The following is a 55646-nucleotide window of genomic DNA, read 5'->3' as shown; positions in this document are numbered from 1 at the left end:
AATATTGTGCTTGAGTCGGACGAGACCGTTATAGACTACGATCGCATATAGCAGGGTGATGACCAACGCACCCAGCGCGACAGCAGCGGACATGCTCATAGTTATCTATCTCCCCTTGTTGCCGCAGCATGATATACGCAATTTGCGGCGGGCCTGCGGTGTCTACGGCAAGCGGCCGCCTCAGGTCGCTGGCGGGAAGAAGCGGTGGAACTCCTCGGCGGGGGTGCCAAGGCGCGCGAGCAGCTGCTCCGGGCTCATGTGGATGAGCCTGCCTACCTCCGCAACGTCGTCGGGCAGGGCGTCATTGTCCCAGCCCGTCTGCAGGTGCCGCGCGAGGTCGGCGGCCAGCAGTACGTTGCGCACGCGTGGATTGTCCGCCTGATCCGTATCCATCAGGGTGATGAGCAGTTCGGGCAGCTTCCAGGCACGCACCAGCGCTTCCTGTATCTCCTGCGCCGTGGCGCCGAAGACGGTGCGCTGTGCCTCGCTTCGCCGCAGCCAGCGGTTTGCGCGCTGCATCTCGAATACCCGCAGGGTCATCGCAGGCGCGAAGGTCCAGCACATGATCTCTACGGCGTCGGTCAGGAGCGTCGCCACCGTGATCTCGTCGACGTCGAGGTCGTGGCGGAGAATGGCCCAGTCGCGCGCGAAGTGCGCCGCACGGCGTGCGCGACCTATGGTCTTGAGTACGCCAACCAGTGCCTGCGGATGTGCGGCCAGGCGCTCTTCCACCGTGGTCATGCGGGAAAAGGTTTCGAAGAACGGAGTGAGCCCCATCATCATGACCGCCCGTTCGACGGTCGTGATGTCGCGATTCTGCCTGGAGCCGCGCCGGGCTTGCAGCGTCGTTAGCAGCTTCATCGTCATTAGCGGGTCCGCAAGTACGGCGGCCGCCACGTGCCTGGCGCCGGTCGAATCCTGCTCCCTGAGCATTTCGAATTCCCGGATGGTCTGGCGCAGCACGGGCACATCCTGTGCCGATACGAATTCGACATAGGCGTCGACCGATGCGAGCGGAGTGTCGATGAAGGCCATGAGCGTCGGAACCTGACTGATGGGGGAATTATCGGCAGCGGATCGGTGAAATGAAGGGCGGATGCCATTTGACAGGGTGGCGTGCGGCGATTTGGCTATAATCGCCGCAAAAAGCGCGGTACGGTGTCGCGTCCCGGCGAGAGAGGAGTAGAGCGCAAGTGAGTACACCCTTCAAGGCTTTTCTGATCGGTCAGGACGAGAACAAGAAGGTCGTCAGCGGGATGGCGACTCTCGATGCGACGAATCTGGATGCAGGCGAGGTTCTGATCCGCGTCCATTACTCCAGCATCAACTACAAGGATGCGCTTGCCGCGACCGGCGCCGGCAAGATCATCCGCCGCTTTCCGTGTGTCGGCGGCATCGACATGAGCGGCGAGGTCGTCGAGAGCGCCGACGCGCGCTTCAAGCCCGGCGACAAGGTCATTGCCACCAGTTTCGATATCGGCGTCGCGCATCACGGCGGTTATGCGGAGTACGCCCGCGTACCGGCGGGCTGGGTCGTGCCCCTGCCGCAGGGGCTGGACCTGTTCGAGTCGATGGCGCTGGGCACCGCCGGGTTCACCGCGGCGCTGGGCGTCGTGCGCATGGAGGACAACGGGCTCGCTCCGGCCAACGGTCCGGTCATCGTGACGGGTGCCACCGGCGGCGTCGGCGGCCTGGCGATCGACATGCTGGCGCGGCTCGGCTATCACGTGGTCGCACTTACCGGGAAGGAAGTCGAAACCGACTACCTGAAGATGCTCGGTGCGGCCGAGGTGAAGCTGCGCAGCACGATCGACCTCGACAAGGTGCGTCCGCTCGAGGCCGCCCAGTGGGCCGGCGCCGTCGATAACGTCGGCGGCCAGATCCTGCACTGGGTGCTGGCCACGATGAAGCAGGCCGGCACCGTCGCAAGCATCGGCAATGCAGCGAGCTTCAACCTGAACACGACGGTGTTCCCCTTCATCCTGCGCGGCGTGAGCCTGCTCGGGATCGATTCGGGCTACATCGGCTTCCCGATCCGTCAGCGCGTGTGGGATCGTCTGGCGACCGACCTCAAGCCGCGCCATCTTGCTGCGGTGACCCGCAGCATCACGCTCGACGAGTTGCCGGACGCCTTCGACGCGTACATCAAGGGTGCGATCAAGGGGCGCACGGTTGTGCGGATCGGCGCCTGAAGCAGTAAGGAGAAAATCCCGCCATGAGCGAACAGGAAAATCAGCCGCTGCCCAAGGTGCTGATCGTCGACGACTCGCGCATGGTGCGGGCTTCCATCGTCAAACTGATCCGCGGGCGCTTCGAGTTCCGCGAGGAGGCCGACGGCGAAGCCGGCTGGCAGGCGTTGCTCGTCGACCCGTCGATCCAGCTCGTCCTCTCCGACATCGGCATGCCCCAGCTCGACGGCTATGGGCTGCTCCAGCGTATCCGCAGCTCCAAGCTGTCGCGCATCCAGGAGCTTCCGGTGATCGTCATTTCGGGCGAGGAGGACGATGCCGTGCGCGAACGCGCCCGCCAGCTGGGTGCCAACGATTTCATCACCAAGGGTATCGGTGCGACCGAGCTTCTGGCGCGCCTCGACTCTCTGACGCGTCTTGCACAGACGCGGCGGGAACTGGAGGAGAGCCGGGCCGCACTTGCCAAGCAAAGCCCGGTCGACCCCGTGTCGGGACTCGTCACCGAGTCCTACATGAACTGGCGCGGCGAACAGGAACTGGCGCTGGCCCGCCGGCATCAGGCCGATCTCAGCGCGATGCTCGTGGAAATCGATCGCTACGACCAGCTGATCACGACCTACGGTGCCCACGTGGCCCAGCTCGTCGGGCGCAAACTGTCGGGTATTCTTTCGACGCGGGTGCGCAAGGAGGATACGGTCACGCAGATCGCGCCCTCACAGTTCGTCGTGTTGTCGCCCAGCACCGATCTCGGGGGGATCTGTGCATTCGCATTGCGCATGCAGCAGGCGATGGAAAAGCTGGTGATGACCTACCGCGAGGACCGCATCCGCATCAACGTGACGATTGGCGTCGCAAGCTCGTCCGTCGATGAGGCGCAAAGCGTCAGCGAGCTGATCGGTATGGCCGTGAAGCGTGCTCAGGCGGGACGTCAGGCCGGCGGCAATCGCGTGGTGGGCGATCAGGGCGAGGTCACGCAGCAATCGGTCGATCAACTGCTCAGGCAGGTCGTGAGCATCGACCAGCTGCTCGGCCAGATCCGCGCCGGAGAAGGTGCCGAGCTCGACGCGCAGCTGCCGGCGGCGGTCGCGGCGCTGATGCCGCTGCTGCAGCTGATCGAGTCGCGCCTCGGCTGCGGGATTCCGCTGGACCGCCTTAATAACTACAATTCCGCCTCCGGGGTTGCTGCGCAAGGCTCGCAGAAGGCCTGAGCGGCTGCCCCGGCAACAATAACAACAAAGCTGTGAAAGGTGGCGCCGCTGTCTCTTGGAGGAAAGGGGCCGGCGGCGCCGGAACGCGTATCTAAAGCAAGCAGTGCAGGGATCAAAGTAGGGAGAGGAAGCTTATGACCACGTACAACGAATTTCACCGCCGTTCCATCGAAAAACGCGACGAGTTCTGGGCCGAACAGGCCGGGCTCATCGACTGGAACAAGCCTGCGGACCAGATCTGCGACTTTTCCAAGCCGCCGTTCGTGAAGTGGTTCAAGGGCGGTGAAACCAACCTGTGCTTCAACGCAGTGGACCGCCATGCCGCGAAGCGGCCGAACGACCGCGCGCTGATCTACGTTTCGACTGAAACCGACGAAGAGAAGGTCTATTCGTTCGCCGAACTACAGCGCGAAGTCGAGCGCATGGCGGCGATCTACCAGGACCTCGGCGTCAAGAAGGGCGATCGCGTCCTGATCTACATGCCGATGATCGCCGAGGCGGCGTTCGCGATGCTCGCCTGCGCACGCATCGGTGCGATCCACTCCGTCGTGTTCGGCGGTTTTGCCGCCGGTTCGCTGGCGACCCGCATCGATGATGCGAAGCCCGTGCTGATGGTGAGTTCCGACGCCGGCATGCGCAACGGCAAGCCGGTGCCGTACAAGCACCTCGTCGACGAGGCCTGCAAGCTGGCCGAGTTCCCGCCGCAGAAGGTCCTGATCGTCGATCGCGGCCTGGACAAGGGCTTCCCGAAGGTTGCCGACCGTGACGTCGACTACGGTGAGCTGCGCGCCAGGCACATGGACGCGAAGGTTCCGGTGACCTGGCTGGAATCGTCTGAGCCGAGCTACATCCTCTACACGTCGGGCACGACCGGCAAGCCGAAGGGTGTGCAGCGCGACACCGGCGGCTACGCTGTGGCCCTGACTGCGTCGATGAAGCATATCTTCACCGGTGACGCCGGCGAGACGATGTTTTCGACGTCCGACATCGGCTGGGTCGTGGGCCACAGCTACATCATCTACGGCCCGCTGCTCGCCGGCATGGCCACGATCATGTACGAAGGCACACCGCTGCGCCCGGACGCCGGCATCTGGTGGCAGATCGTCGAGAAGTACAAGGTCACGGTGATGTTCTCGGCGCCGACCGCCGTGCGCGTGCTGAAAAAGCAGGACCCGGCCTTCCTCAAGAAGTACGACCTGTCCTCGCTCAAGCACCTGTTCCTCGCCGGCGAGCCGCTCGACGAGACCAGCCACAAGTGGATCATGGACGAGCTGGGCATCCCGGTCATCGACAACTACTGGCAGACCGAGACCGGCTGGCCGATGCTGGCGATCTGCCGCGGCGTCGAGCAGAGCGCGATCAAGCTGGGCTCGCCCGCCTTTCCCGTGTTCGGCTACGACCTGCGCATCTTCCGCGAGGACGGCAGCGAGTGCGGCGCGAACGAGAAGGGCATCGTCGGCATCGTCCCGCCGCTGCCGCCGGGCTGCCTGTCCACCGTGTGGGGGCAGGACGACCGCTTCGTGTCGACCTACTTCAGCACCTTCGCCGATCCCGTGATCTACTCGTCGTCGGACTGGGGCATCAAGGATGAAAACGGCTACCACACGATCCTCGGCCGCATGGACGACGTGATCAACGTGGCCGGCCATCGCCTCGGCACCCGCGAGATCGAGGAGGCGATCCAGGCACATACTGCGATCGCCGAAGTCGCGGTCGTCGGCGTGGCCGACCAGCTGAAGGGACAGATGCCGATGGCCTTCGCAGTGGTGAAGGATCCCTCGCGCGTCGAAACGACCGAGAAGCGTGCCGAACTCGAGAAGGAAGTGATGAAGACGGTGGACAACCTCCTCGGCGCAATCGCCCGTCCGGCGCGCGTGCACTTCATCTCGGGCCTGCCGAAGACGCGTTCGGGCAAGATGCTGCGCCGTTCCATCCAGGCGCTGGCGGAAGGCCGTGACGCCGGCGATTTGACGACGATCGACGATCCGAGCACGCTGGATCAGATCAAGGCCGCCCTGGCAGGCTAAGGTCGAACGTCGGGAGACTGATGGGAACCGCGCCTCAAGGCGCGGTTTTTTTTGGTGCGCCCAGTGGAGGGATTCCGGGGGGGGGATCCGTCGCGCGTGCTCATGCGTGGCGGGTGGTAGCCCCCTTTTTTGTGTATGCGGCCAGGATTTCATTGCGAATCGTGGACCACATTGGCTTCACCATGAAACGCATGCCCTTGATTATGCTCTGGACGTTCATCATCGATGGAATGCGGATTCCGCGGTGCTCGACTGCGCCACCGATCTGGCGGACGTCTACGCCGAGTCGTGCCAGATGGACCGCAAGACGTGGCTCGGTCAGCATGAACACGGTCTCGATGCCTTGGCGTTCGGCAAGGGCGAGGGCTCCCAGGTAGAGGCCGATCGGAATATAGGGGAAGCGCGGCTGATTGTTCGTGCCGAAATCCTCGTCGTGAATCAGCGGACTGGCGCGCGATTCGCCGCGTCGGCGTCGGTAACCGGCGCGCACCGCCAGTCGCGAGACCTCGGCGATCGTTTCGCGGGGCAGGCGGGCGGGATCGACAATGGACCGGTCCAGCGTCGCGGCGCAGGTGTGCTCGAAGGGAAGCGGGCAGGAGCGTTCTTCCGGTTTCGTCAGCACGAGGCGCGTGCAGCCGACCAGCTTCATCGGCTCGGAACTGGTGCGCAGCAGGCAATGCTCGCTGTGTGCGTCATATTCGTCGCTTTCGAGACGGTCGGGTCGCACCGGTTCGTATCCGAGATCCTCGCAATACACCTCATGGCGGATCCGATAGACGTCGTCGCGCAGCGCGTCGTCGATCGCGGGGTGGATCTGGAAGTACTTCCGGAATCCGTGGCCGAGGTTGAAACGTTCGAACAGCAGCAACGCCAGTCTCCTTGTATTGTCGGTTATGTGGGCGGATCTCGAGGCCCGGTCCGGATGGCGATCCCGTGTTTTTCCCGGCTGATCTTCGTGCAGCGTTCTTTTCGACAATCATAGTCCAAGTGCTTCAGATACTCTTCTTCCACGAGGCATGCCAGAATCCGACGTTTGGTTTGCGGGCGCCCGTTTCCGGTGCATGGTGAAATGGCGGCGCAGTGAGGACTCTGGGTGAGCACGATATTCGATTACGATGCAGCGTTCGCGCGCAACATCGGCTGGGTGACTGCCGCGGAACAGTCCGCGCTGCGCTGCAAGCGCATCGCGATCGCCGGAATGGGCGGCGTTGGCGGCGTCCACCTGCTGACCCTTGCGCGTCTTGGCATCGGTGCATTCAACATTGCCGACTTCGATTCATTCGATCTCGTGAACTTCAATCGCCAGGCGGGCGCGATGATGTCCTCGGCCGGGCGCGCGAAAGTGGATGTGCTGGCCGAGATGGCCCTCGACATCAATCCGGGCTTGGACCTGCGCCGATTTTCCGCCGGGGTGTCGAGCGACAATCTGGACGCCTTCCTGGAGGATGTCGATCTCTACGTCGACGGGCTGGATTTCTTTGCATTCGACGCCCGGCGAGCAGCGTTTGCCGCATGCCATCGACTGGGCATTCCCGCGATCACCGCGGCGCCGCTCGGAATGGGGGCTGCGATGGTTGCCTTCCTGCCGGGGGGGACGAGTTTCGAGGAGTATTTCCGTCTGGACGGCTGCGACGAGGAGGAGATGGCGATCCGCTTCCTGCTGGGCCTGTCGCCGGCGATGCTCCAGCGGGCCTATCTTGCCGACCCCGCGCAGGTCGATCTCGCGGCGCGGCGCGGGCCTTCGACGATCATCGCATGCCAGCTATGCGCCGGTGCCGCGGCTGCGGAGTCGCTGAAGATCCTCCTTGGGCGGGGGGCTGTGCTGGCCGCGCCGTGGGGCTGGCAGTTCGACGCCTACAGGAATCGCATGGTCCGCACCTGGCGTCCAGGCGGCAACCGCAATCCGCTGCAGTGCCTCGGACTGTGGGTGGCCCGCCGGCAGTTGCGCCGCATGCGCCAACCGGGAGCGGGCCGTGCCTGAGCGCGAAGTGCTGCTGAAAATCCTCGATCTTGCACGTTGGGCGCCCAGTGGCGACAACACGCAGCCGTGGCGCTTCGAGCTAGCGGGTGATGATCGCATACTGGTACATGGTCATGACACGCGGGAATGGTGTGTCTACGACTTCCGCGGCCATGCGAGCCACATCGCGCATGGCGCCTTGCTCGAAACCCTGAGAATTGCCGCCAGCGGCCACGGATACGATGCGAGCTGGCGTCTGCTGCCGGAATCCCCTGATTCGTCGCCCGTGTATGAAGTCGGTTTCACACGGTCGGAGCGGCCGTCCGACCCGCTGTTTCGGTACATCGAAAACAGGGTCGTGCAGAGAAGGCCGATGCGCACGCGGCCGCTGTCCGGCGAAGAGATGCGTGCGCTCGCTGCGGCAGCCGGCAGCGACTACCGGGTTCAGTTCTTCGGCTCGCTCGCGGAGCGCCTCGCGGTTGCTCGCCTCCTGTGGAAGAGTGCTTACATCCGCCTGACTTGCCCGGAAGCCTACAAGGTCCATCGCCGGATCATCGAGTGGGGCGCGCGCTTCAGCGACGACCGCATTCCCGAACAGGCAGTGGGCGTGGATTTCCTGACCGCCCGGCTGATGCAGTGGGTGCTGGGAAGCTGGCGGCGGGTCCTGTTCTTCAATCGCTATCTGGCCGGCACGGTGCTGCCGCGCCTGCAGCTCGATTTGCTGCCCGGCGTCCGCTGCGCGGCGCATGTCGCGTTGCGCCCACGCAAGAGCCTCCACTCGCATCTCGATTACGTCCATGCGGGCGTTGCCTTGCAGCGCCTGTGGCTCACGGCCACCTCGCTCGGCCTGCATCTGCAGCCGCAGATGACGCCGGTGATCTTCCGCTGGTATTGCCGCGCGGGGGCCTCCCTGTCGGCGTCGGCCGCCCTGGACGGGCGAGTCCGAGACCTTGCGCGGCAGTTCGAGACGCTCGCGGACATGCAGGAGGACGAGCCGCTGTGCTTCTTCTGCCGTGTCGGCGAGTCGTCCGCACCGAAGTCCCGTTCCCTGCGCAAGACCGTGCGGGATCTGCTTACCGATGGCGGTCGCTGATACCGCAAGCCAGGATGTGTATTGGCAACCGAGGTGTGGGGCATGATGGCATTGAATACTGCGCTGGTCCTGTTGACGGTCGTGCTGGGGCTGTTGCCGTTCGTGTTTACGCTCCGGATGCAGCGTTATCCCGATGGTGTGCGGGAAGGTGCGAACGCGCCGGCTCCGCTCCGCCCGGTATTCCTCGTGCTGCCGTGCAAGGGCATAGACCCGGGATTCCGGGACAACATCGACGCGTGGTTCATGCAGGACTGCCCCGACCTGCATCTCGTATTTGCCGTCGCAACCGCGGACGATCCGGCCTATGCCGAATTGCGGCAGCTGCTCGGGCGACATGAGCGTGCGGGAGCGCGCCACGGTGCGACGATCGTGGTGGCCGGCATCGACGACCGGCGTGCGCAGAAACTCACGAATCAGCTCGCCGCCGTGCGCAGCGTGGATGCCGCGGCGGGCGTGCTGGTGTTCGCCGATTCGGATATCCGCCCGGATCCGGGTTTCGTGTCCCGGCTCATCGCGCCGCTGGGAGAGCGCGGCGTCGGCGCGACCACGGGCTTTCGCTGGTACCTGCCGCCGCAGCCTACCCTCGGTGCGATGCTGCGGAGCACATGGAATGCGGGCGCGCTCCCCTTCCTGTGCGATCCGGCACACAACTTTGCCTGGGGGGGCGCGATGGCCATATCGGGCGAGGTCTTCAAGCGGGCGGCGGTGGACAAGGCGTGGGACCGCGCAGTTTCCGACGATTTCCCGTTTACGCTGGCGGTGCGCCGGCTGGGTCTGGAGCTGCGTTTCGTCACCTCATGCATCGCGATTTCGCACGAAGGCTCGACGCTGCGCGAAACGCTCGAGTTCACCAACCGGCAGAGCATCATCTCAAGGGTGTATTTCCCCTTCCTGTGGTGGTCTGCGGCCCTCGTGCACTCGTTCGCGAACCTTCTGCCGCTGTATGGTTTCGGCTGTGCCGCGACCTATGCGCTGGGCGGCGATCCGGTGTGGCTCGTCGGGGCGGGTTGCCTGGTGCTGGTGCCGCTGAGCCTTGCGAATGCGTCACTGCTGCTGGGCAATGTGAAGAGACTGCTGCCGGGGATCGCGGGCGATCTCGAGCGCCTGCGGTGGCGATACGTGCTGTGCGCACCGATCGCCTCGCTGCTGAGCCTGGTCAATACGCTCTACTCGGCGACCACGCGGCGCATCACGTGGCGGGGGATTTCGTACGAACTGCGTTCACCGACGGACACCGTCGTGCTGAAGCATACGGGCTAGGCGGACGTCCGGGCCGAGCCGGATCGGCGCGCCCGGAGCACAACAAGGAAAGGGGGACGAGGTGCCGTTTCACACCATTGATGCCGTCCTGGGCGGCATTGCGCTGACGCTCAGCCTGCTCGTCGCGTTCGCCGGAGCGTCGCTGGCGTTTCATGCGGCGGACTTCGTGCCGTCCTTCGCCCCCCTGATCGCGATCGCGGTATTCGCGCTGCTGGTGATCCTTGCGACCGGGCTGATCGGTCGTGCCGTGCATGCCCGCCATCCCCTCGTTCCCGGCCGGCTCAGCCTTGCGGTGCCGGGCCGGGAAGCGAATGTGTGGAAGCTGCTCGGATTCCTCAACCTGTTCAACCTGAGCGTGCTGATTCACACCTATGCCTGCCCGGTGACGCTGCGCGGTGTGTTGTACAGGTTTTTCGGCACTCGGGTGGGACACAACATCATGATCGGCGGCAAGATCATCGAGCCTTGGATGGTGTCGCTGGGCGATTTCGTGATCCTCGGGGAGGACAGCCTGGTGACTGGCCATCTCATCCGCGGCAGCGAGCTCATCCTCGGCCGCGTGCGCATCGGCAACAACGTCACGGTCGGGCTCAAGGCGGTGGTGATGCCGGACGTGGAAATCGGCGACGGCGCGGTCGTCTGGGCAGGAGCGGTCGTGCCGATGGGGAGCCGGATCGGCCCCGGCGAGGAATGGGCGGGGATTCCGGCGCGTTGCGTGCGCCGTGCCGGCGTGCGCGTCTGAGGGGCTGCGCCCGGATGCAGGCGCCCGGTTGCTCAGGGGGCGACGCGTGCGCGCCCCGCGGGGGCATCGGGCGCGGAGTCACCGCGCGAACCGGTCAGCTGGAGGACTCGGTAGCGTTCCAGCACCCTGGGGACATACATCATCGTTTCCGCATAGGGAGGAACGCTGCCTCCGTATCGTTCGACAGCGCCTTCGCCCGCATTGTAGGCGGCCAGCGCCAGCGGCAGCGAAGCGAAGCGGTCGAGCAGTTCGCGCAGGTATTGCGCCCCACCCGAGAGGTTCTGGCGCGCGTCCAACGGATCGCTGACGCCGAACCGGGTGGCGGTGGCCGGCATCAGCTGCATCAGGCCGAGTGCACCCTTCGGCGAGCGGGCGCGTTCATCGAAGCGGCTTTCGACGAAGGCGACGGCTTCGATGAGGGCGGGGTCGAGGCGGTGCTGGCGGGCGGCGTCATGGATCAGCGGGGTGAGCTGATCCGGACTGCGGCGCACGCTGGCAGCCTTCGCGCGTGCCCCGACGCTGCCCGGCGCAGGGCGCGGAGGGCTGACTTCGAGGATCAGGCGGTGCCTGGGATCGCTCGGTGCGTCACTGAAGTTGAATACCCCCTGCTCGTCGGCATAGCCGTAAAGGCGATCGGCCCGGCACGACGAACTGCCGCAGAGCGCCAGAACGACGCACGTCGCGAGCGCCGTGTGCGAAACCTGCCGCGGCGGCGGCGAGGTCATGCCGGTCGCCCTGCCTCGCAATGGCATGCGGCTGCGTCGGCGCGCGATGAGCTGAGTCATGAGGAATGTTCCTCCCACATGGCAAAGTATGTAGGAATTCAATTCCGCTTTCTATGCTAATGTTGGTGAAGGGCTGGCATTTATGCCACTGGCGCCGCTTGGCGCGTCGCCCAGAGTTCGCGCTCCCCGCGGGGATGCCGGCTTCCATGACGATGCTGTGCAATTGACGATTCTTTGGTGATGCATGCGTTATCGTGTCAGAGCCCTGGGGGCGAATTCGTCTGTCGTTGAAACGGAACTCGAGGCGGGGTGCGAGGCGGACGTGCGTGCGCTGGCGGAGGCCCGCGGGCTCTCCGTCCTGTCGCTGAAGGCACTGGAGCGGGGGCGCGGCGGCGGCCGCTTTCCCTTGCTCCTCTTCAACCAGCAACTGCTGGCGCTGCTACGTGCCGGCATTCCGCTTTCCGAGGCGATCTCCGCGCTGATGGAGAAGGAGCGCTGGCCGGCGCTCCGGTCGGTGCTGCAGGGACTGCGCGACGCTTTGCGCGAAGGGCGCAGTCTGTCGAGTGCGCTCGAGTCGGCGCCGCAGACGTTTCCGGCGCTGTATGTCGCGCTCATTCGGGCGGCTGAGCGGACCAGCGACCTCGAGCGAGCCATTGCGCGCTACATCGCTTACCAGGAGGATGGCGACCGTCTGCGCGACAAGCTGGTCAGCGCCGCGATCTACCCCTTGCTGCTGGTCGGGGTGGGCAGTCTGGTCGTGCTGTTCCTGCTCGGATATGTGGTGCCACGCTTTTCGCATATCTACCAGAATGTCGGCAGCAACCTGCCGTGGATGTCCCGCCTGCTGCTGGAGTGGGGGCAGTTCGTCGAGGGGCACGCCCTGCCGCTCGTGGCGATCTTCGTGGTGATGCTGACCGGCGGGGCGCTGGTCGTGCGCAGTCGTGCGCTGTGGGCAACAGTCGGGCGTTACATGTGGAAGATGCCTTTCGTCGGGGAGCGCATGCGGGTGTTCCAGCTCGCGCGCTTTTACCGGACGGTGGGCATGCTGCTCTCCGGTGGCATCCCGGTCGTGACGGCGCTGGGGATGGTTTCGGGGCTGCTTTCGCCGTCGCTGCAGGCCGGCCTTGCCGCGGCGATTGCCGCGATTCGCGAGGGGCGCAGTTTTTCCTCTATGCTGGCAGCGCGCGGCCTGACCACGCCCGTTGCATTGCGCATGCTGGAAGTTGGCGAGCATGCGGGGAATCTCGGTGAAATGCTCAGCCGTGCGGCTGAATTTCACGAAGAGGATACGGCGCGGCAGGTAGAGTGGTTTACGCGCCTGTTCGGTCCGCTGCTGATGCTTTTGATCGGATGCGCGATCGGGTTGATCGTTGTGCTCATGTACATTCCGATATTCTTGCTTGCAGAGAGCATTCGATGAGCGAATCGTTGACGATGGCGCCAGCCTCTGCCCCCTTTACCGCCGCCGAGATGGCGACGGCCGCCGCTGGCGGCGAGCGTTTTATCGACGGACTCGCGAAGGTGGAATCGGATCCGGCCGTTCGTGTCGACCGGCTGGCCCGCACGCTCGGGCTTGCGTCGATGGGGCACGGACGGCTGATGGCGCTGGAGCCCGACTTCGATGCCATTCCGTTCGAGATGGCCCTGGGCCGCGAGTGCGTGGCGTTGCGCGACGAAGGCGGCGGACTGCTGGTGGCGGTCGCCGATCCTTTCGATACCGACCTGCTCGACGGACTTGGCGGGCGTCTCGGCGAATCCTATGCGCTGGTGCTCGTGGATCACGACGATCTCGCGGCCTGTCTGGCGCGTCATGAGGACGAGGTCCGCCGCGCGGCCGGGCTGATCGAGTCGCGCGACGAGGGTGCGGAGGGCGATGGAGTCGAGGATCTTTCGCTCAAGCGCATCAGCGCCGACGCGAGCCCTGTCGTCAAACTGGTCAATTCCACGCTGTATGACGGCTTGAAGCAGCTCGCGAGCGACATCCATCTCGAGTCGGTGCCCGGCGGCCTGGTCATCAAGTACCGCCTCGACGGCGTGCTGGTGCGCGTCGGCACCGCGCAGGGCAACGAACTCGCGGAGCAGGTCATTTCCCGTATCAAGGTGATGGCGGAACTCGACATCGCCGAGCGCCGGGTGCCGCAGGACGGGCGCTTCAAGGTCCGCTCGGGCGGGCGTGAGATCGACTTCCGCGTCTCGATCATGCCCAGCATCCACGGCGAGGACGCCGTCTTGCGCATCCTCGACAAGGAGCACCTCAGCCGCGAAATGAGCGGGCTGACGCTCGAGACGCTGGGTTTCGACGACGACGCCAAGAGCGCCCTGCGCCACCTCGCGAGCGAGCCCTATGGCATGCTGCTTGTCACCGGGCCGACCGGTTCGGGCAAGACGACGACGCTGTACGCGACGCTTGCCGAGACCAATCAGGGGCTGGACAAGATCGTCACGATCGAGGATCCGGTCGAGTACCAGCTCAACGGCGTGCTGCAGATCCCGGTGAACGAGAAAAAGGGGCTGACCTTCGCGCGTGGCTTGAGATCCATCCTGCGCCACGACCCGGACAAGATTATGGTCGGCGAGATCCGCGACGGTGAGACGGCGGAAATCGCGGTACAGGCGGCACTGACCGGTCACCTCGTGTTCACCACCGTGCATGCGAACAACGTGTTCGACGTCATGGGGCGCTTCATGCACATGGGGATCGATCCGTTCAACCTCGTTGCCGCGCTCAATGGCATCGTCGCCCAGCGCCTGCTGCGCATCAATTGTCCGCACTGTACCGAGGACGTGCCGCCCGACCCGCAGCTGATCGCGCGCTCGCACATCGCCGACGCGAGCCGTTTCCGCTTTCGTGCGGGTCATGGCTGCGGCCAGTGCCGCGGGACGGGTTACCGCGGCCGGCGTGCAGTCGCCGAAGTGCTGCTGCTCGACGACGAGATCCGCGAGCTGATCGTCGGCCGTGCTCCGATCCGGACGGTCAAGGAGGCTGCCCGGCGCAACGGATTCCGCGGCCTGCGCGATGCGGCGCTTGCGGTGGCGGCTGCCGGGGAAACCACGCTGCAGGAGGTGAATCGTGTCACGCTTCTCGGCTGAGGCCCGCCGTCTGCTGATCGAGCAGGATGCGATCCGCGTCGGGTATGGCGCGACAAAAAAACGTCTGGGCTACGAGTGGGCGCCCGATGCCGCCCTGGCTGCGCTGGCTGCGGCACCGAATGGCGGAGTGCAGCGCGGGTCGCGCTGGGAAGTGCTATTCGCCGATGCGGTGGTGCGCTATCTGATCGTGCAGTGGCCACCCGGTCTACGCGGCCGCGCGGAGCGGGAGGCCTACCTCGCGCTGCGTTTCCGGGAGGTGCACGGCGTCGGGGCGCCCGAGTGGCGCATCGTTGTGGAGCGCGGTGCCACGGATTTCCCCGTCATCGCGTGCGCCGTGCCTGCCGCGCACGTCGAGGCGGTGGCAGCGTGGGGACGGCAGTACCGGCTGCGCTTCGGCAGCGTCACGGGAGAGTTCCTCTCCGCCTATAACCGCGTGCGGCCCGAACTGGAAAGCCCGTTCGGCGCGCTGGCAGTGCAGCGCGAGGGGCGCGTCACGCTGGGATTCTGGCGCGATGCGCAGTGGCAGACCTTGCGCAGCCAGCCGCTGGGGCCGGCCGGGGACACGTCGTTGGGGCTGTACCTGGAATCGCAGGCGCTGCGCTCGGGGGTTCCGGGTCAAGCGGGGGTTCTGTATTGCATCGGGGAGGGACCGCGGGTGCCTGCCGGATGGCGCAAGCTTGCGCTGCACGTCGAAGGGTGGGAAGGATGAGACGGGTTCCGTTGCCGGTCGATCTCGATTTTCTGCAGACGCGCCGGCGCGTGAGTGCCGCGGGGTGGGGATTGCTCGCGGCCGGTCTGCTTGCCTGTGCACTCCAGCTTGCGGAGTTCCGTCGTGCAAGTGCCGAAATCGATGCGCGCGAGGCAAGCGTGACGCGTGAGCGCGAAGCCGCGCGGCGCGCACAGCCGCTGGCAGCGGCGCAGAGGAACCCGGTTGGAGCCGAGGAGGCCAAGGCCGTCCTCGGCGTCGCGGCACGCCTGAACGCGGACTGGGGGGCCATGCTCGGCGGTGTGGCGGGGGCTCAGGGCGAGGGGGTCACGTGGCTGAGTCTGCAGGCCGATCAGGCGCGGGGCAGGCTTGCGGTCGCGGGACAGGCCCGCTCGCTGGCGGAAATGTTCGAATTCCTGGCCCGATTCGGGGCCGTGCAGGGGATAAGGGAAGCGCAGTTGGCGAACTACGAATGGGTGCGTGTCGGCGCCAAGGATGCGGTGCGATTCACTGTGAATGCGAAATGGAGCGGACGTCCGTGATGCCCGGCGCTGGTGTGTGCGTTCGCTGCTGGAGCCCCCGTCTCGCCGCTGCGATAGCGCCCGCGACCGGCGGCGGCGAGGCTGCCGGGGTTGCCGCGCAGCAGCGGAGCCTGCCGCCTGGCGGCGGGTCGTCCTTCCGGCTAGTCAAGGAGTACATCGGACGCCTCGCGATGAATGCCGGTCTTCCCGGTGCGCTTGGCGTCGTCCTGCTGGCTGCTGCGGTGCTGGGCGGATATGCGGGTGGCGCGGGCAACGATCGCCGTGCCGCCGCGCTTGCCGAGGAGCGGGGCCGGATAGCGCGCGACGCGAACGCGCCGGCCCCGGAGGCCGATGAGCGCACCCGCGTGGCGGCTTTTTTCGGACATTTTCCTGCGGTCGGCGCGCTGCCCGACAGCCTGCGTCGTCTGAACGAACACGGCGCGACCCACGGCATCCGCGTGCAGCGTACCGACTACGCCAGCACCGCCGTCGCAGGCACGCCGCTGACGCTCGTCAGCCTCACGATTCCCGTGCAGGCCGACGCGGAGGCACTCTACGTCTGGCTCGGCGCGCTGCTGCGGGAAATGCCCGAAATTGCGCTGGAGTCGGTGAGCCTCAAGCGCGATACGAGCGATGCTGCGACGGTGGAGGCGGATATCCGCCTGCAACTTTATCTGCGGGGGCGCTCATGACCAGGCGCCACGTTCTCCTGGCTGCCGCTCTGCTGGCAACGCTGGCCGCGAGTTGGTGGGCTGTCAACGAGGATTCGGGCGAGGTTGCGGTGGTGCAGCTCGTGGAGCGCGCAGCCCGGTCGCAGCCCGCGCCGGGGCCGGGGGCATCGGCCGATGTGTCGACGTCTGTGGGCGGGACCTTGGCCAGACTCGATGCGGAGCGGGCGCCGTGGCCGGAACTTTCCGATCCGCTGGCGCGTATCGTCAGCTTCGCTCCGCCTCCGCCGCCGCCCGCATCGTCGGTTCCCGTCGAGCCCCAGGCGCCTCCGCTGCCGTTCCGCTACGTCGGCGCGATCGACGATGCGCAGGGCAAGGCAGTGTTTCTGCTCGAGGGCACGCAGGTCCGCGTGGCGCGCCCGGGAGAGGAAATCGCAGGCCGTTACCGTGTCGAGCGCATTACCCCGTCCGCGGTCGAATTCACTTATCTGCCGCTCAAGAAAATGCAGATCCTCAATCGCCAGAATCCATGAAAACGAAGATTTCGACCTTATCGCGATCCCGGGATTGCCAAGTCCGTCGCTCAATGCCCGTGAGCGGCTCGTCGTGCCGCAGCACTTCGGCCTGGAGCGAGTTCCCGCTGGCAGGAGCGTTGCGCAGATTCCTGCTCCCTGCCCTTTCGGCGCTTCTTCTTGCCGCGTGTGCGACGAATGCCGCCCTCGAACAAAGTCGGCGCGACTTCGCTGCCGGCGATCGGGTCGGTGCCCTGTTGCGGCTGGACCAGGCCGTGAAGAAGGATCCGGAGAACCTCGAACTGCGCAGCTATTACATACGCCAGCGCGATCTGGTCGTGGTGGAGAGGCTTGGTGTGGCGGAAAAGGCGCATGCGGCGGGGAAACTGGACGAAGCGGCGACCCTGTATCGCGACGTGCAAACGATCGATCCGGAAAACGCCAGGGCCCGACTCGGACTCGAGGACGTTGAACGCGCGCGCCGGCGCGCAGAGCGCTTGGGGCAAGCAAGGGCCGCGCTGGCAACCGGCGACGTGTCGACTGCCGGGCGCATCGCGCGCGGTGTGTATGCCGAGGCGCCCGCGGACCGGGCAGCGCGCGAACTGGTGCTGGAGCTGGACGAACGTGCCGAGCGCACGAGCAAGCCGCGCGCCGAGTCCCTGCAGGGGGCGATGGCCAAGCCGGTGACGCTGGAGTTCCGCGACTCGCCGCTGCGCGTTGTGTTCGAGGCCTTGTCGCGTGCGAGCGGGCTAAATTTCGTGTTCGACAAGGACGTTCGCGCCGACAGCCGCGTGACGCTGTTCGTGCGCGAGAACTCGGTCGATGAGGTGCTGCGGCTGCTGTCGGCGACACAGGGCATAGAACGAAAGCTTCTGAATGCCAATACCGTCCTGATCTATCCGGTCACGACCGCCAAGCAGCGCGATCACGTCGAGCTGGTGACGCGCAGCTTCTACCTCGCCAATGCGGAAGCGAAGGCGGCGCAGACCCTGATCAAGCAGTTGGTGAAGAGCAAGGACGTGTTCATCGACGAGAAGCTCAACCTGCTCGTGATGAAGGACACGCCCGAAGCGGTGCGCATGGCCGAACGCCTCGTCGCGACGCTGGACGTGCCCGAGCCGGAGGTGATGCTGGAGCTGGAGGTGCTGGAGGTCAGCCGCAACAAGCTGCTGGACCTCGGGATCGATTTCCCGGATCAGATCGGTTACGGTCTGCTCACACCGACCCTCGAGGGTTCGAGCCAGATCATCAATAACGTGACCATCACCGGCCCGACCCAACTTGGCGGCAAGCTGCTCGACGGCAACATCGACCTGCGTCACAGCCGCAAGGATCTCGTGCCCTTCATCGCCAACCCCGGAGCGGTGCTGCGTCTGCGCAGCGAGGACGGCGATTCGCGCATGCTCGCGAACCCGCGCATCCGCGTGCGCAACCGCGACAAGGCGAAGGTCCATATCGGCGACAAGCTGCCGGTGTTCACCACGACCTCGACGGCCAACGTCGGCGTGTCGGCGTCGGTGTCCTACCTCGACGTCGGTTTGAAGCTGGAGGTGGAACCGTCGGTTTATCGCGACGACGAGGTCGGGATCAAGCTCAGTCTGGAGGTGAGCAGCATCGTCAAGGAGGTGCCTGGTCCCTCCAGTTCGCTGGCCTACCAGATCGGGTCGCGCAGCGCCTCGACGTCGCTGCGCCTGCGGAATGGCGAGACACAGGTACTCGCGGGACTGATCAACGACGAGGAACGCTCCTCTGCACAGCGCCTGCCGGGACTGGGCAACCTGCCGATGGTCGGAAGGTTGTTCTCGGCTCAGCGCGACAGCAACAACAAGACCGAGATTGCGCTCCTGATCACGCCGCGCATTGTGCGCAACGTGCTGCCGCCCGTTGCGCTGTTGGCCGAAATGCCCGCAGGAACGGAATCGAACATCGGTGCCGAGCCGCTGCGGATCGGTCCGACCGCACCACGCAGCCTCGGGTTGGTCGGCGACTCGCGGGCGGTCGCCGCTCCGCCTGCCGCGGTGCCGCGCCCTGCCCCCGAGGAACGCCCGGCCGCGCCCGAGGCGCCCGAGGTCAAGGAGGAACAGGAAGCGCCCGACGTCGTGCTGGTCGTTCCTGCAACGGCTCGCCGCGGTGAATCGGTGAATGCCGTGCTGCGTGTGACCGGAGCCGCGGGTGCGAGCAATGCAGAGGTCACGATCGCCTACGATGCCAACCGTCTGGAAGTTGATGGGGCGACGACGCCCGGCTCTGTCCAGTTGCCGGTGACCCTCAGCGACGGTAAGGCCGAACTGGCGCTGCGCTTGCGCAGCAAGCCCGACGCTTCCGGTGCCGCGACGCTCGTCGTAACGAGCATGAAGCTGCGGCGCGAGGCGGGTGAGGAAACCGTGCCGTTGTCGGCCGGAGGCGTGGTGCGCATCGTCGAGTGAGGACAAGGTGGCGCGCGGATTCACCCTGATCGAGCTGGTCGTGACGGTGGCCATCATCGGAATCCTCGCGGCCGGGGCGATGCCGCTTGCGGAACTCGCCGCGCAGCGCGAGCGGGAATCCGAGCTGCGCATCGCCCTGCGTCAGATTCGCGCGGGACTGGACGCATACAGGGAGGCTTACGTCGAGGAACGGATCGAGCAGCGTGTCGACGCGTCGGGTTATCCGCCCGATCTGGCTTCCCTCGTGAAGGGCGTTCCGGACGTCAGCAATCCCGCAGGCAAGCGCATCTACTTTCTGCGTCGTTTGCCGCGGGATCCTTTTTATCCCGATCCGACGGTGCCTCCCGCGGAGACGTGGGGGCTGCGCAGTTATGCGAGCCCGCCCGACGAGCCGGCCGAGGGCAAGGACGTGTATGACGTCTATTCAAAATCGACCCGTAGCGGACTCAATGGCGTGCCCTATCGTGAATGGTAGGGGCGGCGTAAAGGGTGGCTGCAGCATGAAGATCGGAAAGGCAGCGGCCGGATTCACGCTCATCGAGCTGCTGGTGGTGCTGGCCATCATCGCCACATTGATGTCGATTGCGGCGCCGCGCTATTTCGAACACCTGGACCGTAGCCGCGAGGCGTCCCTGCGGCAGACGCTGTCCGTCGTGCGCGATGCGATCGACCGCTACCATTCGGACATCGGCAAATGGCCACCCGATCTCGATACTCTTGTGACGAAGCAATACCTGCGCAAGCTTCCCGTCGATCCGCTCACGGAGCGCAGCGATTCGTGGTTGCTCGTGCCGCCTCGGGGTGAGGACGAGGCTGGCGTGTGGGACCTGCACAGCGGGGCCGACGGCACGGCAAAGGACGGGACGCGCTTTGCAGAGTGGTGAGAACATGCGGGGCCGCCAGCGCGGTTACACCTACCTGCTGGTGCTGTTCATCATCGCGGGGCTCGGCCTGCTGGTGGCCCAGACCGGACTGGTGTGGCACCAGGCGGCGCAGCGCGACCGCGAGGCGGAACTGCTGTTGATCGGAGTGGAGTTCTCGCGTGGGCTGTCGAGCTATGTGAAGGCCGGCGCGGATCACAGTTTGCCGGAGAGCCTGCAGCAGCTCGTCGAGGACCGGCGTGGTCCGGTGCTGGTCCGGCACCTGCGCCGGATCTACCGCGATCCATTCACGGGGCAGCCCGTCTGGGGGCTCGAAAAGGCGGGCGGACGAATCGCAGGAGTCTACAGCCTGGCTCAGGGTGTGCCGATCAGGCAGCACGGCCTGCCGAAGGAGTTGGGCGGGCCTGCCGGCGAGGCCAAGAGCTATGCCGAGTGGGTTTTCAGGCCGATCGAGGCGGGCGGCGGCACGGCGGCGGGGACAGCGTCCGGTGTGGCCCCCGTGACAGGCGCAAGCGCGGGGGGCGGTGCAGCCGCACCGGCGTCAGCGGATTAGCGCAACACCATGTTGTCGCGATGGATCAGCTCCGGCTCGTCGATGTAACCGAGCAATGACTCGATCTCGCTGCTCGGTCTGCGCGCCACGCGGCGGCATTCGGTGCTGCTGTAATTGACCAGCCCGCGGCCGATTTCCTCTCCCGACAATGTGCGGCAGGCGACCGCCGAGCCGCGCTCGAAGTCGCCGCGCACCTCGATCACGCCGACCGGCAGCAGGCTGCGGCCACCGCGCAGTGCCGACACGGCGCCGTCGTCGATGACGAGGTCGCCGGCGAGTTGCAGGTGGTCGGCGAGCCACTGCTTGCGCGCCTGTAGCGGCGAGCTGGTGGCGTACAGCAGGGTTCCCAGCGCCTCGCCCTGGCCGAGACGTACCAGGGCGTCGGTTTCGTGACCGTTCGCGATGCAGGTGTGCGCGCCGCTGCGGGCCGCGCGCTGGGCCGCGCGGATCTTCGTGATCATGCCGCCCTTGCTGATGCCGGAGCCCGCGCCGCCCGCCATCGCTTCATAGGCGCGATCCTCGGCGCGTCCTTCAGACACCAGCGTCGCCGCCGGATCCCGACGCGGATCGGCCGTGTAGAGGCCCTTCTGGTCAGTGAGGATGATCAGTGCGTCGGCTTCGATCAGGTTCGCGACCAGTGCGCCCAAGGTGTCGTTGTCGCCGAACTTGATCTCGTCGGTGACGATGGTGTCGTTTTCGTTGATGATCGGCACGACCCCGAGCTCGAGCAGCGTCGTCAGGGTCGAGCGCGCATTGAGGTAGCGCTTGCGGTCGGCCAGGTCGTCGTGAGTGAGCAGGATTTGCGCGGTGCGGATGCCGTGGCGCGAGAAGGCGTCCTCGTAGGCTTCCACGAGGCCCATCTGCCCGACCGCGGCGGCGGCCTGCAGCTTGTGCATCTCATGCGGGCGCTTCGCCCAGCCCAGGCGTTGAATGCCGGCCGCAATGGAGCCCGAGGACACCAGCAGGACCTGCTTGCCGGCGTCGCGCAAGATGGCGAACTGGCGGGCCCAGTCCGCCATCGTGGCCTTGTCGAGGCCGGCGCCGTTATTGGTGACGAGGGCGCTGCCGACCTTGACCACCAGGCGGCGCGCGTTGCGGATCTTGTTTCTCATGATCTGTGACGGCAAGCGTGGGCTAACGGGGAGGAGTATCCGGCGCGAGGCCGGATTCGGGATCAGCGGCCGGATTTCTCCGGGTGGTCCTCGTCGTTGAGGTCATCTTCGCCGAGGTCGTCTTCGTCCTCGTCGTCTTCTTCGTCATCGGCGAGGATCGCCTGCAGGCGGGTCTGATAGGCCGATTCGGCGCGGGCTTCGGCTTCTGCGGCGAGTCGTGCCTCCTCGGCGGTGCGGGCTGCGCGTTCGGCTTCGGCCTGGGCGCGGTCGGCGTCGAGGAAATCCTGGATCGCGAAGATCAGCGGACGGCAGCCGTCGCCGGTGAGGGCCGAAATCTCGAAGTGCCGATCAACCGGGCCATAGGCCTCGAGGAAGGCGGCGACGCGTTCGGCGCGCTCGTCCTCGGGGATCAGGTCCAGCTTGTTGAGGGCAAGCCAGCGCGGCTTGTTGTACAGCGACTCGTCGTACTTGCGCAGCTCCTCGGCGATCGCTTTCGCGTCATGCACCGGGTCCGCTTCGGGATCGAAGGGTGCGAGGTCGACGAGGTGCAGCAGCACGCGGGTGCGCTGCAGGTGGCGCAGGAACTGGTGGCCGAGTCCGTGGCCTTCGGCTGCACCCTCGATCAGGCCGGGGATGTCGGCAATGACGAAGCTGCGGTTCTCGTCGGTGCGCACGACGCCGAGGTTGGGCGCGAGCGTCGTGAAGGGGTAGTCGGCGACTTTCGGCTTCGCCGCGGAGACGGAGCGGATGAAGGTCGACTTGCCGGCGTTGGGCATGCCCAGCAGGCCGACGTCGGCAAGCACCTTGAGTTCCAGGCGCAGCATGCGGCGCTCGCCTTCCTCGCCGAGGGTGCGCTTGCGCGGGGCGCGGTTCACGCTCGACTTGAAGTGCAGGTTGCCGAGGCCGCCCTTGCCGCCGCGGGCGATCAACGCGCGCTTGCCATCGACGTCGAGGTCGGCGATGAGTTCGCCGGTCTCGTAATCGGTGATCACGGTGCCGACCGGCATGCGCAGGGTGATGTCCTCGCCGCCCTTGCCGTAGCAGTCCTTGTTGCCGCCGTTCTCGCCGCGTTGCGCGCGATGCATGCGCGTGTAGCGGAAGTCGACCAGCGTGTTGAGGTTGCGGTCGGCCACCGCAAAGATGCTGCCGCCGCGGCCGCCATCGCCGCCGTCGGGGCCGCCGCGCGGGATGAATTTTTCGCGGCGGAAGGAGGCCGAACCGCTGCCGCCGTCGCCGGCCATGACCTCGATACGCGCTTCGTCAATGAACTTCATGGTGCTGTGCTCAGCAGTGCCTATGGCAAAAACAAAAAAGCCCTACCGCAAGGATAGGGCTTTTCGAACCTTGACGCCGGAACTCAGGCGGCTTCGGGCACGATCACGACCGTGCGGCGGCGCTGGGCGCCTTTCACGGTGAACTGCACGGTGCCGTCTTTCAGCGCGAACAGGGTGTGGTCCTTGCCGATGCCGACGTTTTCGCCCGGGTGGTATTCGGTGCCGCGCTGGCGAACGATGATGTTGCCGGCGAGCACGAACTGGCCGCCGTAGCGCTTCACGCCCAGTCGTTTCGATTCCGAGTCGCGGCCGTTACGGGAACTACCGCCAGCTTTTTTGTGTGCCATGACGAATTACCTCCTTGGCTAATCAGGCCGAGATCGCTTCGATGCGAAGCTCGGTGTAGTTCTGGCGATGGCCCTGGTGCTTCTGGTAGTGCTTGCGGCGGCGCATCTTGAAAATCTTGATCTTCTCGTGACGGCCGTGCGAAATCACGGTGGCCTTCACTGCGGCGCCGGAAACCACCGGGGTGCCGATCTTGACCGACTCGCCCTCGCCGACCATGAGAACCTGGTCGATGGTGATTTCGGAGCCCACGTCTGCCGGTATCTGTTCTACCTTGATCTTTTCGCCGGCGACGACGCGATACTGCTTGCCGCCGGTTTTTATCACCGCGTACATGGTGTTGCTCCAGTTGATGGGTTTGCAAAGGAATCGCGCACTTTATACGACGAGGCTCCGAATAGTCAAGGAAATCAGCACTTAGGCGCCTGCTGGGGAGTATTGTCCGGCATGTCGGCGGATGCGGGTATTCCCCAATGCTGACATCGGGGTCAAGTGGAACTATGATTCGAATGTTGTCAGACAACTTAGGGGTGCCAGGCATATGGGGGCAGTTAAGGGATCGGAGCGTGGGCCGCGGCTGAGCGTCGTCGTTGCGGGCCAGCTCGAAGCCTGGATCAGCGAGCAGGGGCTGAAGGCGGGCGCGCAGCTGCCGACCGAGAAAGTCCTGTGCGAGCGCTTCGGTGTGAGCCGGGCGGTGATCCGCGAGGCGATCTCGCGCCTGAAGGCCGACGGCTGCGTGATGACGCGGCAGGGTTCGGGCGCCTACGTGGCGGCGCGACCCGGGCAGGTGACCTTCCGGCTGGTGCGGGGGGCGGCCAATGGCGAGGGGACGGAGGACAGCGCCATCTCCGATCGTGAGATATCGGACATCTTCGAGCTGCGCTACCTCGTCGAGGCCGGCGCGGCCGAGCTGGCGGCCCTGCGTCGCTCGCCGCAGGAGCTCGAGCGCATGCGCGCGGCGCTGGAGCGCATGGCTGTCGCGTTGCAGACGGGCACCGATGCTCATACGGACGACGACGCCTTCCACGTCGCGGTCGCGGCAGCGACGCATAACCCGCAGATCGAGCGCTTCCAGGCGTTCATGGGGCAGCAGTTTTCGGATTCGCGTGCGCCGACCTGGAACGAGGCGGGGCATCGCTCGGGCCATGCACGCGACTCGCAGGCCGAGCACGTGCGGATCTTCGAGGCGATTGCGGCGGGCGACGCCGCTGCGGCGCGGGCGGCCGCCACGGCGCACCTCGCCGGAGCGGTGCGGCGCCTCGGATTGGACGAGCGGCGCTGGGGCGCGCTGGATGCGATGAAGAGGGAGCACGCGCCGGACGCGCGTAATGAGGTACTGCACGGAGTGGAGGAGGGGCGATGAACATTGCAGCGGACCCGGTGGTCCTGGGCGAGCAGGAGGCGGACTTCTCTTCCGTCGACAAGGCTCGCGTGGTTGAGGCGTTGGCGAAGGTCCTGCCTGCGGGGGCACTGATGTACGACGCCGAGGATCTGCGCCCGTACGAATGCGACGGTCTGTCGGCGTATCGGCAGATGCCGATGGTGGTGGCGCTGCCGACGACGGAGGAACAGGTCGTCGCAGTGTTGAAGGTGTGCAGCGGGATGGGCGTGCCCGTCGTCGCGCGCGGTGCGGGCACCGGCTTGTCGGGCGGCGCGCTGCCGCACAAGTTCGGCGTCGTGCTGTCATTGGCGCGCTTCAACCGCATCCTGCATCTGGATCCGCATGCGCGCACCGCGGTCGTGCAGCCGGGCGTGCGCAATCTCGCGATCTCCGAGGCGGCTTCGCCGCATGGCCTGTATTACGCGCCGGACCCGTCGTCGCAGATCGCGTGCACGATCGGCGGCAACGTCGCGGAGAACTCGGGCGGCGTGCATTGCCTGAAGTACGGTCTGACGGTGCATAACGTCCTGCGGGTGCGCGGTGTCACCATCGACGGAGAGATCGTCGAGATCGGCAATCACGGTCTCGATGCGCCGGGATACGACCTGCTGGCGTTGGTGATCGGCTCCGAGGGCATGCTCGCAGTCGTTACCGAAGTGACCGTGAAGCTGACGCCCAAGCCTCAGCTTGCGCAGTGCGTGCTGGCGGCCTTCGATGATGTCATCAAGGCGGGCGAGGCGGTCGCCGAGATCATCGCCGCCGGCATCATCCCCGCCGGCCTCGAGATGATGGACCAGCCCGCGACCGCGGCGGTGGAGCAGTTCGTCCACGCGGGCTATCCGCTGGATGCGAAGGCGATCCTGCTGTGCGAGTCCGACGGCACGCCCGAGGAGGTCGCCGAGGAGATCGAGCGCGTGCGCGCGGTGCTGGAGGCGAGTGGCGCGACCGAGATCCGCGTGTCGCGCGACGAGGCCGAGCGCATGAAGTTCTGGGCCGGCCGCAAGGCGGCCTTCCCGGCGGCGGGGCGGATTTCGCCCGACTACTACTGCATGGACGGCACGATCCCGCGCAAGCGCCTGGGCGAGATGCTCGAGGCGATCCAGGAGATGGAAGGCAAGCACGGCCTGCGCTGCATCAACGTGTTCCATGCCGGCGACGGCAACCTGCATCCGCTGATCCTGTTCGATGCAAACCAGGAAGGCGAGCTCGAGCGTGCGGAGGCCTTCGGTGCCGACATCCTCGAGCTGTCGGTCGCGCTGGGCGGCACGATCACCGGCGAGCACGGCGTCGGCATCGAGAAGATCAACCAGATGTGCAGCCAGTTCACGCGACCGGAGCTGGCGATGTTCTTCCGCGTGAAGGGCGCATTCGATCCGGGCGGGCTGCTCAATCCGGGCAAGGCGATTCCGACGCTCAACCGCTGCGCCGAGTACGGCCGCATGCGCGTGAGCAACGGGCATGTCCCGTATCCGGATATCCCCCGTTTCTGATGGATCGGGGCTGGATCCAGTTTCTTCTGGTGGCGCTGCCGATCATGTCGCTGATCGGCTCGTGGCTTGCGTTGCGGGCGATCGCCGGGCGGCACGACCGGAAGCCGGGCGTGCCGAAGACGCGCGAGAACGCAGCGTGCAGCATCAAGGACAAGGCAGGGAACAAGGCGGAGAGCGAATGAGCGATTTGACTGAACAGTGGCGCGAGCGGGTGCGCGCTGCCGCGGCGGCGGGAACGGCGCTGCAGGTGCGCGGAGGCGGCACCAAGGATTTCTACGGACGCAACCCCGTCGGCGAGGTATTCGATACCCGCGGTCATGCGGGCGTCGTCAGTTACGAGCCGACCGAACTGGTCGCGACGGTGCGCGCGGGTACGCCGCTCGCGGAACTCGAGGCGCTGGTCGCCGGGCGCGGACAGATGCTCGCGTTCGAGCCGCCGCATTTCGGTGCCGGTGCGACCGTCGGCGGGTGCGTGGCCACCGGACTGTCCGGCCCGCGGCGTGCAACGGCCGGGGCGCTGCGCGACTTCGTCCTCGGCGTGCGCATTCTCGACGGACGTGGCGAGGTGCTCTCGTTCGGCGGTCAGGTGATGAAGAACGTCGCCGGCTACGACGTGTCGCGCGTTATCGCGGGCAGCCTCGGAACGCTGGGCGTCATTCTGGACGTGTCGCTGAAGGTGCTGCCGCGCCCGGTCGCGGAGACCACCCTGCGCTTCGCGATCGGCGAGAAGGAGGCGATCGATCGACTCAACGATTGGGGTGGGCAGCCGCTGCCGGTTTCGGCCTCGGCCTGGGCGGACGGAGCGCTGCACCTGCGCCTGTCGGGCGCCGAGGCGGCCGTGGTTGCGGCTGAGCGCAAGCTGGGCGGCGACGTGCTGGCGGACGATGCAGCCGCAGCCCTGTGGCAGGGCATCCGCGAACAGGAGGACGGATTCTGCGCGGAGGCAGCACCGGGCGAAGTCCTGTGGCGCCTGTCGCTGCCGAGTTCGGCCGCGCCGGTGAAGCTTCCCGGCAAGCAGCTGATCGAGTGGGGCGGTGCAGTGCGCTGGCTGCGCTCGGATGCGCCTGCGGCGACGATCCGCGAGCGTGTCGCCGCGCTGGGCGGCCATGCGACCGCCTTCCGCGGGTTCGACCGCGCGGGCGACGTCTTCCAGCCGCTCCCGGCCCCGGTGATGGCGATCCAGCGACGCCTCAAGCAGGCCTTCGATCCGGCCGGGATCTTGAACCCCGGCCGCCTCTACGACGGAATCTGAACATGCAGACCCAACTTGCCGATTTCATCAAGGACACGCCCGAAGGGCGCGAGGCCGAAGCGATCTTGCGCACCTGCGTGCATTGCGGCTTCTGCACCGCGACCTGTCCGACCTACCAGCTACTCGGCGACGAGCTCGACGGGCCGCGCGGGCGCATCTATCTGATCAAGCAGTTGCTCGAAGGTCACGACGTCACGGAGAAGACGCGGCTGCACCTCGACCGCTGCCTGACCTGTCGCTCCTGCGAGTCGACCTGTCCGTCGGGCGTGCATTACAGCCGTCTCGCGGACATCGGTCGCAATATTGTCGAACAACGCGTGCCGCGAAGCGGCGCTGACGCGGCCAAACGCTGGGCGCTGCGCGAGTTCGTGCCGCGCGCCGACGTGTTCGGCATTGCGATGAAGGCCGGCCGCGCGGTGCGCGGTTTGCTGCCCGAGGCATTGAAGGAGAAGGTGCCCGACGTGCGTCCCAGCGGTCCGTGGCCGAAGCCGCGCCATGCCCGGCGCATGATCGCGCTTGCCGGCTGCGCCCAGCCGGCGATGGCGCCGTCTATCAATGCGGCGACGGCGCGCGTGCTTGACTCCGTCGGCATCTCGCTGGTCGAGCAGCCGGGGGCCGGTTGCTGCGGCGCAGTGCGCTTCCATCTCAACGACCAGGAAGGCGGGCGCGACGACGCGCGGCGCAACATCGACGCGTGGTGGCCGGCAGTGGAGCGAGGCGAAGTCGAGGCGATCGTGATGACGGCCTCGGGCTGCGGCGTGCAGGTCAAGGACTACGGGCACCTGCTGGCGCAGGATCCGGCCTACGCGGAGAGGGCGGCCCGCATTTCGGCCATCACGCGCGATGTCAGCGAGATCGTCGCGGCCGAGGGCGAGAAGCTGCAGGAGTTGCTCGAGGCTCGGCGCGGCGAAGCGATGGCAGTGGCTTTCCAGTCACCCTGCACGCTGCAGCACGGCCAGCAGATCCGCGGAGTGGTCGAGCGCCTGCTGACGACAGCCGGCTTCACTCTCACGCCGGTGCGCGACGGGCACCTGTGCTGCGGTTCGGCGGGCACCTACTCGCTGCTGCAGCCAGAGCTCTCCAAGCAACTGCGCGCGAACAAGCTTGCGGCGCTGGGCGAAGGCGGAGCGGCGATGATCGCTTCGGCCAACATCGGCTGCATGACGCACCTTCAGGGCGGCACCTCGACACCGGTGCGGCACTGGGTCGAGTTGGTCGATAGCCGGCTCAACGGTTTCCCGCTCTGAGCGTTTGCGGCGCACCCCGTCCGGGGTGCGCCGGTTCGTTTCTCAGGCAATGCGGATAGATCACCGGGGATGGGTCCCCGGTGTTCCGGCCGGGGCGTGATCCGCGTCACGAGGGCCTGCACTCCGGCGGTGCATGCTCTATCGCTAAATAAGTACCCCTTGTAATATCGGCGCAAGAGAACGAGCCTTGTCGCCATGCCAATTACAGTAGAAACCTGCGTTGCGAGCCACATCGGAGATCGGCGCGAGCAGCAGGACCGGGTGGGCGTGTTCGCGCATCCGCGCCAGCCCGGGATACTCATGGCGGTGCTTGCCGACGGGATGGGCGGGCATACGGGGGGCGCCATGGCGGCAGAGCAGGTGCTGCTCAAGGCACGGCAGAACTTCGATGATTATTCTCCGCGCTCGGAGGATGCCGGGAGCCTGCTGAACACCATCGTCAGCGAAGCTCACCTGATCATCCGTCTCACGCGCATGACGAGCGAGAAGGAGCCGCACAGCACCGCGGTCGTATTCGTGCTGCAGCCCGGCGAGATACGCTGGGCGCATTGCGGAGACTCGCGTCTGTATCACTTTCGTGATAATTGTCTGTTGAGCCGCAGCGAGGATCATTCCGTCGTCGGCGACCTGCAGCGCAAGGGGCAGCTCAACGACGCCGGAGCCCGCATTCACCCCCGGCGCAATGTCCTGCTGTCCTGCCTCGGAAGCGAGAGGCCTCCCGATGTCGCCCTCGGACATGCGGTCCGGCCGCAGGCTGGCGACAGTTTTCTCCTGTGCTCGGACGGGCTGTGGGGGCTGCTCTCCGACGCTGAGATCACCGCAGAGGTGTGCTCGCGCCGCGCGCGCGACGCGGCCGAAGTGCTCATCGAGCGGGCGCGCAAGCGCGGCTCGGGCGCCGGTGACAATATCTCCCTCGCGCTGATCAAGCTCGTCGAGGCCCCTGCCTCACAGTCTTAGCCAGTTGCGTCGCCAGAAGGCTGCGGCCATCGCGGCAGCGACTGCGGCCATTATCGCCAGCGCGACGTAGAACCCCTGTCCGTCGGAAATCAGGGGCATCCGTTCGAAGTTCATGCCGAAAATGCCGGTGATGAGCGTGGCTGGCAGGAACAGCGTCGTCAGCACCGTAAGGATGCGTACCTCGACGTTCAGTCGGTTGCTGACGGCCGACAGATAGATGTCCATCAGGTCGCCGAGCAGTTCGCGCACGGCATCCAGCGTCTCGATCACATGGATGGTGTGGTCATAGACATCGCGCAGGTAAAGACGGGTTTCCTGCTGGAAGAAGGCGCTTTCTCCGCGCAGCAGGCCGTTCAGGACCTCGCGCAGCGGCCAGATCGCCCGCCGCAGCAGCTGCGTGTCGTGCTTGACGAGATTGATCGTGCGCAGCAGTGCCGGAGTGGGGCTGGCGAGCGCGTCGTCCTCGAGCTGCTCGGCCGTATCGCCGAGCTGGTCGACGACGATGAAATACCGGTCGATGACCGCGTCGAGCAGGGTGTAGGCGAGGTAATCGGTGCCGCGTTTCAGCACGGGCGCCTCGGGGACGCGCAGGCGCTCGCGGATCGGCTCGAAAATGCCCGTGCGCCGTTCCTGGAAGGTCAGGATGAAGTTTTCCCCCAGAACGACGCTGAGCTGGTCGGAACCGAGCGTGCGCGACGCCGGGTCATACTCGAACACGCGCAGGACGCAATACAGGTAGCTGCCATAGTCCTCGATCTTCGGTCGCTGGTGCGTGTTCAGGATGTCTTCGAGCACCAGCGGATGCAGGTGGAAGCGCCGACCGATCTCGCCGAGGATCCCGGCATCCTGCAGGCCGTGCACGTTGAGCCAGAGGCGCCCGTGTGCCGGCTTGTACTCGCGCGATTCGACGATGTTCGCGAAGCGCCTCTCCTCGATTCCGTTTTCATCGTAGGCGATCAGCGTGATCTCGGGGCGATCGGTCTTCACCGCGCCGACGTGGACCAGCGAGCCAGGCGGGAGGCCTGCCTTCGCGGTGGTGATGGCCATTGTTTTCCGTCGTCGATTGCCGTTGCGTGAAGTCTTCATCGGGAACTTTCTTGCCGGGACAGGTTGCGCCGAAATGTGCAATCGGTATTATCCGTCAGGCGCCCCCCGCAAATTGCAAGGATTTGCAGGTTGCATCGAAAGAATAGAACAGGTGATGGGGCCAGCACCTGCAGATTCAGTCGCGGATCATCGGAGAGTCGAAAACGGAAATTGCGCTGCGGAGCGGTCGGCCGCGGCGTATCTATGTCCGCCGTCGGAGTTGGCCCGCGCAAGCGTACACATTTACCAACCCAGTCTGGGAGGACAGCCAATGGCTCTGCTGATCGGAGTTCCAGCGGAAGAGATTGCGGGTGAGCGACGTTTGTCGGTCGTTCCCGATGTTGTGAAGAAGTACCTCGGCCTTGGTGCCAAGGTCGTGATTCAGTCCGGCGCGGGCCACGCCGCACATCTGCGCGACGATATGTTCGCGGACGTTCAGGTCGCAGCGAGCGGCGCTGATGTCTGTTCAACGGCTGACGCCGTGCTGTGCGTACAGCCGCCTTCGGCCGAACTGATCGCGGCGATGAAGCCGGGTGCCGTGCTGCTGGGCATGCTGCAACCCTGGTCGAGCGCCGAGCGGGCGCAGCAGCTGATGGAAAAGCAGATCACCAGCTTCGCCCTCGAACTCCTGCCGCGCATCACGCGCTCGCAGAGCATGGACGTGCTCTCGAGCCAGGGCGCCGTCGCGGGCTACGAGTGCGCACTGATCGCCGCCGACCACAGCCCCAAGTTCTTCCCCATGCTCACCTATGCCGCGGGCACCATCCGCCCGGCCAAGGTACTGGTGATCGGCGCGGGTGTCGCGGGCCTGCAGGCCATCGCCACTGCGCGCCGTATCGGCGCGATGGTTGAAGCCTACGACGTGCGTCCCGAGACGCGCGAGCAGATCGAATCGCTGGGCGCGAAGTTCGTCGACACCGGCGTGTCAGCGGCCGGTACCGGTGGCTACGCACGCGAGCTCACCGATGAGGAGAAGGCCAAGCAGGCCGAACGCCTTGCCAAGGCAGTGGCGCAGTGCGATGCGCTGATCACCACGGCGGCGATCCCGGGCAAGAAGGCACCCAAGATCATCACCGCCGACATGGTCGCGCGCATGAAGCCGGGCGCGGTCGTCGTCGACATGGCGGCCGACTCCGGCGGCAACGTGGACGGCACGGTCGCCGGCGAGAAGACCTGGATCAACGACGTTCTCCTCATCGGCCCCACCAACATTGCCAGCCGCATGCCCGTGCATGCGTCCGAGATGTACGCCAAGAACCTCTTCAACTTCATTTCCCCCTTCATCAAGGACGGCGAGCTTGTGCTCGACTGGGAAGATGAAGTGATGGCCGGCTGCTGCCTCACCCATGCGGGCGAGCTGCGGCACGCGGGCGTCAGACAGGTTCTGGGACTGTAAGGGGGGAAGCAAAGTGGAAGGCATTACTGCACTGTACATATTCATGCTGGCCGCATTCACCGGTTACGAGGTGATTTCGCGCGTGCCGGTGATTCTGCATACCCCGCTGATGTCGGGGTCCAACTTCGTGCATGGCGTGGTGCTGGTGGGCGCGATGGTCGTGCTCGGCCACGCCGATCCGGCAGATCCTGCGCAACTGGCCATCGGCTTCGTCGCGGTGTTCCTCGGCGCGGCCAACGCCGCGGGCGGTTACGTCGTTACCGAGCGCATGCTCGCGATGTTCAAGTCCAAGGCCGGAGGTGCCAAATGAGCGCCCTCATCCAGTTTGCGTACTTCGGTGTCGCCGTGGTGTTCATCCTCGGCCTCAAGGCGATGAGCTCGCCCGTCACCGCCCGCAAGGGTATCGTGTGGGCGGGTTATGCGATGATCGCGGCGACGCTGGTCACCTTCTACACACCGGGCATGCAGAACTACGGCCTGATGATTACCGCCATCGTGCTTGGCGGGGGCGTCGCGTGGTGGAGCGGGCGTGTGGTCAAGATGACCGACATGCCGCAGATGGTCGCGATCTACAACGGCATGGGCGGTGGTGCGGCGGCCGCGATCGCGGCACTCGAGTTCGCCCGCGGCGGTGCGCACGGCGTCACCGCGAGCACGCTCGCGGTGCTGGGCGCGCTGATCGGTTCGGTCGCGTTCTCCGGATCGTGCATCGCCTTTGCCAAGCTGCAGGGCATCATGACCAAGGCGTGGCGCCTGCCACAGCAGAACCTCGTGAACGTCGTGCTGGCGGGAGTCGCCGTGGTGTTGGGGCTGGCGATCATCGTCACCGAGACCCCGCCGTCGATCATCGTCATCGCGTTCTTCGTCGTCGCGCTGGTGCTCGGCGCGATCCTCACCACCCCTATCGGCGGTGCCGACATGCCGGTGGTGATCTCGCTGCTGAACGCCTTCACGGGTCTCGCGGTCGGCTTTGAAGGCTACGTGCTCGGCAATCCGGCGCTGATCGTCGCGGGCATCGTCGTCGGTGCATCCGGCACGCTGCTCACCCAGCTGATGGCCAAGGCGATGAACCGGCCGATCAGGAACGTCATCTTCACGCCGCTCTCCGGTGCGGCCGCTGGCGGCGGCGAGGCGATCGAGGGCACGATGAAGGAGCTCTCCGCGCTCGACGCCGCATCCGTGATGCGTTATGCGAGCAAGGTCGTCATCGTGCCGGGCTATGGCATGGCGGTGGCCGGTGCGCAACACAAGGTGTGGGAGATGGCGCAACTGCTGGAGGAGGGCGGTGTCGAGGTGCTGTTTGCGATCCATCCGGTCGCGGGCCGCATGCCGGGCCACATGAACGTGCTGCTCGCCGAAGCGGGTGTGCCCTACGACAAGATCTTCGACATGGAAGAGATCAATGCCGACTTCCCGCAGGTGGATGTCGCGCTGGTGATCGGCGCGAACGACGTCGTGAACCCGGTCGCGCGCACCGACAAGTCCAGCCCGATCTACGGTATGCCCATCCTCAACGTCGACATGGCGCACAACGTCATTGTCGTCAAACGCGGCCAGGGTGCGGGCTACTCGGGCATCGAGAACGCGCTGTTCTACAAGGACAACTGCCGCATGCTGTACGGCAGCGCGCAGCAGATCATCGGCGAAGTCATTACCCACGTGAAGGCGCTGGAGGTCTGAGCGTCATCCGGAAGCGGCCTGCGGCTCCCGAAAGGGGGCAGGCCGCTTCAATCTGCGGCGGATCCTGCCGTAATATCGGGAACCGGTTATCGGGGCGAGGATTGGTGAGGATTGGCCGATGCTGCTGCGAGCCCTGTTCGCGAGTCTGACCCTGCTGCTCCCCGCGGCCCTGCCGGCGCAGACCGCGCCGGCGAAGGCCGACGCGCCGTCCGCTTCTGCCGCAGCTCCTGAAACGGCGAAACCGGATCGCTCGTTCCGCGATACCACCGGCTACCGCCATCCCGCGCTGTCGCGCACCCAACGCGACCTCCAGAATCTCGCCTATGCGCTGCAATTGCGCGACTACTGTGCCGATGACCGCGTGCCGGACGAATTTGTGAAGGCGCAGCTCGTCAGCTTCAGCCGCATCACAGGCCGCCTGGAAACCTGCCGGACGCTGCTCGCCTACTAGGCGAGAAAGGCGCGGAAGGCGTCGGACGTCATCGGCCGGCCGAAAAGCGGCCCCTGTTGCAGGCGGCATCCGAGGGCCGACAGGAAGGCCTCCTGCGCCTCGGTTTCGACCCCTCGCGCGAGCACCTCCAACCCGAGGATCCCGGCCATGCCGGCGATCGCCTCGACGATGGCTTCGCTGTCCTCGCGAATACCGACCTCTCGCACGAGCAGGGGGTCGAGTTTCAGGGCGTTCAGCGGGTAGCGTTTGAGCCGCGGAATCGACGACAGGCCACGGCCGTAATCGTCGATCGCCAGGCGCACGCCCGTTTCCGCGATCGCCTGCAGCATTCCCATCAGGCGAGTGTGCTCGTCATCGAGCACGCGCTCGTCGAGATCCAGCTCCAGCCTTGCCGGGTCGAGACCCGACGCGCTCAGCGCGTGATGCACGCGTTCCGCGAGGTTGCCGTGCAGCAGCTGCTCGAGCGCCACGTTCACGACGATGCGCACGAGGCCGCCTTCGTGCCGCGGCCATGCTGCTGCAGCGGTGCAGGCTGCATTCAGCACCCAGTCGCCCATGCGCACGAGCTGCCCCGAATCGCGTGCGACACCGGCAAAGCGCTGGAAGGGAATCAGCCCGAGTTCGGGGTGATGCCAGCGCAGCAGGGCTTCGCCGGCACGTACGGCACCGTCGCGGACGTCGACCAGCGGCTGGAAATGGACGTCCAGCTGACCGAGATCGACGGCCTGGCGCAATCGCGTCTCGAAGGCCAGCAGGGGCGCTTCGGGCAAGTCGTGCATCACCACGACGAGGCCGGGATGGGCGGTCGAGTCCAGTGCATACGTGACGACGTCGACATCGAAGGTGTTGCCGTCGCTGCGCCGGTGTTGCCAGATGCCGGGCTCGGCGGCGTGCCGGCCGTCGCCCGGAGTCGTGCGCAGGGCGCCGATTTCCATCGCGCACAGGGTTTCGCGCGAATAGCCATATACCCGTGCCGCGGCAGCGTTCGCGGCAAGGATGCGCAGCTGCGTCCCCTCGCACAGCAAGGTCGGCAAGGGGCTGTCGACGAACATGCGCTCAAGCACGCTCTCGCCCGCTGCAGCCGGCGAATTTTCCGTTGCTGTGCCGCGCTGTGCGGGCGGCAGGACCAGCAGACGCCAGTCCGGTTTCGGTCCCGTGAGCACGCGCGCGGCGATCTCGCCGGCACGTCCGGGCACGTTCAGTCGTGCGACCTGGGCGGCGTCCGTTGCCGGCCAGTCTATGCCCAGGCAATCGCCGATCGCCTGCCCGACCAGGCTGCCGCGGGTGAGCCCCAGGGCGTCGACTGCAGCCGCGTTCGCAGCGGCGATACGGTCGCGTTCGTCAATAACGATCACGGGCTGCTCGAGCGCCGCGGCTAGCCGCGGCCACAATGCATCCACAGCCGGCGTTTCGTCGAATGTGCTGCTTGCGTAGGCCTCGGCGATAACGTCGGGGCTCAGGATCAGCGCGTGGATGCCCGGTCGGATGCGCGCGGCGGCAGCGAAGCGCAGGTCGCGGTGCCGTTCGCCCGGCAGGGATACGCGCAGGCTGCCGCGCATCTCGCCCTGGATGAAGAGGCGGGCGCGTGCGTCGAGAAAGTCGCGCTCCGAAGGGAAGAGGTCGGAAAGGGGCTTGCCGGCAATCTGCCGGTAGTCGCGTTCCAGCAGGCGGCAGGCCGCGCTGTTGGCCTCCAGCACGACCTCGTCGCCGGTGATGATCAGGCCCTCGTCGAGCAGTTCGAAGAGGGCAAGGTAGAGCCCCGTCTCCGCGCCTTCGGAGAAATCCGGGATGAAGGGCTCTTCTTCGGGATCTTCTTTACCCTGCGGGCGACGGGCTGCGTTCATGGGGTCGATCATTCCACGTATTCGGGCGACGTTTCGGCGTAGACCCAGAATACTCGAACGTATCGCAACGATTGCCCCGAATAGGCGGCAAGGGAACCCCCAATTCCGCCCGTTTGCCGTCCGTTCAGCGGACGGCAAAGCCGCCTGCGTAAAGGCTTACTTGCGCCCCAGGCCGCCCAGCAGGACCGCGATCGGGCGTGCGTGGCGGCGTGGCGGCCCGCTGTGTTTTTCGGTCGCGGCGTCCGCCGGCTGCAGGCTCGCGCCGGCCGCTGCGACGGGCGAGGTCGGCTCGTAGGGTTTGCTGAAATCGAAGCCGTCGGCGGCGATCGTCGATTTGCCGCGGCGCCGCGTGTCGGTGTTTCGGGCGGGGGCCGTGCTGCGGGCGCTCGGCGCGGGCTCGCGCGGCGCATCGGGCGATTTCGCGGACGGACTACGCCGCCCCCTGCCGCGTGCTCCCGCCTCATGGAAGTCGGGTTCGGGATCGAAGCCCGGCACCGCTTCCTGCGGGATCTGCAGCTTGATGAGTTTCTCGATCTCGGCGAGAAGGTGCTTCTCCTCGGCGCTCACCAGCGACACTGCGCGGCCCTGGCGACCCGCCCGACCGGTGCGGCCGATGCGGTGCACGTAATCTTCGGCGGTGTGCGGCAGTTCGAAGTTGATCACCGAGGGCAGGTCGTCGATGTCCAGTCCGCGTGCGGCGACGTCGGTCGCTACCAGCACGCGCAGCTTGCCCGATTTGAACGCCTCGAGGGTGTCAGTGCGCTGCGCCTGTCCCTTGTCTCCGTGGATCGCGTCGGCAGCGATGCCGTGGCGCTCGAGGAAGTGCGCGAGGCGTCCGCATTCGATCTTGGTTGCGACGAACACCAGCGCCTGGGTGTCCGGTTCGTGGCGCAGGATGTGCGCCAGCAGGTTGCGCTTGAGGCCGGCCGACACGGGGTGCACGCGGTGCGTGATCGTTTCGGACACCATGTTGCGGCGCGCGACCTCGATCAGCTGCGGCTCCTTGAGCATCTGGTCGGCGAGCTTCTTGATCTCGTCCGAGAAGGTCGCCGAGAACAGCAGGCTCTGGCGCGAGGCCGGCAGCAGATCGAGGATGCGGCGGATGTCGGGAATGAAGCCCATGTCCAGCATGCGGTCGGCCTCGTCCAGCACCAGCATCTCGACCTGGTTCAGCATGATCGTCTTCTGCTGCACATGGTCGAGCAGGCGTCCGGGCGTGGCGACGACGATCTCGACGCCGTTGCGCAACTCCTGGATCTGCGGCTTCATGTCCACGCCGCCGTAGATGCAGGTGCTGCGCAGCGGGACGTGCTTGCTGTAGGTCTTGACTGACTCGAACACCTGCATCGCCAGTTCGCGCGTGGGCGCGAGGATCAGCGCGCGCACCGGGTGGCGGGCGGGGCTCGTCGAGGTGCTCGCGTGGCGGGAAAGGCGTTGCAGCAGGGGCAGCGTGAAGCCGGCGGTCTTGCCGGTGCCCGTCTGGGCTCCGCCCAACACGTCGCGGCCGGACAATACGACCGGGATGGCCTGCTGCTGGATCGGGGTGGGCGTGGTGTAGCCGGTATCGGCCACAGCGCGTAACAACTCGGGAATCAACCCGAGGTCGGCGAAGCTCATAGGCGCCTATCTTCCATGGGGGCCTGCCGCGTCGGGCGCGACGCCAGAAGAGGCGACTGGAGGAACGAAGACCGGAACGTCGGGGTTCCGGAAAGGGCTCGCGCCAACCGGCAGGCCGGGTGCTTTAAAACGCGCATTATACATGCACGATCGCGCCCGTTTGTTGCGATGCAGTGAGCTGGCCGCCCCGAAGGGCGGCCGGCGCTCAGCCGCCGCCCGGATTGCGCAGCGCGAGGTAGCAGGTGATCTCTTCGCGGTCGTGGTAAAGGTGCTTCATGCGCAGCTCGAACGGCCCGTGCGGCCCGAGACGCTTGGTGATGATCGCGCGGCACTGCTCGACCGCCTCGAGGCGCTTCTTCATCGGCAACTTGAGATTGAAGATCGCCCGGCGGCAGCGGCCCGCGCCGATCCAGTCGGCGACCAGCGCAGAGATCCGCGTCGGCTGCTCGACCATGTCGCACACCAGCCATTCGACCGGGCGCGGCGGTCGCCACGTGAATCCGTCTGCGCGCACGTGTTCGACCATCTCCGTTGCCATCACCGAGGGCGCCATCGGGCCGTTGTCGATCGCGGTGACACGCAGCCCCCTGTGAGCGAGCTGCCAGGTCCAGCCTCCGGGCGCGGCGCCGAGGTCCACCGCGCGCAGGCCCGGGCGCAGGCTGGCGTTGCGCTCGTCCTCGGTGAGCAGCGTGAAGAACGCTTCGGCGAGCTTCAGCGTCGACCGGCTTGCCGCCTCGCGCAACATGCGCAGGCGCGGGATGCCCATCGGCCACAGTGCCGCACGCCCCGGGAGGGCGGCGCACAGCCAGGCCGAATGTGCGTCGGCGAACAGCACGTGCAGCGCCGGCAGGCCCTTCGCGCGTTCGCGGAAGGTGTTGGCCTTGTCCAGCTCGCGCTGTAGCGGCGCCGTGAAGCGTTTGCAGAAACCCGATTGCTGCTTCGCCTCGTCGGTGTCGGGCGTTTCCAGCAGCAGGTCGGCGAAGCGCTGGCCGCTCGCACGTACCGCCGTGACGATGGGCGTCGCCCGGTCGCGCTCGGGCAGGTCGGTGATGCGCGCAAACCACGGCAGGAGCTGGCGGGCGAAGATCAGGCTGCGCCAGTCGCAGCGCTCGGCGATCTCTTCGAACGGAACCGGCTCGGGCGTTTCGAACACGACGAACGCCTTCCCCGGCTGGGCTCGCACGAAACCCATCAGCCCGAGCCCGGCGGCAAATTCATCGAGTTCGGCCGCGGCTTCCTTCTCGAAGCCGGCACGACAAAGGGCAAGAAGGCCGTTGGCGGCAAAGCCGGATCGCGGCGGCGGGGTCAGGGACATGGGGAGGGGCTCGCTGCGGGAACGCCCGCGCTGTGTGTTGTTATCGAATGGCCGCGGATGATAAGCCGTGGCGGGGAAGCCGCATAGCGCCGCAAAGCATCCGGCGCCCGCCCTGCGGGCCGCCTTTCATGGCGAGCCGGTCATTGCGCCGCGCGCGGGCGTTTCACCGCGCGATCTTCCGCCACCGTGCCCGCGTCCGCTGCGGCAGGGGGGCTGCCTGCCGCCGGATGGGCCGCGGCCGCGACCGGCGCCTGGGGATGGGCGACTTGCGACGGTACGTTCGGCAGATTGTTCTGCATCATGTAGTCGTTCATCTCGCGCCAGCCCGCGAAGATGGCAGCCTTCTGCGCCTTGGCATTGAGAGCGTAGCAGTCTTCCAGCGAGCGGCCTGCGTGCCGGCACGCGCCGCCGATCGCCTTTCCCTCCGCTTCGGCCAATGCGGCCGTCTTCTGCGGATCTGGCAGGTCGAGCGCGTTGCTCAGCCGCTCGCAGGCGCCGAGGCTCAGAAGCAGGAAAAGAGGGATCACACGTTGCGCGAGCATGAGGGCTACCTTGTACTGGTCACGGGGCAGGATCTATAACGTCCGCGGAGGAAAAATCTTGACGCAATGTCGGAAAGCCGGCCCGGGTCGTCCGGGCAGAAGGGTCATATAATGAAAAGATTGGTATTTTACGGTCGTTAAGGAAGCAGGAATGAAGCCCTTGGCTCGAGTGTTGCGCAATGGTGTCGTGGCCGGTGTCGCCGCGATGGTGTGTGTCGGATTCCCGGTCGCTGCACATGCAGCCAAGGCCAAACCTTCCAAGGCGGCCGCAGAGCCGGCGGGGCCGACGGAGATCCGTCTCGTGCATCAGCTCAGCCCCGAGCGCGAAGAGGCACTGCAGAAGCTCGTCGCCCGCTTCAACGATGGCAGCAAGGATTATCGCCTCGTCGTCCAGGCCGCGGCCTGGAGCGACACGGACGTGCCGCACATGGCGATCCTCGAAGGTAACGATGAAGACCAGTTCCTCGGCGCAGGCAAGCCGCGCTACAAGGCCCTCTCCAGCGTGATGCGCGAAGCGGGGGTGCCGCTGCAGACGCTTAAGCCGCCGGCGATGATGGATCGGGCCCTCACGGATGCCAAGGGGCAGCTCCTCGCGCTTCCCGTGGGACTGTCGACGCCCGTCATGTACATCAACCGCAAGGAATTCCAGCGCGCGGGGCTCAATCCCGATGCGCCGCCCAAGACCTGGTTCGACCTGCAGCAGGCGCTCGGCCAGCTCTTCGATGCGGGGTCGAAGTGCCCCTATACCGTGTCCCAGCCGGGGCGCGTGATGATCGGCAATACCAGCGCCTGGCACAACGAGCCGGTCGCGGCGCGCCAGGGCAAGGGTGAGCGTCCCGCCTTCAACGGCATGCTGCAGGTCAAGCACGTCGCGATGATGGCAAGCTGGCATCGCGCACGTTATCTCCGCACCTTCGACGCCCAGTCTGAGGCCGAACAGCATTTTGCCGCGGGCGAATGCGCCGTCATCGCCGCCCCTTCGTCCAGCTGGAGCGATTTCCGCCGCAAGGCCGGATTCGACGTCGGTGTCGCACCGCTGCCGTATCACGACGATTTCCCTGGCGCCCCACAGAACACCCTCGCCGACGGTGCTGCGATGTGGGTCGCGGCGGGCAAGAAGCCGGCCGAGTACAAAGGCGTCGCGCGCTTCGTCGCCTTCTGGCTGCAACCCGAAAACCAGGTTGCATGGCAGCGCGAATCGGGCTACCTGCCGCTCAACCGCGCCGGCCTGTTTGCCGCGCAGAGCGACGTCCTCGGTGCTGACCTCGAGAACGTGAAGGTCGCTGTCGCCCAACTCGGCAACAAGCCCGCGACGGCGGACTCGAGTGCTTCGAGCTTCATCGGGCGCGCGCGCGTGTTGGGCATCCTCGACGAGGAGCTGAGTGCCGTGTGGGCCGACCGCAAGCCTGCCAAGGAAGCCCTGGACACCGCCGTGACGCGTGTCCAGGCGATGTTCCCCGTCCCGCGCTGAGCTCGGGGATGCACCGCCCGGAGTTCCCACTCCCCGCGGTGCTTGCGCACCGCTGCGGCGGAACGCTCGCGCCGGAAAACACGCTGGCCGGGCTTGCCGCGGCGGCTGCGAACGGCTGCCGCGGCGTCGAATTCGACGTGATGCTCAACGGCAGCGGTTCGCCCGTGCTGATCCACGACGAAACGCTCGAGCGCACCACCAACGGCTACGGACCGGTCGCGCACACCACCGACGACCTCCTGTTCGCGCTCGATGCGGGTTCCTGGTTCGATCCCGGCTTCGCGGGCGAACCCGTTCCCTGCCTCGATCTCGCAGCGGCCCGCTGCCAGGCGCTGGGGCTGGCAGCGAACCTCGAGATCAAGCCGTCGCATGGAACCGATACCGAGACGGCGGAGCGCGTCGTGCGGCGTGCGCGCACGTTGTGGGCGGCTGCGCCTGATGCGGTCCTGCTGTCATCGTTTTCCGAGCGCGCGCTTGAAATCGCGGCGTCGCTCGCGCCGGGGCTGCGCCGGGGGCTGCTGGTCGGGGTCGTGCCGCCCGACTGGCTCGCGCGCTGCCGCCGGCTCCGTGCGGCGGCGCTCCATGCCGATCACCGCCACCTCGATGCACACTGCGTCGCGGCGGCGCGCGAAGCCGGCCTGTGGGTCGTGACCTACACGGTCAACGATCCCGGGCGGGCCGATACGCTGTTCGAGTGGGGTGTCGACTGCGTGATCACCGACCGCCCCGACATCATCCGGACGCCGCGCAGGTGAGCGCGCGCAAGCGGCTCGCCTGCGATTCTTGACGGCACGCTGCCCGCCCCCCTACCATCTCTTTTTTGTTCTGCTAGGCGCTTCATCTTGTCAACCAAGCAGCTTTACGCGCCGATCGCCGCCGACATGCAGGCGGTCGATGCAGTCATCCGCCAGCATCTCCATTCCGACGTCGTCCTGATCCGCCAGGTAGCGGAGTACATCATCCACAGCGGCGGCAAGCGCATGCGCCCGGCGCTGGTGCTGTTCGCAGCAGGTGCGTTGGGGTACCAGGGGACGAACCATCATCAGCTCGCTGCGGTCGTGGAGTTCATCCACACGGCGACCCTGCTGCACGACGACGTCGTGGACGAATCGGATCTGCGGCGCGGCAACAAGACAGCGAACGCGATGTTCGGCAACGCAGCTTCGGTGCTGGTCGGTGACTTCCTGTACACGCGCGCTTTCCAGATGATGGTCGGCGTCGACAACATGCGCGTGATGCAGGTGCTGGCCGATGCAACCAACATCATCGCCGAAGGCGAGGTGCTGCAGTTGCTCAACTGTCACAACGCCGACGTCGAGATCGAAGACTACCTGCGCGTCATCCGTTACAAGACCGCCAAACTGTTCGAGGCTGCGACGCGCCTGGGGGCGATTCTCGGCGGTGCGGACGAAAAGACGGAAGTGGCGATCGCGGCCTTCGGCATGCATCTCGGAACGGCCTTCCAGCTCATCGACGACGTGCTGGACTACTCGTCGGACGAGGCCGCGACCGGCAAGCACTTGGGCGACGACCTGGCCGAAGGCAAGCCGACGCTGCCGCTCATCCATACGATGCAGCACGGTACGCCGGAGCAGACCGCCCTCGTGCGCAGTGCGATTGAAACGGGCGGGCGCGACGACTTCGAGGCGATCCTCGTTGCGATCCATGAATCCGGGGCGTTGGAGGAGACGCGCCGTTACGCGCGCGCCGAGGCAAAGCTGGCGACCGATGCGCTTTCTGCATTGCCCCCTTCCATTTTCAAGGAAGCGCTGCTACAATTATCGGACTTTGCAGTTGGACGAGATCACTGAAGACTGCAAAGCGTCGGGGAATAGCTCAGCCTGGTAGAGCACTGCGTTCGGGACGCAGGGGCCGGAGGTTCGAATCCTCTTTCCCCGACCAGGAATTCACAAAAAGACCGCCGAAAGGCGGTCTTTTTGTTTCCGGACCTGGAAGATGCGTTCGGGTCCGCCGCGCGTTACCATCGCTGTCACCACGGTGACGTACCTTCGGAATCTCCGGTCGCGTAGTGACCGGGGCACGGATATGACGCTCGATCAACTTTCCCTGTTGCGGTATTGCGCTCTCGCGTCGACATCAGGCGAGGAGGGGCGTCCGTATGTCGTCGAAGTGGACGGCGTGCGCGCGTTGCACTTCGAGGCCCTGACGGTGCAGAGTCAGATGCGGCTCGACGATCCCGACACTCTCGAGATCGACTACACGCGCGCGATGATGGGATTCCTGCTCTTCAATCCCGATCCGCGCGACATCGTGATGATCGGACTCGGCGGCGGGTCGTTGGCGAAATACTGTCTGCGCACCCTGCCGGATGTCCGGTTCACTGCCGTCGAGATCGATCCGGACGTGATTGCGCTACGCGACGCCTTCGGCATCCCGTCGGACGGAGAGCGGTTTCGGGTGGTGTGCGCCGATGGTGCGGATTACGTGCGCAGGCGGGAGCATGCCCCTGACGTCCTGCTGATCGACGGCTTCGATCGCTGTGGTCAGCCCGATGGCCTGTGTTCGACCGGATTCTACGATGATTGTCACACGATGCTCGCCGACGGGGGCGTCATGGCCGTGAACCTCTGGTCCGGGGACCGGCGTTACGGCCTGTACGCATCGCGCATTCGCGACAGTTTCGAGGACCGCTTCGTCGCGATCGGCGCCGAGCACGACAGCAATCGCATCGCTTTCGCATGCAAGGGGCGCGGCTTTCCGCCGCGGCGCCAGCAGCTGTCGGAACGTGCTCGAATGCTCGCCACGCACCACCCGATTGGGATAATGTCGACGGCACAACGTATCCAGCAGCGCCTCGAGCGTCGCGCGCACTACCGTCCCGACCTGTGGGGCGATGACTCGCGCCGCACGCGGGGCGACTGAGCGCAAGGCGCACCCGGACAAAGGCGCGGACGGCCACGTCGGACGAGGCGCCATCGGAAGGAGGTCGAGATCATGAGCCACAAGCACATCGCGCTGTTGCGCGCCATCTTCCAGGACCCGATCAGTGCCAACATCCATTGGCGTGAGGTCGAGTCGCTTCTCAATCATCTCGGTGCGACCATCGAACCGGCGCACGGGGCCCGTTTTCGCATCGTGCTGAACAAGGTCGAGGGGTTCCTGCACTATCCGCACCACGGCAGCGCCTGCACGAAGCAGGACATCAAGCAGCTGCGCGAATATCTCGCCCAGGCGGGGATCAGCCCGTCTGCGTACGAGCAGGCGCACGGCGGCTAGTCCCTGGCGGTTGCGAAGGTGCCCGCAGCGGGTAGTGCGGTTGCGGTCTGTCACACGTCTGTCGTGACGTCTGGGTTATGCTTTTAGGGTCGAGCCCCGCGAACGGGGCCGACTGCTTCCATAAATCCAAAGCCCCATGCCGCGAACGACGATTTCGCGCCGGAAAGGGGATTCAGGGGAAACTGATAGAGATGACTGAACAAACGCACGATTTTTCCGAGTTTCTCGGGTATCGCTTCGAGGATCTGAAGGTCGGCATGACTGCAGCCTCCGGCCGCACCGTGACGGATGCCGACATCCTGATGTTCTCGGGCGTGTCGGGCGACACGAACCCGGCGCACATGGATGACGAATTTGCTAAGTCGTCGATGTTCGGCGGCCGCATCGCCCACGGCATGCTGTCGGCGAGCTACATCTCCGCGCTGTTCGCGAACAAGCTGCCCGGGCCGGGCTGCATCTACCTGTCGCAGACGCTCAAGTTCAAGGCGCCGGTGAAGTCGGGCGACACGGTCGTGGCACGCGTCACACTGAAGGAGCTGAATACCCCGAAGCGGCGCGCGATCTTCGACACGGTATGCGCGGTGGGCGGCAAGGTGGTGCTCGAAGGCGAGGCGGAGATGATGGTTCCCGCGCGCGCTTGACGTGTTCGGGCCCTTTCTTGGGCCATTGCAGGCGACAAGAAAACGGGAGGTCCGCTGTGTGCGGCCTCCCGTTTTCCGTTCAGGCGTCGTGCCGGCTCAGGCGTCGCTGCGCTTGTCGCGTTCGATCAGCGCGTAGGCCGAGTGGTTGTGGATGGATTCGAAATTCTCGGATTCCACCACGTAGCGGTCGATGCGCTTTTCTGCGTTAAGGAGGCCGGCGACGTCGCGCACCATATCCTCGACGAACTTCGGATTCTCGTAGGCGCGCTCGGTCACGAACTTCTCGTCCGTGCGCTTGAGCAGGCCGTAGAGCTCGCACGAGGCCTGGCTCTCGACGAGTTGGACCAGCTCCTCGATCCACAGGAAATCGTTGGTCTGTGCGGTGACGGTGACGTGCGAACGCTGGTTGTGCGCGCCGTATTCGGAAATCTTCTTCGAGCACGGACACAGGCTCGTGACGGGCACCACGACCTTCATTTCGAACACGTACTCGCCGCCTTCGCGCATTTCCGCGACGAAGGTCACTTCGTAGTCCATCAGGCTCTGGACGCCGGAAATCGGGGCCGTTTTGTTGATGAAGTACGGGAAGCTCATCTGGATGACGCCGGTCTCGGCCTCGAGGCGCTTGACCATCTCGCGCAGCATCGGCTCGATCGATTCGACCGAGATCTCCCGTTCGTTGCCGTTGAGGATCTCGATGAAGCGCGACATGTGGGTCCCCTTGAAATTGTGGGGAAGCCCAACATACATGCTGAAGGTCGCGATGGTGTGCTGCACGCCGCCGCTCTTGTCGCTGACCCGGATAGGGTGCCGAATCGACTTGATGCCAACCTTGTTGATGGCCAGCTGACGATTGTCGTTGGCGTTCTGGACGTCAGGGATGGCGTGGCTCTCGTGGGATTTCATGTCGCGTTCTCTGTTTGGTTGCAGCCGGTCAATCGTATCATTTCCCGACAAATCTGCTCAGCTATTGCGCACATAGACGCGCTCAATGGCGCTCAGGATCCCCGCGGGGTGCAATCCGACCTGTTCGAACAGCTGGCTTTGGTCTCCATGATCGACGAAATGGTCCGGCAAGCCAAGTCGCAGCAAGCGGGGCCGGTGGGGCAGGTTTTCGAGCACGCGCGCGACTTCGGAGCCCGCGCCGCCGATCACCGCGTTTTCCTCCAGCGTCACGATCAGTTCGTGGCTGGTGCTCAGTTCTTCGATCAGTGCCGCGTCGATGGGTTTCACGAAGCGCATGTTGGCGACGGTCGCGTCGATCTCCTCGCCGACCAGCAGCGCATTGGTCAGGAGGCTGCCGAAGACGAGCAGGGCGACCTTCCTACCCTGGCGGCGGATCTCTCCCTTGCCCAGGGGCAGTTCGGCCATCATCGCCTCGGGGCGCACGTTCATGCCGCTGCCGCGCGGATAGCGCACTGCAGTGGGGCCGTTGTGCCGGTAGGCGGTGTAGAGCATCTGCCGGCACTCGTTCTCGTCGGCGGGCGTCATCACGACCATGTTCGGGATGCAGGCGAGGTAGGACAGGTCGAAGGCGCCGTGGTGCGTGGCGCCGTCCGCGCCGACCACGCCTGCGCGGTCGATCGCGAACACGACGGGCAGGTTCTGCAGCGCGACGTCGTGGATCAGTTGGTCGTAGGCGCGTTGCAGGAAGGTCGAGTAGATCGCGACCACCGGCTTGAAGCCCTCGCAGGCGAGACCGGCCGCAAACGTGACGGCGTGCTGCTCGGCGATGCCGACGTCGTGGTAGCGCTCGGGGAATTCCTTCGCGAAGCGCACCATCCCCGAGCCTTCGCGCATTGCCGGCGTGATGCCGACGACCTTGTCGTCACGCGCGGCGATGTCGCACAGCCAGTCGCCGAAGATCTGGGTATAGGTGAGCTTGCCGCCGCCCTTTCCGCTCTGGATGCCTGCGCGGTGGTCGAAGCTCGACACGCCGTGGTAGAGGATGGGGTCGGCTTCGGCGAGCTTGTAGCCCTGGCCCTTGCGCGTGATCACGTGCAGGAACTGCAGGCCGTTGAGCTTCTTCAGGTTCTGCAGCGTGGGGATCAGCGCGTCGAGGTCGTGGCCGTCGATCGGGCCGTAGTAATGGAAGCCGAATTCCTCGAACAGCGTGCCCGGCGTGATGAGGCCCTTGACGTGTTCCTCGACCTTGCGGGCGAAGTCGAGCATCGGCGGCGCGACGCCGAGAACCTTCTCGCCGGCGCGCCGCGCGGCGTTGTAGGTGCTGCCCGAGAGCATGCGCGCGAGGATCTTGGTCAGCGCGCCGACCGGCTGCGAGATGGACATCTCGTTGTCGTTGAGGATCACCAGCAGGTTCACGTCGCTGGTGTCGCCTGCGTTGTTGAGCGCTTCGAAGGCCATGCCGGCGGACATCGCGCCGTCGCCGATGACCGCGATCGAGCGCTGTTCGCTGTCGCCACGGTCGCGCGCGGCGACCGCCATGCCCAGCGCGGCCGAGATCGAGGTGGAGGAGTGAGCGGTGCCGAAGGTGTCGTACTCGCTCTCGCAGCGCCGCGGAAATCCGGAGATGCCGCCGAAACGGCGCAGCCCGCTCATCGCCTCGCGGCGCCCGGTCAGGATCTTGTGGCCGTAGGTCTGGTGGCCGACGTCCCAGACGATGCGGTCTTCGGGTGTGTCGAAGATGTAGTGCAGCGCGATCGTGAGCTCGACGGTGCCGAGGTTCGACGACAGGTGTCCGCCGGTCTTCGATACCGAATCGATCAGGAAGGCGCGCAGCTCGGTCGCGAGCGCGTGCAGGTCGCGCCGGTCGAAGCGGCGCAGGTCGGACGGTGAGTCGATGCGGTGCAGCAGGGGGTACTGAGGCATGTGGATGTCCGGCAGGGCGGAATTCAGAATCGGCGGTGGACGATGAAGCTCGCCAGTTCGTCCAGCCTGGTGGCGGCGGCACCGAAGGATGTGATGGCGTCGCGGGCGTCGGCAAGCAGGACGTCGGCCAGCGTGCGCGCTTCGGACAGGCCCAGCAAGGTGACGTAGGTCGGCTTGTTCCGGTCTGCGTCCTTGCCCGCGGTCTTGCCCAGCGTCGCGGTGTCGGCCTGGGCGTCGAGGATGTCGTCGACGACCTGGAACAGCAGACCGACGAGCTTGCCGTAGCGGTCGAGCCGCGCCAGTGCGTCGGGGGCGAGCGGGGCGCCGGACTGCGCGCCGAGCAGCACCGAGGCCCGGATCAGGGCGCCGGTCTTGTGGATGTGCATGAACTCGAGCTCTTCGCGCGTGAGCTGCTTGCCCACGGCGCCGAGGTCGATGGCCTGGCCGCCGGCCATGCCGCGCGACCCGGAGGCGCGTCCGAGCAGTGCGACCATCTCGAGCTGCACGGCGGGGACGTCGTTTACGCGGCCTTCGGCGATGGTCTGGAAGGCGAGCGCCTGCAGCGCATCGCCTACCAGCAGCGCGGTCGCCTCGTCATATTCGACATGTACGGTCGGTTTGCCGCGGCGCAGGACGTCGTCGTCCATGCAGGGCAGGTCGTCATGGACGAGGGAATAGGCATGGATGAGCTCGACGGCACAGGCGATGCGGTCGAGGCGCTCGGGGTCGGCGCCGGCGATCTCGCCGGCGGCATGGACGAGGAGCGGACGCACGCGCTTGCCGCCGCCCAGGACGGCGTAGCGCATCGCCTCGTGCAGGCGTTGCGGTGCGATGGACGCTTCGGGGAGGATCGCGCCAAGCGCGGCTTCGGTGCGGTGCTGGACGCTTTCCATCCAGGCGGCGAAATGATTCCCGCTCACTCCGGGCTCCTCCTGTCGTCGGGGTTGTCGAGCGGCGTGAGCACGCCGTTCTCGAGCTGAAGTACGCGCTGCTCGGCCGCCTGCAGGGTTTCCTGGCAGTATTTCAGCAGGCCGGCGCCGCGCTGGTAGTGCTCCAGCGCCTGTTCCAGCGTGATGTTGCCGGTTTCCATTTCCTGCACGATCGATTCGAGTTCGGCGATGGCCGATTCGAAGGATTTCGGCGAGTTTGCCGTCTTTGCCATGACTCGAAGCGGGGCCCGTAAAAGGAAGAAAAGTTACCGATCGCGCTACTGGCGGTCAAATTACTTCTCGCATAAAATGCTCCGCTGGTTTTTCCGAATTTCTTGACTTTTCATGGGAGGTTCGGGGGTGTCCGACCTTGCTTCCAAGGCCAAATTGTCCCCGGCGGTGTCTCAGTTGCCGGTGTCGGCGTATTTCGACGAAAGCATCTTCGAGCTCGAAAAACGTCTGTTGTTCCAGGCCGGACCGGGCTATGTCGGTCATGAGTTGATGGTGCCGGAGGTCGGCAGCTACCGGTCGCTCGAGTGGCTCGATCATTCCAAGCTTCTGTTTCGCAGCGGTGACGGCGTTCATCGGCTTTCGAACATCTGCCGCCACCGTCAGGCGATCATGCTCGAAGGTTCTGGCAAGACCGAGCGCATCGTGTGCCCGATACACCGCTGGACCTACGATCAGAAGGGCGAGCTGCTCGGCGCGCCGCATTTTCCCGAGAATCCCTGCCTCAACCTGAAGCGCGATGCGCTCGAGAACTGGAACGGCCTGCTGTTTGCCGGCCCGCGTTCGGCTGCGGCCGATCTCGCCGGCATGAATGTGACCGGGCAGTTCGATTTCTCCGGCTACAAGCTCGACCGCGTCGAGATCCACGAGTGCAAGTACAACTGGAAGACCTTCATCGAGGTCTATCTCGAGGATTACCACGTCGTGCCCTTCCATCCGGGACTGGGCAACTTCGTGACCTGCGACGACCTGACGTGGCAGTTCGGCGACTGGTACTCGGTGCAGCGCGTGGGGATCACCTCGCTGGCGAAGCCGGGGTCCGCGACCTACCGGAAGTGGCACAAGGCGGTGCTGGACTACTACGGGGACAAGCGACCGGAGCAGGGAGCGATCTGGCTCACCTACTATCCGAACGTGATGGTGGAGTGGTATCCGCACGTGCTGGTCGTCAGCACGCTGATTCCGACGGACGTGAACCGCACGACCAACGTCGTCGAGTTCTATTATCCGGAGGACATCGTCGAGTTCGAGCGCGAGTTCGTCGAGGCGGAGCAGGCCGCCTACATGGAGACGGCGATCGAGGACGACGTGATCGGCGAGCGCATGGATCGCGGCCGCCGGGCGCTGCTGCAGGAGGGGCGCAACGAGGTCGGCCCCTACCAGTCGCCGTACGAGGACGGGATGCAGCATTTCCACGAGTTCTATCGCCGCATCATGGGGGATCATCCCCGCTAGGTGGCGCATCGAGGGTACCTCGACGCACCTTCGACGAGCATCGGACTAGGGTCGCCCGCGGGCGGCCCTTTTTTTCGCGTTCAGGGACGAGGCGTGGCGGCGTCCGTCGCGGGCTGACCGTCGCGGGGCTCGGCGTGCCGGTCGCCCCGTTTGCGCAGGCGCGCGAGCGAATCGTCGACGAGCGTGTAGACGACCGGGATGACGAGCAGGCTCAGCAGGGTCGAGGTGACCAGTCCGCCGATGACGGCGATGGCCATGGGTGCGCGGAAGGAGGGGTCGACGCCGATGCCGAGCGCGATCGGCAGCATGCCGGCGCCCATCGCGATGGTGGTCATGACGATCGGCCGGGCGCGCTTGCGGCACGCGTCGATCACCGCCTCGAGGCGGGGCATTCCATGGTCGCGACGCGCGACGATGGCGTATTCGACCAGCAGGATGGAGTTCTTGCTCGTCACGCCCATCAGCATGATGAGGCCGATCAGCGAGGGCAGCGAGAAGCTCTTGCCGGTGAGCAGCAGCGCGACGAAGGCGCCGCCGATCGCGAGCGGCAGCGCGGCGAGGATGGTCACCGGCTGTGTGAATTCGCGGAACAGCAGCACCAGCACGACGTAGATGCACAGTACCCCGGTGAGCATTGCGATGCCGAAGCTGTTGAACAGCGTGCGCATCTCGTCGGCGTCGCCGACGGGTTGCCAGGTGACGCCGGCGGGCAGCGATTGCAGCGCGGGCAGTGCGCCGACTGCGGCCTGGACTTCGCCCATGGGACGGGAGGTGAGTTCGATGTCGAAATTGACGTTGCGGCGCCGGTCGAAGCGGGCGATCTCGGACGGGCCGCTTTCGAGGCCGATGTCGGCGACGTTGCCCAGCATCACGTAGCCACGGCTCGCGGGTACGGGCAGGCGCGCGATGAGGTCGAGGTCGCCGCGCGCGGCTTCGGGCAGGCGCACGACGATGGGCACCTGGCGCTCGGACAGGTTGAGCTTGGCGAGCCCGAAGTCGTAGTCGCCGGCGGTCGCGATGCGCAGCGAATCGGAGATCGCCGCGGCGGTGACGCCGAGTTCGGCGGCGCGGGCGAAATCCGGGCGCACGACGACCTCGGGGCGCACGAGGCTGGCGCTGGAGGTGATGTTGCCGATGCCGTGGATCGTGCGCAGCTCGCGTTCGACCTGGCGGGCGATGCGGGCGAGCATGTCGCCGTCGTCGCCGGTGATCGTGAACACGTATTTTTCGCCTGCCCCGCCGAGACCCACCCGCACCCGCACGCCGGGCAGGGCGCGCAGCGCCTCGCGCAGCTGCGCCTCGATCTGCTGCTTGGTGAGGGTCCGTTGGGTGCGGGGGGTGAGATTGATCGTCAGCGACGCCTTGCGCACTTCGGGGGCTCCGCCGGCGGCGAAGGCGTCGGTGCCGGCGGTGCCACCGCCTACGGCCGTATAGACGCGCTTCACGTGCTCGTTGCGTCCGAGGATTTCGCGCGTCTGTTCGGCAACGCGGAGGGTGTCGCGGAAGCGGCTGCCCGGCGGCAACTCCACCGAGACCAGGGTCTGGGCGAGGTCGTCGGCCGGCATGAAGGCGGTGGGCAGGAGCGGGATGAGTGCCAGGGAGCCGGCAAAGAAGCCGAGCGCGGCGAGCATCGTCAGCCAGCGCCGTCGCAGGCAGGCCCGCACCCAGCCCAGGTAGCGCGTGGTCAGCCGGCCTTCGTGGGGCTGGTGCGGCATCGGGCGCAGCAGGTAGGCGGACATCATCGGCGTGAGCATGCGCGCGACGAGCAGCGAGGCCATCACGGCGAGTGCCGCGGTCCATCCGAACTGCTTGAAGAACTTGCCCGATACGCCGCTCATGAAGGCCGTCGGCAGGAACACGGCGACGAGCGTGAAGGTGGTGGCGATGACCGCGAGTCCGATCTCGTCGGCGGCTTCCATCGCGGCCTGCCAGGGCGTCTTGCCCATGCGCAGGTGGCGCACGATGTTCTCGATCTCGACGATCGCGTCGTCGACGAGGATGCCGATCACGAGCGAGAGCGACAGCAGCGTCACGACGTTGATCGAGAAGCCGAGGTATTCGATGCCGATCAGCGCGGGCAGCACCGAGAGCGGCAGGGCCGTGGCGGCGACGAAGGTGGCGCGCCAGTCGCGCAGGAAGAACCAGACGACGATGATCGCGAGGACTGCGCCTTCGGCGAGCAGCCACAGCGAGCCGTGGTAGCCCTCGCGCACGGGGTCGACGAAATTGTAGGCCTCGCGGAAGACGAAGTCGGAATGCGTCGCCGATAGTTCCGCGATGCGTCGTGCGATGCCTTCGGCGACCTCGACCTCGCCGGCGCCGCGCGCGCGCACGATCTCGAAGCCGATCACGGGCTTTCCGTCCAGCAGCGCAGCCGAGCGGCGCTCGGCGACCGTGTCCTCGAGCCGCCCGAGGCTGCCGAGGCGCACGTGGCGGCCGTCGCTGAGCACGATGTCCATGTCTGCGAGCTCTGCCGCGCTGAGCGCCGTGGCGAGCGTGCGGACGGCCTGTTCGCCGCTGCCCAGTTCGGTGCGCCCGCCCGACGACTCGAGCTGGATCCGCCGCAACTGGCGCGAGATGTCGGCGACGGTGACGTTGAGTGCAAGCAGGCGCGCGGGGTCGAGTTCCAGGCGCACCTCGCGCGTGGCGCCGCCCACACGCGTGATCTGTCCGACGCCGGGCACGGACAGCAGGGCCTTGGCGACCGTGTTGTCGACGAACCACGAGAGCGCTTCCTCGTCCTGTGTGGCGGAGGCGACCGTATAGGTGACAATCGGCAGGCCCGAGAGGTTGAGGCGCTGGATGACCGGGTCGCGCAGATCGGTCGGCAGGTCGGAGCGCACGCGCGAGAAGGCGTCGCGGATGTCGTCGACCGCCTCCTGCGTCGGCTTCTCGAGTCGGAACTCGGTCGTGATCGTCGCGACGCCGTCCTGGATGCGGGTGTAGATGTGCTTGACGTCCTGCAGCGTCGCGATCGAGTTCTCGACCTTGCGCGCGACTTCGGTCTCCAGCTGTGCCGGCGCGGCGCCGGGCAGGCTGGCGCTCAGCACGACGGTCGGCAGGTCGATGTCCGGGAAGTTCTGCACCTTCATGCGTGCGAATGACAGCATGCCGAGCAGGCTCAGCAGGATGAACAGCAGCACGCCGGGAACCGGGTTGCGGATCGACCACGCCGAAACGTTCATTGTGGGCGTCTCACTGCTGCGGTGCCGGGGCGGGTGCGGTAGAGGGCGCGGCGACCTCGACCAGGTCGCCGTCGCTCAGGAAACCGGCTCCGCTCTCGACGAAGTGCTCGCCGTCCGCAATTCCGGAAAGGATCTCGATCCGGTCGCCGCGGCGTCGGCCCGGCGTCACCCGTACCTGCGTGACGTGGGCGTCCGGGCCGATACGGTAGGCGTAGGAGAAGCCGTCGCGCAGGAGAACCGCCGTCTGCGGCAGGCTCAGCGCGCGGGGCGCTTCCTGTGCCGCCGGCATGATCTCGCCGTTTGCGAACATGCCGGCCTTTGCGGCGCTGTCGGCAAGGTCGACGTAGACGATGCCGTTGCGGGTCTGCGGGTCGATCGAGGGGGCAATGCTGCGCACGCGGCCTGCGGCAGTCTCGCCGCCGGCCAGCGTCAGTCTTGCGGTGTCACCGGGGCGGATCTGGCCGATGTCGGCGGCTGCGACCTCGGCGCGCCATTCAAGGCGTCCCTGCAGGATCAGGCGGTAGAGTTCCTGGCCCGCCTGCGGCACCGTTCCGACCGTTGCGGCGCGCCCGGATATGAGCGCGTCGTCGGGCGCGAGGACGCGTGTCTGACGCACGCGCAGCTCGGCGAGCTGCACCCGTGCTGCAGCGAGGTCGATGCGCGATCGGGCGGTCTGCTCGGCCGTCAGGTACTGGGTGACCTGCTGCTCGCTCATCATGCCCGTCGGCTGGAAGCGGCGCGCGCGGTCACCGTTGGCGCGCGCCTCGGCGTGCATGGCCCGGGCTTCCTGCAACTGTGCGCGGACCTGGGCAAGGTCGGCCTGCACGACGGCGTCGTCGAGGGTCACCAGTTCCTGGCCCTTCTTCACCCGGTCGCCGACGTTCGCGAACACCTGGGCGATGCGCAGTCCGCCGATCTCGCTGCCGACGATGGTTTCCTGCCACGCGGCGACGTTGCCTGTCGCGGGAATCGTCCTGCTCCATGCGACCGGCTGCGGCGTCGCCGCCCGTACCGTCAGGGCGGGCCGCGCGGGCGTGGCCGGACGGCCCGCCGGCGGGGCGTCGGCAGTCGGTGCGCTGCATGCGCCGAGCAGGGTGAGGGCAGCGGCAGACAGGAGCGCCCAGGCGCAGCAGGAAGGTTTGCGGTTCATTGCGGCAGGGACTCCCGGGGGGCTGGATCGCTCCGGTCCTCGAGTTGGGCACGCGCAGGACAGCACCGGCGTACGGAGGGGAGCGCAGGCCGGACTTTCCGGCGTACGGCGCTCGACGACGGCATATTTAGCCTGCTTGCGCGCGGCTTGGCAACACGCACGGCCCCGGCCGCGCGCGTGTTGCCCCGCGCGCTCAGGCGTCGGTCTGCAGTTCCCTGGGCAACGGGAAGGTGACGCGCTCGGGAACGCCTTCGAGGGTCCGTACCGAGCCGCCGCCGAGTGCCTTGAGGCGCTCGATGACCGCATCGACGAGCACTTCCGGGGCCGATGCGCCGGCCGTCACGCCGATGCGCGTCCTGTCGGCGATCCAGGCCGGGTCGATGCCGTCGGCGTTGTCGATGAGGTAGGCGGGCACGCCGAGCAGCTCGGCCACTTCGCGCAGGCGGTTGGAATTCGAGCTGTTGCGCGAGCCGACGACGAAGACGATGTCGACGCGCGGTGCCATGAACTTGACGGCGTCCTGCCGGTTCTGCGTCGCGTAGCAGATGTCGTCCTTCTTTGGTCCGACGATGGCGGGGAAGCGTTCGCGCAGGGCCGTGACGAGGGTCGTCGCGTCGTCCACCGAGAGGGTGGTCTGGGTGACGTAGGCGAGTTTTTCCGGGTCGGCAACCTGCAGGGTCGCGACGTCGTCGACCTTTTCGACGAGATGGATGCCGTCCTTGACCTGGCCCATCGTGCCTTCGACCTCGGGGTGGCCCTTGTGCCCGATCATGACGATCTCGCGGCCCTGTTCGCGCATCCGGGCGACTTCGATGTGCACCTTGGTCACCAGCGGGCAGGTGGCGTCGAACACGCGCAGGCCGCGCTGCTCGGCTTCGGCGCGCACCGCCTGGGGCACGCCGTGGGCGCTGAAGATGACGGTGTTGCCCGGCGGAACCTCGTCGAGGTCTTCGACGAACACGGCGCCTTTGGCGCGCAGGCCGTCGACGACGAACTTGTTGTGCACGACTTCGTGGCGCACGTAGATCGGTGCGCCGAAGCGTTCCAGCGCGCGTTCGACGATTTCGATCGCCCGTTCCACGCCGGCACAGAAGCCGCGCGGGTTGGCGAGCAGGATTTCAGGGTCTTTCATTATGGTCTCTGTGTCGGGGTCGGGAGCGCCTGGGGGCCTCAGAGAACGCCGATGATGT

At 66.3% G+C, this 55646-nt stretch carries 54 protein-coding genes, 1 tRNA gene and 1 pseudogene (2 of these 56 only partly in view); 35 read left to right on the top strand and 21 right to left on the bottom strand.

The features are described from left to right. Both F464_RS0116495 and F464_RS0116490 read right to left on the bottom strand, forming a co-directional pair. Nucleotides 1-99: the 5' end (the start) of a LemA family protein gene (locus tag F464_RS0116495; protein ID WP_018990947.1), read on the bottom strand. Its footprint begins 477 nt before the window's first position; the window shows 99 of its 576 coding nt (coding positions 1-99); its start codon is at nt 97-99; the stop codon falls past the left edge of the window. A gap of 81 nt (nt 100-180) precedes the next feature. Continuing rightward, nucleotides 181-1035, bottom strand: a complete 855-nt coding sequence (locus F464_RS0116490) for an HDOD domain-containing protein (protein WP_018990946.1) — start codon at nt 1033-1035, stop codon at nt 181-183. A gap of 158 nt (nt 1036-1193) precedes the next feature. On the opposite strand from F464_RS0116490, the gene F464_RS0116485 reads away from it, so the two are divergent. The 3 genes from F464_RS0116485 to F464_RS0116475 all read left to right on the top strand — a co-directional run bounded on the left by F464_RS0116485 (nt 1194) and on the right by F464_RS0116475 (nt 5424). Beyond that, nucleotides 1194-2192 (top strand): oxidoreductase, encoded by a 999-nt coding sequence (locus tag F464_RS0116485; RefSeq protein ID WP_018990945.1) that lies wholly within the window; start codon nt 1194-1196, stop codon nt 2190-2192. 23 nt (nt 2193-2215) lie between these two features. Then, nucleotides 2216-3397, top strand: coding sequence for a GGDEF domain-containing response regulator (locus F464_RS0116480; protein ID WP_018990944.1), 1182 nt, complete (start codon nt 2216-2218; stop codon nt 3395-3397). 134 nt (nt 3398-3531) lie between these two features. Continuing rightward, a complete protein-coding gene (locus tag F464_RS0116475; RefSeq protein WP_018990943.1) occupies nt 3532-5424 on the top strand; it encodes a propionate--CoA ligase in 1893 nt (630 codons plus the stop codon). A gap of 100 nt (nt 5425-5524) precedes the next feature. Here F464_RS0116475 and F464_RS0116470 read toward each other — a convergent pair whose 3' ends face one another. Beyond that, nucleotides 5525-6292 (bottom strand): PEP-CTERM/exosortase system-associated acyltransferase, encoded by a 768-nt coding sequence (locus F464_RS0116470; RefSeq protein ID WP_018990942.1) that lies wholly within the window; start codon nt 6290-6292, stop codon nt 5525-5527. Between the two features lie 225 nt (nt 6293-6517). On the opposite strand from F464_RS0116470, the gene F464_RS0116465 reads away from it, so the two are divergent. The 4 genes from F464_RS0116465 to F464_RS31645 all read left to right on the top strand — a co-directional run bounded on the left by F464_RS0116465 (nt 6518) and on the right by F464_RS31645 (nt 10479). Next, on the top strand, nt 6518-7405 hold the full coding sequence (locus F464_RS0116465) for a ThiF family adenylyltransferase (RefSeq protein ID WP_018990941.1): 888 nt from the start codon (nt 6518-6520) through the stop codon (nt 7403-7405). Then, the gene (locus tag F464_RS0116460; RefSeq protein ID WP_018990940.1) at nt 7398-8477 is read left to right on the top strand and encodes a nitroreductase family protein; all 1080 of its coding nucleotides are present in this window, start codon (nt 7398-7400) and stop codon (nt 8475-8477) included. Before F464_RS0116465 ends, F464_RS0116460 begins: the two co-directional genes overlap by 8 nt. Nucleotides 8478-8519: 42 nt before the next feature. After that, a complete protein-coding gene (locus F464_RS0116455) occupies nt 8520-9737 on the top strand; it encodes a glycosyltransferase (RefSeq protein ID WP_018990939.1) in 1218 nt (405 codons plus the stop codon). A gap of 61 nt (nt 9738-9798) precedes the next feature. Then, the gene (locus F464_RS31645) at nt 9799-10479 is read left to right on the top strand and encodes a hypothetical protein (RefSeq protein WP_018990938.1); all 681 of its coding nucleotides are present in this window, start codon (nt 9799-9801) and stop codon (nt 10477-10479) included. A gap of 32 nt (nt 10480-10511) precedes the next feature. Here the strand turns inward: F464_RS31645 and F464_RS0116445 are convergent, their stop codons facing one another. After that, entirely contained in the window at nt 10512-11264 is a 753-nt protein-coding gene (locus F464_RS0116445; RefSeq protein ID WP_198292283.1) for a lytic transglycosylase domain-containing protein, read from the bottom strand. A gap of 184 nt (nt 11265-11448) precedes the next feature. Here F464_RS0116445 and F464_RS0116440 point away from each other — a divergent pair, with 184 nt between their 5' ends. The 10 genes from F464_RS0116440 to F464_RS0116395 all read left to right on the top strand — a co-directional run bounded on the left by F464_RS0116440 (nt 11449) and on the right by F464_RS0116395 (nt 20561). Next, nucleotides 11449-12624, top strand: coding sequence for a type II secretion system F family protein (locus tag F464_RS0116440; RefSeq protein ID WP_026296074.1), 1176 nt, complete (start codon nt 11449-11451; stop codon nt 12622-12624). Further along, on the top strand, nt 12621-14294 hold the full coding sequence (locus F464_RS0116435) for a GspE/PulE family protein (RefSeq protein WP_026296073.1): 1674 nt from the start codon (nt 12621-12623) through the stop codon (nt 14292-14294). Before F464_RS0116440 ends, F464_RS0116435 begins: the two co-directional genes overlap by 4 nt. Further along, the gene (locus tag F464_RS0116430; RefSeq protein WP_018990934.1) at nt 14275-15003 is read left to right on the top strand and encodes a hypothetical protein; all 729 of its coding nucleotides are present in this window, start codon (nt 14275-14277) and stop codon (nt 15001-15003) included. The genes F464_RS0116435 and F464_RS0116430 overlap by 20 nt, the downstream gene beginning before the upstream one ends. Further along, nucleotides 15000-15542, top strand: coding sequence for a hypothetical protein (locus F464_RS0116425; protein ID WP_157353817.1), 543 nt, complete (start codon nt 15000-15002; stop codon nt 15540-15542). Before F464_RS0116430 ends, F464_RS0116425 begins: the two co-directional genes overlap by 4 nt. Beyond that, a complete protein-coding gene (locus F464_RS0116420) occupies nt 15542-16213 on the top strand; it encodes a hypothetical protein (protein WP_157353815.1) in 672 nt (223 codons plus the stop codon). Before F464_RS0116425 ends, F464_RS0116420 begins: the two co-directional genes overlap by 1 nt. Then, complete coding sequence (locus F464_RS0116415; protein ID WP_018990931.1) at nt 16210-16722, top strand: hypothetical protein; 513 nt, start codon at nt 16210-16212, stop codon at nt 16720-16722. The genes F464_RS0116420 and F464_RS0116415 overlap by 4 nt, the downstream gene beginning before the upstream one ends. A 254-nt stretch (nt 16723-16976) precedes the next feature. Further along, the gene (locus F464_RS0116410; protein WP_232428962.1) at nt 16977-19127 is read left to right on the top strand and encodes a secretin N-terminal domain-containing protein; all 2151 of its coding nucleotides are present in this window, start codon (nt 16977-16979) and stop codon (nt 19125-19127) included. 7 nt (nt 19128-19134) lie between these two features. Further along, a complete protein-coding gene (locus F464_RS0116405; RefSeq protein WP_018990929.1) occupies nt 19135-19602 on the top strand; it encodes a type II secretion system protein in 468 nt (155 codons plus the stop codon). 25 nt (nt 19603-19627) lie between these two features. Continuing rightward, on the top strand, nt 19628-20011 hold the full coding sequence (locus F464_RS0116400) for a type II secretion system protein (RefSeq protein WP_018990928.1): 384 nt from the start codon (nt 19628-19630) through the stop codon (nt 20009-20011). Nucleotides 20012-20015: 4 nt separating this feature from the next. Beyond that, nucleotides 20016-20561 carry a type II secretion system protein gene (locus F464_RS0116395; protein WP_018990927.1) on the top strand — a complete coding sequence of 182 codons (546 nt, stop codon included), beginning with the start codon at nt 20016-20018 and terminating at the stop codon, nt 20559-20561. Here the strand turns inward: F464_RS0116395 and proB are convergent. The 4 genes from proB to rplU all read right to left on the bottom strand — a co-directional run bounded on the left by proB (nt 20558) and on the right by rplU (nt 23628). Next, nucleotides 20558-21673, bottom strand: coding sequence for a glutamate 5-kinase (gene proB, locus F464_RS0116390; protein ID WP_026296072.1), 1116 nt, complete (start codon nt 21671-21673; stop codon nt 20558-20560). The genes F464_RS0116395 and proB overlap by 4 nt on opposite strands. A gap of 62 nt (nt 21674-21735) precedes the next feature. Next, on the bottom strand, nt 21736-22947 hold the full coding sequence (gene cgtA / locus F464_RS0116385) for an Obg family GTPase CgtA (protein WP_018990925.1): 1212 nt from the start codon (nt 22945-22947) through the stop codon (nt 21736-21738). 83 nt (nt 22948-23030) lie between these two features. Continuing rightward, nucleotides 23031-23294, bottom strand: a complete 264-nt coding sequence (rpmA, locus tag F464_RS0116380) for a 50S ribosomal protein L27 (protein ID WP_026296071.1) — start codon at nt 23292-23294, stop codon at nt 23031-23033. 22 nt (nt 23295-23316) lie between these two features. Next, entirely contained in the window at nt 23317-23628 is a 312-nt protein-coding gene (gene rplU / locus F464_RS0116375) for a 50S ribosomal protein L21 (protein ID WP_018990923.1), read from the bottom strand. Between the two features lie 205 nt (nt 23629-23833). Here rplU and F464_RS0116370 point away from each other — a divergent pair, with 205 nt between their 5' ends. The 6 genes from F464_RS0116370 to F464_RS0116345 all read left to right on the top strand — a co-directional run bounded on the left by F464_RS0116370 (nt 23834) and on the right by F464_RS0116345 (nt 29619). Further along, a complete protein-coding gene (locus tag F464_RS0116370) occupies nt 23834-24655 on the top strand; it encodes a FadR/GntR family transcriptional regulator (protein ID WP_018990922.1) in 822 nt (273 codons plus the stop codon). After that, nucleotides 24652-26163, top strand: a complete 1512-nt coding sequence (locus tag F464_RS0116365; protein ID WP_018990921.1) for an FAD-linked oxidase C-terminal domain-containing protein — start codon at nt 24652-24654, stop codon at nt 26161-26163. Before F464_RS0116370 ends, F464_RS0116365 begins: the two co-directional genes overlap by 4 nt. Next, entirely contained in the window at nt 26163-26345 is a 183-nt protein-coding gene (locus F464_RS31350; RefSeq protein ID WP_018990920.1) for a hypothetical protein, read from the top strand. Before F464_RS0116365 ends, F464_RS31350 begins: the two co-directional genes overlap by 1 nt. Further along, the gene (gene glcE / locus F464_RS0116355) at nt 26342-27415 is read left to right on the top strand and encodes a glycolate oxidase subunit GlcE (RefSeq protein WP_018990919.1); all 1074 of its coding nucleotides are present in this window, start codon (nt 26342-26344) and stop codon (nt 27413-27415) included. The genes F464_RS31350 and glcE overlap by 4 nt, the downstream gene beginning before the upstream one ends. A 2-nt stretch (nt 27416-27417) precedes the next feature. After that, a complete protein-coding gene (gene glcF, locus F464_RS0116350; RefSeq protein WP_018990918.1) occupies nt 27418-28662 on the top strand; it encodes a glycolate oxidase subunit GlcF in 1245 nt (414 codons plus the stop codon). Nucleotides 28663-28857: 195 nt separating this feature from the next. Beyond that, the gene (locus tag F464_RS0116345; RefSeq protein ID WP_026296070.1) at nt 28858-29619 is read left to right on the top strand and encodes a PP2C family protein-serine/threonine phosphatase; all 762 of its coding nucleotides are present in this window, start codon (nt 28858-28860) and stop codon (nt 29617-29619) included. On the opposite strand, the gene corA is transcribed toward F464_RS0116345, so the two are convergent. Beyond that, on the bottom strand, nt 29608-30666 hold the full coding sequence (gene corA, locus F464_RS0116340) for a magnesium/cobalt transporter CorA (protein WP_018990916.1): 1059 nt from the start codon (nt 30664-30666) through the stop codon (nt 29608-29610). The two genes, F464_RS0116345 and corA, sit on opposite strands and share 12 nt — an antisense overlap. A 310-nt stretch (nt 30667-30976) precedes the next feature. Here corA and F464_RS0116335 point away from each other — a divergent pair, with 310 nt between their 5' ends. From F464_RS0116335 to F464_RS0116320, 4 genes are all read left to right on the top strand, one after another. After that, the gene (locus tag F464_RS0116335; RefSeq protein ID WP_018990915.1) at nt 30977-32101 is read left to right on the top strand and encodes an NAD(P) transhydrogenase subunit alpha; all 1125 of its coding nucleotides are present in this window, start codon (nt 30977-30979) and stop codon (nt 32099-32101) included. A 13-nt stretch (nt 32102-32114) separates the two neighbouring features. Continuing rightward, a complete protein-coding gene (locus F464_RS0116330) occupies nt 32115-32411 on the top strand; it encodes an NAD(P) transhydrogenase subunit alpha (RefSeq protein WP_018990914.1) in 297 nt (98 codons plus the stop codon). Then, complete coding sequence (locus F464_RS0116325) at nt 32408-33781, top strand: NAD(P)(+) transhydrogenase (Re/Si-specific) subunit beta (protein WP_018990913.1); 1374 nt, start codon at nt 32408-32410, stop codon at nt 33779-33781. Before F464_RS0116330 ends, F464_RS0116325 begins: the two co-directional genes overlap by 4 nt. A gap of 118 nt (nt 33782-33899) precedes the next feature. Beyond that, nucleotides 33900-34232, top strand: a complete 333-nt coding sequence (locus F464_RS0116320; RefSeq protein ID WP_018990912.1) for a hypothetical protein — start codon at nt 33900-33902, stop codon at nt 34230-34232. On the opposite strand, the gene F464_RS0116315 is transcribed toward F464_RS0116320, so the two are convergent. The 4 genes from F464_RS0116315 to F464_RS31345 form a co-directional block, all read right to left on the bottom strand. After that, a complete protein-coding gene (locus F464_RS0116315) occupies nt 34229-36076 on the bottom strand; it encodes an EAL domain-containing protein (RefSeq protein ID WP_232428960.1) in 1848 nt (615 codons plus the stop codon). The two genes, F464_RS0116320 and F464_RS0116315, sit on opposite strands and share 4 nt — an antisense overlap. A gap of 156 nt (nt 36077-36232) precedes the next feature. After that, complete coding sequence (locus tag F464_RS0116310; RefSeq protein ID WP_018990910.1) at nt 36233-37693, bottom strand: DEAD/DEAH box helicase; 1461 nt, start codon at nt 37691-37693, stop codon at nt 36233-36235. Between the two features lie 205 nt (nt 37694-37898). Further along, the gene (gene rlmM, locus F464_RS0116305) at nt 37899-39008 is read right to left on the bottom strand and encodes a 23S rRNA (cytidine(2498)-2'-O)-methyltransferase RlmM (RefSeq protein WP_018990909.1); all 1110 of its coding nucleotides are present in this window, start codon (nt 39006-39008) and stop codon (nt 37899-37901) included. Nucleotides 39009-39148: 140 nt separating this feature from the next. Further along, nucleotides 39149-39550: a hypothetical protein gene (locus F464_RS31345; protein WP_018990908.1), complete on the bottom strand. Its 402-nt coding sequence runs from the start codon at nt 39548-39550 to the stop codon at nt 39149-39151. Between the two features lie 151 nt (nt 39551-39701). On the opposite strand from F464_RS31345, the gene F464_RS0116295 reads away from it, so the two are divergent. The 7 genes and pseudogenes from F464_RS0116295 (at nt 39702) to F464_RS0116265 (ending at nt 44899) form a co-directional block, all read left to right on the top strand. After that, on the top strand, nt 39702-41021 hold the full coding sequence (locus F464_RS0116295) for an extracellular solute-binding protein (RefSeq protein ID WP_018990907.1): 1320 nt from the start codon (nt 39702-39704) through the stop codon (nt 41019-41021). Nucleotides 41022-41029: 8 nt separating this feature from the next. Further along, the gene (gene ugpQ / locus F464_RS0116290; RefSeq protein WP_018990906.1) at nt 41030-41776 is read left to right on the top strand and encodes a glycerophosphodiester phosphodiesterase; all 747 of its coding nucleotides are present in this window, start codon (nt 41030-41032) and stop codon (nt 41774-41776) included. A gap of 87 nt (nt 41777-41863) precedes the next feature. Beyond that, a complete protein-coding gene (gene ispB, locus F464_RS0116285) occupies nt 41864-42832 on the top strand; it encodes an octaprenyl diphosphate synthase (RefSeq protein ID WP_018990905.1) in 969 nt (322 codons plus the stop codon). A gap of 14 nt (nt 42833-42846) precedes the next feature. After that, a tRNA-Pro gene (locus tag F464_RS0116280) sits at nt 42847-42923 on the top strand. A gap of 54 nt (nt 42924-42977) precedes the next feature. Beyond that, nucleotides 42978-43589, top strand: a pseudogene (locus tag F464_RS0116275) (spermine/spermidine synthase domain-containing protein); the annotation flags it as partial. Between the two features lie 387 nt (nt 43590-43976). Further along, entirely contained in the window at nt 43977-44258 is a 282-nt protein-coding gene (locus F464_RS0116270; protein ID WP_018990903.1) for a hypothetical protein, read from the top strand. Between the two features lie 191 nt (nt 44259-44449). Continuing rightward, nucleotides 44450-44899, top strand: a complete 450-nt coding sequence (locus F464_RS0116265; RefSeq protein WP_018990902.1) for a MaoC family dehydratase — start codon at nt 44450-44452, stop codon at nt 44897-44899. A gap of 96 nt (nt 44900-44995) precedes the next feature. On the opposite strand, the gene folE2 is transcribed toward F464_RS0116265, so the two are convergent. Genes folE2 through xseB form a run of 4 tightly spaced genes read right to left on the bottom strand, consistent with a single transcriptional unit; the run spans nt 44996 to nt 48890 of the window. Continuing rightward, entirely contained in the window at nt 44996-45805 is an 810-nt protein-coding gene (gene folE2, locus F464_RS0116260) for a GTP cyclohydrolase FolE2 (RefSeq protein ID WP_018990901.1), read from the bottom strand. Nucleotides 45806-45862: 57 nt separating this feature from the next. Then, entirely contained in the window at nt 45863-47728 is a 1866-nt protein-coding gene (dxs, locus tag F464_RS0116255) for a 1-deoxy-D-xylulose-5-phosphate synthase (protein WP_018990900.1), read from the bottom strand. A 23-nt stretch (nt 47729-47751) separates the two neighbouring features. Continuing rightward, on the bottom strand, nt 47752-48621 hold the full coding sequence (locus tag F464_RS0116250; RefSeq protein WP_051092311.1) for a polyprenyl synthetase family protein: 870 nt from the start codon (nt 48619-48621) through the stop codon (nt 47752-47754). 23 nt (nt 48622-48644) lie between these two features. Continuing rightward, a complete protein-coding gene (gene xseB, locus F464_RS0116245) occupies nt 48645-48890 on the bottom strand; it encodes an exodeoxyribonuclease VII small subunit (protein ID WP_018990898.1) in 246 nt (81 codons plus the stop codon). Nucleotides 48891-49017: 127 nt separating this feature from the next. Here xseB and F464_RS0116240 point away from each other — a divergent pair, with 127 nt between their 5' ends. Continuing rightward, on the top strand, nt 49018-50121 hold the full coding sequence (locus F464_RS0116240) for an aromatic ring-hydroxylating oxygenase subunit alpha (RefSeq protein WP_026296068.1): 1104 nt from the start codon (nt 49018-49020) through the stop codon (nt 50119-50121). Between the two features lie 80 nt (nt 50122-50201). On the opposite strand, the gene F464_RS0116235 is transcribed toward F464_RS0116240, so the two are convergent. The 4 genes from F464_RS0116235 to F464_RS0116220 all read right to left on the bottom strand — a co-directional run. Then, on the bottom strand, nt 50202-53306 hold the full coding sequence (locus F464_RS0116235) for an efflux RND transporter permease subunit (RefSeq protein WP_018990896.1): 3105 nt from the start codon (nt 53304-53306) through the stop codon (nt 50202-50204). Nucleotides 53307-53316: 10 nt separating this feature from the next. Next, entirely contained in the window at nt 53317-54456 is a 1140-nt protein-coding gene (locus tag F464_RS0116230) for an efflux RND transporter periplasmic adaptor subunit (RefSeq protein WP_018990895.1), read from the bottom strand. Nucleotides 54457-54649: 193 nt separating this feature from the next. After that, nucleotides 54650-55588: a 4-hydroxy-3-methylbut-2-enyl diphosphate reductase gene (gene ispH / locus F464_RS0116225; protein WP_018990894.1), complete on the bottom strand. Its 939-nt coding sequence runs from the start codon at nt 55586-55588 to the stop codon at nt 54650-54652. A 38-nt stretch (nt 55589-55626) separates the two neighbouring features. After that, nucleotides 55627-55646, bottom strand: the final stretch of a protein-coding gene (locus F464_RS0116220) for an FKBP-type peptidyl-prolyl cis-trans isomerase (protein WP_018990893.1). Its footprint extends 409 nt past the window's final position; the window shows 20 of its 429 coding nt (coding positions 410-429); its start codon lies off the right edge, out of view; the stop codon is at nt 55627-55629.

The organism is Aromatoleum toluclasticum ATCC 700605, assembly GCF_000378245.1.
Taxonomy (GTDB): Bacteria; Pseudomonadota; Gammaproteobacteria; order Burkholderiales; family Rhodocyclaceae; genus Aromatoleum; species Aromatoleum toluclasticum.
Note: the sequence above shows the minus strand (reverse complement) of the source record. Positions and strands in the feature narration are given on the sequence as shown.

What these genes read in the sequence shown, in the direction of transcription:
- F464_RS0116490 (WP_018990946.1), bottom strand. Translation starts at nt 1,035, where the DNA reads ATGGCCTTCATCGACACTCCGCTCGCATCGGTCGACGCCTATGTCGAA.
- F464_RS0116345 (WP_026296070.1), top strand. Translation starts at nt 28,858, where the DNA reads ATGCCAATTACAGTAGAAACCTGCGTTGCGAGCCACATCGGAGATCGG.
- F464_RS0116265 (WP_018990902.1), top strand. Translation starts at nt 44,450, where the DNA reads ATGACTGAACAAACGCACGATTTTTCCGAGTTTCTCGGGTATCGCTTC.
- rlmM (WP_018990909.1), bottom strand. Translation starts at nt 39,008, where the DNA reads ATGTCCCTGACCCCGCCGCCGCGATCCGGCTTTGCCGCCAACGGCCTT.
- F464_RS0116395 (WP_018990927.1), top strand. Translation starts at nt 20,016, where the DNA reads ATGCGGGGCCGCCAGCGCGGTTACACCTACCTGCTGGTGCTGTTCATC.
- F464_RS0116445 (WP_198292283.1), bottom strand. Translation starts at nt 11,264, where the DNA reads ATGACTCAGCTCATCGCGCGCCGACGCAGCCGCATGCCATTGCGAGGC.
- F464_RS0116235 (WP_018990896.1), bottom strand. Translation starts at nt 53,306, where the DNA reads ATGAACGTTTCGGCGTGGTCGATCCGCAACCCGGTTCCCGGCGTGCTG.
- F464_RS0116320 (WP_018990912.1), top strand. Translation starts at nt 33,900, where the DNA reads ATGCTGCTGCGAGCCCTGTTCGCGAGTCTGACCCTGCTGCTCCCCGCG.
- F464_RS0116425 (WP_157353817.1), top strand. Translation starts at nt 15,000, where the DNA reads ATGAGACGGGTTCCGTTGCCGGTCGATCTCGATTTTCTGCAGACGCGC.
- cgtA (WP_018990925.1), bottom strand. Translation starts at nt 22,947, where the DNA reads ATGAAGTTCATTGACGAAGCGCGTATCGAGGTCATGGCCGGCGACGGC.
- dxs (WP_018990900.1), bottom strand. Translation starts at nt 47,728, where the DNA reads ATGCCTCAGTACCCCCTGCTGCACCGCATCGACTCACCGTCCGACCTG.
- F464_RS0116420 (WP_157353815.1), top strand. Translation starts at nt 15,542, where the DNA reads ATGCCCGGCGCTGGTGTGTGCGTTCGCTGCTGGAGCCCCCGTCTCGCC.
- ispH (WP_018990894.1), bottom strand. Translation starts at nt 55,588, where the DNA reads ATGAAAGACCCTGAAATCCTGCTCGCCAACCCGCGCGGCTTCTGTGCC.
- F464_RS0116230 (WP_018990895.1), bottom strand. Translation starts at nt 54,456, where the DNA reads ATGAACCGCAAACCTTCCTGCTGCGCCTGGGCGCTCCTGTCTGCCGCT.
- F464_RS0116335 (WP_018990915.1), top strand. Translation starts at nt 30,977, where the DNA reads ATGGCTCTGCTGATCGGAGTTCCAGCGGAAGAGATTGCGGGTGAGCGA.
- corA (WP_018990916.1), bottom strand. Translation starts at nt 30,666, where the DNA reads ATGGCCATCACCACCGCGAAGGCAGGCCTCCCGCCTGGCTCGCTGGTC.
- glcF (WP_018990918.1), top strand. Translation starts at nt 27,418, where the DNA reads ATGCAGACCCAACTTGCCGATTTCATCAAGGACACGCCCGAAGGGCGC.
- F464_RS31345 (WP_018990908.1), bottom strand. Translation starts at nt 39,550, where the DNA reads ATGCTCGCGCAACGTGTGATCCCTCTTTTCCTGCTTCTGAGCCTCGGC.
- F464_RS0116400 (WP_018990928.1), top strand. Translation starts at nt 19,628, where the DNA reads ATGAAGATCGGAAAGGCAGCGGCCGGATTCACGCTCATCGAGCTGCTG.
- ugpQ (WP_018990906.1), top strand. Translation starts at nt 41,030, where the DNA reads ATGCACCGCCCGGAGTTCCCACTCCCCGCGGTGCTTGCGCACCGCTGC.
- proB (WP_026296072.1), bottom strand. Translation starts at nt 21,673, where the DNA reads ATGAGAAACAAGATCCGCAACGCGCGCCGCCTGGTGGTCAAGGTCGGC.
- F464_RS0116480 (WP_018990944.1), top strand. Translation starts at nt 2,216, where the DNA reads ATGAGCGAACAGGAAAATCAGCCGCTGCCCAAGGTGCTGATCGTCGAC.
- F464_RS0116365 (WP_018990921.1), top strand. Translation starts at nt 24,652, where the DNA reads ATGAACATTGCAGCGGACCCGGTGGTCCTGGGCGAGCAGGAGGCGGAC.
- F464_RS0116440 (WP_026296074.1), top strand. Translation starts at nt 11,449, where the DNA reads ATGCGTTATCGTGTCAGAGCCCTGGGGGCGAATTCGTCTGTCGTTGAA.
- F464_RS0116415 (WP_018990931.1), top strand. Translation starts at nt 16,210, where the DNA reads ATGACCAGGCGCCACGTTCTCCTGGCTGCCGCTCTGCTGGCAACGCTG.
- F464_RS0116250 (WP_051092311.1), bottom strand. Translation starts at nt 48,621, where the DNA reads ATGGAAAGCGTCCAGCACCGCACCGAAGCCGCGCTTGGCGCGATCCTC.
- F464_RS0116315 (WP_232428960.1), bottom strand. Translation starts at nt 36,076, where the DNA reads ATGAACGCAGCCCGTCGCCCGCAGGGTAAAGAAGATCCCGAAGAAGAG.
- xseB (WP_018990898.1), bottom strand. Translation starts at nt 48,890, where the DNA reads ATGGCAAAGACGGCAAACTCGCCGAAATCCTTCGAATCGGCCATCGCC.
- F464_RS0116325 (WP_018990913.1), top strand. Translation starts at nt 32,408, where the DNA reads ATGAGCGCCCTCATCCAGTTTGCGTACTTCGGTGTCGCCGTGGTGTTC.
- glcE (WP_018990919.1), top strand. Translation starts at nt 26,342, where the DNA reads ATGAGCGATTTGACTGAACAGTGGCGCGAGCGGGTGCGCGCTGCCGCG.
- F464_RS0116435 (WP_026296073.1), top strand. Translation starts at nt 12,621, where the DNA reads ATGAGCGAATCGTTGACGATGGCGCCAGCCTCTGCCCCCTTTACCGCC.
- rplU (WP_018990923.1), bottom strand. Translation starts at nt 23,628, where the DNA reads ATGTACGCGGTGATAAAAACCGGCGGCAAGCAGTATCGCGTCGTCGCC.
- F464_RS0116370 (WP_018990922.1), top strand. Translation starts at nt 23,834, where the DNA reads ATGGGGGCAGTTAAGGGATCGGAGCGTGGGCCGCGGCTGAGCGTCGTC.
- F464_RS0116475 (WP_018990943.1), top strand. Translation starts at nt 3,532, where the DNA reads ATGACCACGTACAACGAATTTCACCGCCGTTCCATCGAAAAACGCGAC.
- F464_RS0116270 (WP_018990903.1), top strand. Translation starts at nt 43,977, where the DNA reads ATGAGCCACAAGCACATCGCGCTGTTGCGCGCCATCTTCCAGGACCCG.
- F464_RS0116455 (WP_018990939.1), top strand. Translation starts at nt 8,520, where the DNA reads ATGATGGCATTGAATACTGCGCTGGTCCTGTTGACGGTCGTGCTGGGG.
- F464_RS31350 (WP_018990920.1), top strand. Translation starts at nt 26,163, where the DNA reads ATGGATCGGGGCTGGATCCAGTTTCTTCTGGTGGCGCTGCCGATCATG.
- rpmA (WP_026296071.1), bottom strand. Translation starts at nt 23,294, where the DNA reads ATGGCACACAAAAAAGCTGGCGGTAGTTCCCGTAACGGCCGCGACTCG.
- F464_RS0116310 (WP_018990910.1), bottom strand. Translation starts at nt 37,693, where the DNA reads ATGAGCTTCGCCGACCTCGGGTTGATTCCCGAGTTGTTACGCGCTGTG.
- F464_RS0116295 (WP_018990907.1), top strand. Translation starts at nt 39,702, where the DNA reads ATGAAGCCCTTGGCTCGAGTGTTGCGCAATGGTGTCGTGGCCGGTGTC.
- folE2 (WP_018990901.1), bottom strand. Translation starts at nt 45,805, where the DNA reads ATGAAATCCCACGAGAGCCACGCCATCCCTGACGTCCAGAACGCCAAC.